Source organism: Variovorax sp. V93 (assembly GCF_041154485.1).
In the GTDB taxonomy this organism is placed as follows: domain Bacteria; phylum Pseudomonadota; class Gammaproteobacteria; order Burkholderiales; family Burkholderiaceae_C; genus Variovorax; species Variovorax beijingensis_A.
Map to the genome: position 1 here is coordinate 334,412 of NZ_AP028669.1, position 55,030 is coordinate 389,441.

55 protein-coding genes (2 of these 55 cut by a window edge) are annotated in these 55,030 nt (G+C 69.4%); 22 read left to right on the forward strand and 33 right to left on the reverse strand.

Translation table 11 applies throughout. From position 1 onward, the window contains the following. The 6 genes from ACAM54_RS01480 to ACAM54_RS01505 all read right to left on the reverse strand — a co-directional run. Nucleotides 1-290: the beginning of an ATP-binding protein gene (locus ACAM54_RS01480; RefSeq protein ID WP_145742906.1), read on the reverse strand. Its footprint begins 910 nt before the window's first position; 290 of the gene's 1,200 nt are visible here — the first part of the coding sequence; its start codon is at nt 288-290; its stop codon lies off the left edge, out of view. A 7-nt stretch (nt 291-297) separates the two neighbouring features. After that, nucleotides 298-1,020: a response regulator transcription factor gene (locus ACAM54_RS01485; RefSeq protein ID WP_012745423.1), complete on the reverse strand. Its 723-nt coding sequence runs from the start codon at nt 1,018-1,020 to the stop codon at nt 298-300. Continuing rightward, a complete protein-coding gene (locus tag ACAM54_RS01490) occupies nt 1,017-2,723 on the reverse strand; it encodes an NAD(P)/FAD-dependent oxidoreductase (protein ID WP_369649584.1) in 1,707 nt (568 codons plus the stop codon). Before ACAM54_RS01490 ends, ACAM54_RS01485 begins: the two co-directional genes overlap by 4 nt. A 6-nt stretch (nt 2,724-2,729) precedes the next feature. Beyond that, a complete protein-coding gene (locus tag ACAM54_RS01495) occupies nt 2,730-3,560 on the reverse strand; it encodes a beta-ketoacyl synthase chain length factor (protein ID WP_145742902.1) in 831 nt (276 codons plus the stop codon). Further along, a complete protein-coding gene (locus tag ACAM54_RS01500; protein WP_369649585.1) occupies nt 3,557-4,759 on the reverse strand; it encodes a beta-ketoacyl-[acyl-carrier-protein] synthase family protein in 1,203 nt (400 codons plus the stop codon). The genes ACAM54_RS01495 and ACAM54_RS01500 overlap by 4 nt, the downstream gene beginning before the upstream one ends. Before the next feature lie 129 nt (nt 4,760-4,888). Continuing rightward, the gene (locus tag ACAM54_RS01505) at nt 4,889-6,274 is read right to left on the reverse strand and encodes an AmpG family muropeptide MFS transporter (RefSeq protein WP_145742901.1); all 1,386 of its coding nucleotides are present in this window, start codon (nt 6,272-6,274) and stop codon (nt 4,889-4,891) included. A 58-nt stretch (nt 6,275-6,332) separates the two neighbouring features. On the opposite strand from ACAM54_RS01505, the gene ACAM54_RS01510 reads away from it, so the two are divergent. The 13 genes from ACAM54_RS01510 to ACAM54_RS01570 all read left to right on the forward strand — a co-directional run bounded on the left by ACAM54_RS01510 (nt 6,333) and on the right by ACAM54_RS01570 (nt 19,093). Continuing rightward, nucleotides 6,333-7,199: a M48 family metallopeptidase gene (locus ACAM54_RS01510; protein ID WP_369649586.1), complete on the forward strand. Its 867-nt coding sequence runs from the start codon at nt 6,333-6,335 to the stop codon at nt 7,197-7,199. A 137-nt stretch (nt 7,200-7,336) separates the two neighbouring features. Then, complete coding sequence (gene atzF, locus ACAM54_RS01515; protein WP_369649587.1) at nt 7,337-9,046, forward strand: allophanate hydrolase; 1,710 nt, start codon at nt 7,337-7,339, stop codon at nt 9,044-9,046. 17 nt (nt 9,047-9,063) lie between these two features. Continuing rightward, a complete protein-coding gene (locus ACAM54_RS01520) occupies nt 9,064-10,068 on the forward strand; it encodes an ABC transporter substrate-binding protein (RefSeq protein ID WP_369649588.1) in 1,005 nt (334 codons plus the stop codon). A 2-nt stretch (nt 10,069-10,070) separates the two neighbouring features. Continuing rightward, nucleotides 10,071-10,901 carry an ABC transporter permease gene (locus ACAM54_RS01525; protein WP_369649589.1) on the forward strand — a complete coding sequence of 277 codons (831 nt, stop codon included), beginning with the start codon at nt 10,071-10,073 and terminating at the stop codon, nt 10,899-10,901. Then, the gene (locus tag ACAM54_RS01530) at nt 10,898-11,731 is read left to right on the forward strand and encodes an ABC transporter ATP-binding protein (RefSeq protein WP_369649590.1); all 834 of its coding nucleotides are present in this window, start codon (nt 10,898-10,900) and stop codon (nt 11,729-11,731) included. The genes ACAM54_RS01525 and ACAM54_RS01530 overlap by 4 nt, the downstream gene beginning before the upstream one ends. Next, nucleotides 11,728-12,108: an oxalurate catabolism protein HpxZ gene (gene hpxZ / locus ACAM54_RS01535; protein WP_369649591.1), complete on the forward strand. Its 381-nt coding sequence runs from the start codon at nt 11,728-11,730 to the stop codon at nt 12,106-12,108. Before ACAM54_RS01530 ends, hpxZ begins: the two co-directional genes overlap by 4 nt. Before the next feature lie 46 nt (nt 12,109-12,154). Next, nucleotides 12,155-13,273, forward strand: coding sequence for a BMP family ABC transporter substrate-binding protein (locus ACAM54_RS01540; RefSeq protein WP_369649592.1), 1,119 nt, complete (start codon nt 12,155-12,157; stop codon nt 13,271-13,273). 25 nt (nt 13,274-13,298) lie between these two features. Then, nucleotides 13,299-14,360 (forward strand): ABC transporter permease, encoded by a 1,062-nt coding sequence (locus tag ACAM54_RS01545; protein WP_369649593.1) that lies wholly within the window; start codon nt 13,299-13,301, stop codon nt 14,358-14,360. After that, entirely contained in the window at nt 14,357-15,280 is a 924-nt protein-coding gene (locus ACAM54_RS01550) for an ABC transporter permease (protein ID WP_145742885.1), read from the forward strand. The genes ACAM54_RS01545 and ACAM54_RS01550 overlap by 4 nt, the downstream gene beginning before the upstream one ends. A gap of 5 nt (nt 15,281-15,285) precedes the next feature. After that, nucleotides 15,286-15,990, forward strand: a complete 705-nt coding sequence (locus tag ACAM54_RS01555) for a cysteine hydrolase family protein (RefSeq protein WP_145742883.1) — start codon at nt 15,286-15,288, stop codon at nt 15,988-15,990. 7 nt (nt 15,991-15,997) lie between these two features. Next, nucleotides 15,998-17,593: an ABC transporter ATP-binding protein gene (locus tag ACAM54_RS01560; RefSeq protein WP_369649594.1), complete on the forward strand. Its 1,596-nt coding sequence runs from the start codon at nt 15,998-16,000 to the stop codon at nt 17,591-17,593. A 67-nt stretch (nt 17,594-17,660) separates the two neighbouring features. Then, on the forward strand, nt 17,661-18,332 hold the full coding sequence (locus ACAM54_RS01565; protein WP_369649595.1) for a cysteine hydrolase family protein: 672 nt from the start codon (nt 17,661-17,663) through the stop codon (nt 18,330-18,332). Then, nucleotides 18,329-19,093, forward strand: coding sequence for a GntR family transcriptional regulator (locus ACAM54_RS01570; RefSeq protein WP_369649596.1), 765 nt, complete (start codon nt 18,329-18,331; stop codon nt 19,091-19,093). Before ACAM54_RS01565 ends, ACAM54_RS01570 begins: the two co-directional genes overlap by 4 nt. Before the next feature lie 26 nt (nt 19,094-19,119). On the opposite strand, the gene ACAM54_RS01575 is transcribed toward ACAM54_RS01570, so the two are convergent. From ACAM54_RS01575 to ACAM54_RS01590, 4 genes are read right to left on the reverse strand one after another with little or no spacing between them, the layout of a single operon-like run. Then, the gene (locus ACAM54_RS01575) at nt 19,120-21,105 is read right to left on the reverse strand and encodes a DUF4034 domain-containing protein (protein ID WP_369649597.1); all 1,986 of its coding nucleotides are present in this window, start codon (nt 21,103-21,105) and stop codon (nt 19,120-19,122) included. Nucleotides 21,106-21,140: 35 nt separating this feature from the next. After that, nucleotides 21,141-21,926 carry a DUF1266 domain-containing protein gene (locus ACAM54_RS01580; protein WP_145742874.1) on the reverse strand — a complete coding sequence of 262 codons (786 nt, stop codon included), beginning with the start codon at nt 21,924-21,926 and terminating at the stop codon, nt 21,141-21,143. Continuing rightward, nucleotides 21,920-23,164 (reverse strand): hypothetical protein, encoded by a 1,245-nt coding sequence (locus tag ACAM54_RS01585; protein ID WP_369649598.1) that lies wholly within the window; start codon nt 23,162-23,164, stop codon nt 21,920-21,922. The genes ACAM54_RS01580 and ACAM54_RS01585 overlap by 7 nt, the downstream gene beginning before the upstream one ends. Before the next feature lie 12 nt (nt 23,165-23,176). Then, nucleotides 23,177-23,980 carry an exodeoxyribonuclease III gene (locus tag ACAM54_RS01590; RefSeq protein ID WP_369649599.1) on the reverse strand — a complete coding sequence of 268 codons (804 nt, stop codon included), beginning with the start codon at nt 23,978-23,980 and terminating at the stop codon, nt 23,177-23,179. Nucleotides 23,981-23,992: 12 nt separating this feature from the next. Here ACAM54_RS01590 and pyrE point away from each other — a divergent pair, with 12 nt between their 5' ends. Next, nucleotides 23,993-24,676 (forward strand): orotate phosphoribosyltransferase, encoded by a 684-nt coding sequence (gene pyrE, locus ACAM54_RS01595; protein WP_369649600.1) that lies wholly within the window; start codon nt 23,993-23,995, stop codon nt 24,674-24,676. Between the two features lie 10 nt (nt 24,677-24,686). Continuing rightward, nucleotides 24,687-25,370 (forward strand): DUF4124 domain-containing protein, encoded by a 684-nt coding sequence (locus ACAM54_RS01600; protein ID WP_369649601.1) that lies wholly within the window; start codon nt 24,687-24,689, stop codon nt 25,368-25,370. Between the two features lie 9 nt (nt 25,371-25,379). Here ACAM54_RS01600 and gatB read toward each other — a convergent pair whose 3' ends face one another. Genes gatB through gatC form a run of 3 tightly spaced genes read right to left on the reverse strand, consistent with a single transcriptional unit; the run spans nt 25,380 to nt 28,658 of the window. After that, nucleotides 25,380-26,870, reverse strand: coding sequence for an Asp-tRNA(Asn)/Glu-tRNA(Gln) amidotransferase subunit GatB (gene gatB, locus ACAM54_RS01605; RefSeq protein WP_369649602.1), 1,491 nt, complete (start codon nt 26,868-26,870; stop codon nt 25,380-25,382). Nucleotide 26,871: 1 nt separating this feature from the next. Next, a complete protein-coding gene (gatA, locus tag ACAM54_RS01610) occupies nt 26,872-28,362 on the reverse strand; it encodes an Asp-tRNA(Asn)/Glu-tRNA(Gln) amidotransferase subunit GatA (protein ID WP_369649603.1) in 1,491 nt (496 codons plus the stop codon). Then, nucleotides 28,359-28,658 (reverse strand): Asp-tRNA(Asn)/Glu-tRNA(Gln) amidotransferase subunit GatC, encoded by a 300-nt coding sequence (gene gatC, locus ACAM54_RS01615; protein WP_145742864.1) that lies wholly within the window; start codon nt 28,656-28,658, stop codon nt 28,359-28,361. Before gatC ends, gatA begins: the two co-directional genes overlap by 4 nt. Nucleotides 28,659-28,873: 215 nt before the next feature. Between gatC and ACAM54_RS01620 the strand changes: the two genes are divergently transcribed. From ACAM54_RS01620 to mrdA, 4 genes are all read left to right on the forward strand, one after another. Then, nucleotides 28,874-29,917 (forward strand): rod shape-determining protein, encoded by a 1,044-nt coding sequence (locus tag ACAM54_RS01620; protein ID WP_007833435.1) that lies wholly within the window; start codon nt 28,874-28,876, stop codon nt 29,915-29,917. Nucleotides 29,918-30,002: 85 nt separating this feature from the next. Further along, nucleotides 30,003-30,974 carry a rod shape-determining protein MreC gene (gene mreC / locus ACAM54_RS01625; protein WP_369649604.1) on the forward strand — a complete coding sequence of 324 codons (972 nt, stop codon included), beginning with the start codon at nt 30,003-30,005 and terminating at the stop codon, nt 30,972-30,974. Next, entirely contained in the window at nt 30,971-31,492 is a 522-nt protein-coding gene (gene mreD, locus ACAM54_RS01630) for a rod shape-determining protein MreD (protein WP_145742860.1), read from the forward strand. The genes mreC and mreD overlap by 4 nt, the downstream gene beginning before the upstream one ends. A 77-nt stretch (nt 31,493-31,569) precedes the next feature. Further along, nucleotides 31,570-33,537 carry a penicillin-binding protein 2 gene (gene mrdA / locus ACAM54_RS01635; RefSeq protein ID WP_369649605.1) on the forward strand — a complete coding sequence of 656 codons (1,968 nt, stop codon included), beginning with the start codon at nt 31,570-31,572 and terminating at the stop codon, nt 33,535-33,537. 8 nt (nt 33,538-33,545) lie between these two features. Here mrdA and fahA read toward each other — a convergent pair whose 3' ends face one another. The 6 genes from fahA to ACAM54_RS01665 form a co-directional block, all read right to left on the reverse strand. Further along, a complete protein-coding gene (gene fahA / locus ACAM54_RS01640) occupies nt 33,546-34,820 on the reverse strand; it encodes a fumarylacetoacetase (protein ID WP_369649606.1) in 1,275 nt (424 codons plus the stop codon). A 25-nt stretch (nt 34,821-34,845) separates the two neighbouring features. Continuing rightward, nucleotides 34,846-35,823: a Bug family tripartite tricarboxylate transporter substrate binding protein gene (locus ACAM54_RS01645; protein WP_369649607.1), complete on the reverse strand. Its 978-nt coding sequence runs from the start codon at nt 35,821-35,823 to the stop codon at nt 34,846-34,848. Further along, on the reverse strand, nt 35,820-37,133 hold the full coding sequence (hmgA, locus tag ACAM54_RS01650) for a homogentisate 1,2-dioxygenase (RefSeq protein ID WP_209537029.1): 1,314 nt from the start codon (nt 37,131-37,133) through the stop codon (nt 35,820-35,822). The genes ACAM54_RS01645 and hmgA overlap by 4 nt, the downstream gene beginning before the upstream one ends. 48 nt (nt 37,134-37,181) lie before the next feature. Continuing rightward, nucleotides 37,182-37,382 carry a DUF2783 domain-containing protein gene (locus ACAM54_RS01655; protein ID WP_192323402.1) on the reverse strand — a complete coding sequence of 67 codons (201 nt, stop codon included), beginning with the start codon at nt 37,380-37,382 and terminating at the stop codon, nt 37,182-37,184. An 8-nt stretch (nt 37,383-37,390) separates the two neighbouring features. Beyond that, a complete protein-coding gene (locus tag ACAM54_RS01660; RefSeq protein WP_369649608.1) occupies nt 37,391-39,046 on the reverse strand; it encodes an FAD-dependent oxidoreductase in 1,656 nt (551 codons plus the stop codon). Between the two features lie 135 nt (nt 39,047-39,181). Beyond that, a complete protein-coding gene (locus tag ACAM54_RS01665) occupies nt 39,182-40,141 on the reverse strand; it encodes an MBL fold metallo-hydrolase (RefSeq protein ID WP_369649609.1) in 960 nt (319 codons plus the stop codon). A gap of 145 nt (nt 40,142-40,286) precedes the next feature. Here ACAM54_RS01665 and ACAM54_RS01670 point away from each other — a divergent pair, with 145 nt between their 5' ends. After that, nucleotides 40,287-41,150 (forward strand): IclR family transcriptional regulator, encoded by an 864-nt coding sequence (locus ACAM54_RS01670; RefSeq protein WP_369649610.1) that lies wholly within the window; start codon nt 40,287-40,289, stop codon nt 41,148-41,150. Beyond that, nucleotides 41,147-41,893, forward strand: a complete 747-nt coding sequence (locus ACAM54_RS01675; protein WP_369649611.1) for an NAD-dependent deacetylase — start codon at nt 41,147-41,149, stop codon at nt 41,891-41,893. Before ACAM54_RS01670 ends, ACAM54_RS01675 begins: the two co-directional genes overlap by 4 nt. Here the strand turns inward: ACAM54_RS01675 and ACAM54_RS01680 are convergent. From ACAM54_RS01680 to ACAM54_RS01710, 7 genes are all read right to left on the reverse strand, one after another. Further along, nucleotides 41,890-42,402, reverse strand: a complete 513-nt coding sequence (locus tag ACAM54_RS01680) for a GFA family protein (protein ID WP_369649612.1) — start codon at nt 42,400-42,402, stop codon at nt 41,890-41,892. The two genes, ACAM54_RS01675 and ACAM54_RS01680, sit on opposite strands and share 4 nt — an antisense overlap. A gap of 20 nt (nt 42,403-42,422) precedes the next feature. Further along, on the reverse strand, nt 42,423-42,644 hold the full coding sequence (locus ACAM54_RS01685; protein WP_012745458.1) for a hypothetical protein: 222 nt from the start codon (nt 42,642-42,644) through the stop codon (nt 42,423-42,425). 51 nt (nt 42,645-42,695) lie between these two features. Continuing rightward, nucleotides 42,696-43,367 carry an ABC-type transport auxiliary lipoprotein family protein gene (locus tag ACAM54_RS01690; RefSeq protein WP_209537026.1) on the reverse strand — a complete coding sequence of 224 codons (672 nt, stop codon included), beginning with the start codon at nt 43,365-43,367 and terminating at the stop codon, nt 42,696-42,698. A gap of 10 nt (nt 43,368-43,377) precedes the next feature. Further along, a complete protein-coding gene (locus ACAM54_RS01695; protein WP_145742838.1) occupies nt 43,378-44,349 on the reverse strand; it encodes an MlaD family protein in 972 nt (323 codons plus the stop codon). A gap of 14 nt (nt 44,350-44,363) precedes the next feature. After that, complete coding sequence (locus ACAM54_RS01700; protein ID WP_369649613.1) at nt 44,364-45,182, reverse strand: ABC transporter ATP-binding protein; 819 nt, start codon at nt 45,180-45,182, stop codon at nt 44,364-44,366. Between the two features lie 22 nt (nt 45,183-45,204). Beyond that, nucleotides 45,205-46,371 carry an MlaE family ABC transporter permease gene (locus tag ACAM54_RS01705; protein ID WP_369649614.1) on the reverse strand — a complete coding sequence of 389 codons (1,167 nt, stop codon included), beginning with the start codon at nt 46,369-46,371 and terminating at the stop codon, nt 45,205-45,207. Between the two features lie 147 nt (nt 46,372-46,518). Next, nucleotides 46,519-47,424, reverse strand: coding sequence for a LysR family transcriptional regulator (locus ACAM54_RS01710; RefSeq protein WP_369649615.1), 906 nt, complete (start codon nt 47,422-47,424; stop codon nt 46,519-46,521). A 140-nt stretch (nt 47,425-47,564) separates the two neighbouring features. On the opposite strand from ACAM54_RS01710, the gene ACAM54_RS01715 reads away from it, so the two are divergent. Further along, the gene (locus ACAM54_RS01715) at nt 47,565-49,193 is read left to right on the forward strand and encodes a GMC family oxidoreductase (protein ID WP_369649616.1); all 1,629 of its coding nucleotides are present in this window, start codon (nt 47,565-47,567) and stop codon (nt 49,191-49,193) included. A 122-nt stretch (nt 49,194-49,315) separates the two neighbouring features. Here the strand turns inward: ACAM54_RS01715 and ACAM54_RS01720 are convergent, their stop codons facing one another. The 7 genes in view from ACAM54_RS01720 to ACAM54_RS01750 are tightly spaced (at most 12 nt apart) and all read right to left on the reverse strand, a layout consistent with a single transcriptional unit that may run on beyond the window. Then, complete coding sequence (locus ACAM54_RS01720; protein WP_369649617.1) at nt 49,316-50,389, reverse strand: ABC transporter substrate-binding protein; 1,074 nt, start codon at nt 50,387-50,389, stop codon at nt 49,316-49,318. 12 nt (nt 50,390-50,401) lie between these two features. Continuing rightward, nucleotides 50,402-51,532, reverse strand: a complete 1,131-nt coding sequence (locus ACAM54_RS01725) for an NAD(P)/FAD-dependent oxidoreductase (protein WP_369649618.1) — start codon at nt 51,530-51,532, stop codon at nt 50,402-50,404. Continuing rightward, a complete protein-coding gene (locus tag ACAM54_RS01730; protein WP_369649619.1) occupies nt 51,529-52,944 on the reverse strand; it encodes an FAD-dependent oxidoreductase in 1,416 nt (471 codons plus the stop codon). The genes ACAM54_RS01725 and ACAM54_RS01730 overlap by 4 nt, the downstream gene beginning before the upstream one ends. Beyond that, on the reverse strand, nt 52,941-53,249 hold the full coding sequence (locus ACAM54_RS01735; protein ID WP_145742825.1) for a (2Fe-2S)-binding protein: 309 nt from the start codon (nt 53,247-53,249) through the stop codon (nt 52,941-52,943). The genes ACAM54_RS01730 and ACAM54_RS01735 overlap by 4 nt, the downstream gene beginning before the upstream one ends. After that, nucleotides 53,250-54,044 carry an ABC transporter permease gene (locus tag ACAM54_RS01740; RefSeq protein WP_369649620.1) on the reverse strand — a complete coding sequence of 265 codons (795 nt, stop codon included), beginning with the start codon at nt 54,042-54,044 and terminating at the stop codon, nt 53,250-53,252. 4 nt (nt 54,045-54,048) lie between these two features. Next, complete coding sequence (locus ACAM54_RS01745) at nt 54,049-54,900, reverse strand: ABC transporter permease (protein WP_369649621.1); 852 nt, start codon at nt 54,898-54,900, stop codon at nt 54,049-54,051. Further along, on the reverse strand, nt 54,897-55,030 hold the end of the coding sequence (locus tag ACAM54_RS01750) for an ABC transporter ATP-binding protein (RefSeq protein ID WP_369649622.1). It continues 937 nt past the right edge of the window; only the last 134 of its 1,071 coding nucleotides appear in the window; the start codon falls outside the window, past its right edge — the gene reads right to left on this strand; its stop codon occupies nt 54,897-54,899. Before ACAM54_RS01750 ends, ACAM54_RS01745 begins: the two co-directional genes overlap by 4 nt.

The window sequence follows — 55,030 nt, forward strand, 5'->3', positions numbered from 1 at the left end:
GAGGGGCGGTCGCGCGGCGCCACGCGCAGCGTGATGGCCTTGCCGTCGCTGAGCGTCACGTCGAACTCCAGCCCCTGGCCCGGCACGCGCAGCGCCTTGCCGCTGCCGATGGTGCGGTCCTGCGCATCGAGCACCACCACGTTGCGCGGCACCGGCGCCAGCCGTTCGCGCTCGGCCTCGGCCGCCTCGCGCACGATCCAGTTGGCCATCAGCGTGAGGATGACGACGCCACCCACCACCGCGAGCCAGATGCGCACGTAGAGGTGGCGGGAGTACAGGCCGCGCAGCATCGGCCGGTCAATCCTGCTGCTTGGCGAACACGTAGCCCACGCCGCGCACGGTGAGGATGCGCTTGGGGTTCTTGGCGTCGACCTCGATGGCGGCGCGGATGCGGCCCATGTGCACGTCGATCGAGCGGTCGAAGGCCTCCAGCTCGCGGCCGCGCACGGCCTCCATGATCTGGTCGCGCGTGAGCACGCGCCCGGCGCGCTCGGCCATGGCCACCAGCAGGTCGAACTGGTAGGAGGTGAGGTCGGCCAGCGCGCCGCCCACCGACACGGTGCGCGCGTTGCGGTCGATCTCGAGCGTGCCGAAGCGCATCACCGTGCTGGCTTCGGTGTCGGCATTGTTCTCGCTGCGCCGGCGCAGCACCGCGCGGATGCGCGCGAGCAGCTCGCGCGGCTCGAAGGGCTTGGGCAGGTAGTCGTCGGCGCCGATCTCCAGGCCGATGATGCGGTCCATCGGATCGCCCTTGGCGGTGAGCATCAGCACCGACACCTTGGAAGCCGGAGGCGGCAGCGAGCGGATGCGGCGGCAGATCTCCAGGCCGTCGGTGTCGGGCAGCATCAGGTCGAGGATCACGAGGTCGGGCGCGTGCTGCTGCAGCTGCTCGAGGCCGCTGGCGCCGTCGCCGGCATGCGTGAAGAGGAAACCCGACTGCGTCAGGTATTCGCCCACCATCTGTGCCAGGCGGGCATCGTCTTCGATCATCAGGAGCTGGGGGGTACTCATGCGCTTCATGGTCGTGCACCGGGGGCAACGGGGCTTGAACGCTCCGTAAAGTTGGGTAAACGCGGCTTCCGGCTGTCCTCCGGAAGTGCTGCGAAAAGCATAGCGCCGTCTTGCGCGCCGGCGGGCAGGCCGGCGATGTTTTCCGCGAGCAGCGCGGGCAGGCCGCAGCCGCGCAGGTCCGCATTGTCTGCCTGCGCGCGCGCGAGGATCTCGCCGGCCAGCTGGCGCAGCTGCGCGGCCGAGGCCCGGATGCGCGCCCTGAACTCGGCGTCGCCCAGCCGCGGATCCCTCAGGCTGCGGTTGAGCTCGGCGAACCAGGGCATGGCGGCCTGGTCGAGCATGACCGCGGCGTTGCGCCTGGCGCTGGCGGCGGACCATGCGCGCAGCAGCTGCTGCACCGCGAGGTTCAGGCGCTGGCAATGCTGCAGCTCGTCCTTCAGGCTGCCCAGCAGCATCAGGTCGGTGAGCCGCTGCTGGAAGAAGATCTGCGACAGCACGCCCCAGTAGTAGGCGTAGTCCCAGATCACCTTCACCGGCAGCACCTCGGGGTCGCCGAACAGCGGGTACTGGTCCTGGTAGAGCGCCAGCGTGCTGTCGTAGAACGAGTGGTAGATCTGGTCGTAGAGCTGCGCGCGGGCTTCCACCGAGCGGCCCGCGCGGTCGTGCGCCACCAGGTCGGTGATGTAGGTGTTGCTGATCGCGATGAAGTCGCTGCCCGGCGAATAGAAGGGGTCGAGGAACAGCCCGGCCTCGCCCGTCAGGGCCCACCGCTGGCCCGAGAACACCTGCCTGCAGCCATGCGAGAAGTGCTTGAGGAACGCGAAGTCCTGCAGCAGGTGCCGCTTGCCGTCGAGCGCGTCGTACAGCCGCGGCTGGTAGGTGGCGAACCACCGCATCGCCTTCTCGAAGGTGTCGATGGTGTCAAGCGGATGCAGCTTCGGGTCGGCCACGATGCCCACCGAATGCGAACCCGAGGCCAGCGGAATCAGCCAGGCCCAGTAGCCCGCGCCCACCAGGTGGTTGGTCGAGAGCCAGCGCGCCTGCGGATCGCAGCGCCCGCGCCAGGCGGCGTCGTCGCTCCACTCGTCGATGGCAATGCGCTCGCCGATGCGGAACCACACGGCGTTGACGTCGTGCGCGTTGGCCTCGGCCAGGCCCAGCTTGCGCTTGAGCAGGCCGGCGCGGCCGCAGGCATCGACCAGCCAGCGCGCCTCGGCGCTGTGGGTTTGGCTGCCGCGCGTCCATTCGAGGCGGTGCGGTGCCTCGGCGTCGGAGGCCAGGTCGACGCGGCGCACCAGCGCGGCATCGTCGAAGCGCACGCCGCGCCGCACGGCCTCCTCGGCCAGGTAGTTCTCGAAGATGCCGCGGTCGATCTGGTAGCTGGGCACCGCCAGGTAGCGGCTGGCCCCGATCTCGGTGACCTGGTCGATGTCGCGCCGGCCCTCGCTGAAGAAGAAGCGGAAGCCGAACTTGCGCAGCTGCGCGCCGTCCATGTGGGGCTTGAGGCCGAGCACCGTGTCGAAGTAGTGCGCGCCGATCTCGACCGAAGACTCGCCCACCTTGTGCGCCGCATGCGGCACCGGGTGCCTGCGCCGCTCCAGCACCAGCACGTCGAGGTCCTGGAAGCGCTGCTTCAGCTGCAGCGCCAAGGTGAGGCCCGCGAGCCCGCCGCCCATGATCACTGCGTCACATCGTTGCGCAGTGCCGGTCATGGAGCTTCAGTCCCGGACCTGCCGCAGTTGCAGCCGCAGCGACAGGGTGGAAGAAAGCGGCAGGCCGATGGGCGGCGGATCGTCTTCCAGCCGCGCCAGCGCTTCGAACAGGCCGAGCGCATGGGCCATCGGGTTGATGTGCGCCAGCGTTTTCGCGGCATCGGAAAGCGGCGCCGGCACGGTGCTGCCGCCGTTGTCCTGCACCGACCAATCGAGCGCGGCCACGGTGCGTTCCGTGCGCTCGGGCGCGATCACCAGCGCCACGGCCAGCAGGCCCTGGCTGTCGGTCACCGAAGTCAGCGGGCCCACCGTGGGCGTGTCGTAGCCCACCAGCAGCACCGGCGACTGGTCGGCCGCGCATTGCACGGCCGCTTCGAGCAGGCCGGCGGCAAAGCTGTTCTCGTAGGCCGAGACCGAGTTGCTGGCCGCCATGCAGCCGGTGCCGATGGTCCAGTAGCCCACGGCCGCGTTGTGCACCGAGTTGTGAAAGCGCGTGGGCGACAGCACCGTGGGATCGGTGGCCAGCGTGCTGCACATGTAGTCGTTGATCGACAGGTCGCCATGCGCCGAGACGAACACGCAGGGCACGTCGGCCGCGTTGCGGCCCGCGCCCGCCATCGACGCGGCGGCCACTTCGAGCGCCAGCGCCACGGTGTCGGGCGCGCGGCGGCGCTCGGCCGGTGCCAGCACCTGCGGCGACGGCCGCTTGGCCGGCGGATCGGCGAGCCCGCCTTCGCCGCGGAAGGCGGCGCGCGCGGCGTCCCAGCCCGGCAGGGTGGGCGTCCAGAAGGCCGGGCCTTCGATGTAGAGAGTAGGTGGCACGGGCGTGGGCTTCATGCGGTTGCCTTGCCGAAGACGAGCGAGCAGTTGTTGCCGCCGAAGCCGAAGGAATTGGTCAGCGCGTAGCGCACCTCGCCATGCGCGGGTTCGAGCCTGATCTGCGGCCCGAAGCCTTCGTCGAGCTGGTTCGTGTTGACCGTGCCCGGCATCAGGCCGCGCTCGATCGCGAGCAGGCTGATCACCGATTCGACGATGCCCGCCGCGCCCAGCGTGTGGCCCATGAAGCCCTTGGTCGAGCTGGCGTGGGTGGTGGCGGGGAAGCGGCGCGCCACCAGCGCGCCTTCGACCTCGTCGTTCTTCTGGCTCGCGGTGCCGTGCATGTTGATGTAGTCGATCGCCTCGGGCGCCAGGCCCGCGCGCGCCAGCGCCTCGTCGAGCGCGCGTTCGGCGCCCAGCCCTTCGGGGTGCGGCGTCGACATATGGTGCGCATCGCTGGCTTCGCCGTAGCCCAGGAGCCGCAGCGGCGCGGCTGCGTCGTCCTGCACGCGTTCCACCAGCGCGAAGCCGGCCGCCTCGCCCAGGCTGATGCCCTTGCGGCTCGCGTCGAACGGCCGGCACGGCTCGCTCGACACCAGTTCGAGCGAGTTGAAGCCGAACAGCACGCTGCCGCACAGCGTGTCGACACCGCCGACCACGGCGGCATCGGCCAGGCCGAGGCGGATCAGCCGCTCGGCCGAGGCGAACACCTTGGCGCTCGACGAGCAGGCGGTGGAAATCGTCTCGCTCGGCCCGGTGAGCCCGAGCACCTCTTGCACGAACATGGCCAGCGAGTGCGGCGTGTGCACGGCCGCACGGCGCTGGTCCATGGGAAAGAGGCCGTCGGCGTCGAGCTGGGTGTAGGCCAGTTCGGTTTCGCCGATGCTGGAGGTCGAGGTGCCGAGGATCAGCGCGATGCGCGAGGGGCCGTACCTGGCCCGCGCGGCCGCCACGGCCTCGGGAAAGCCGTCCGCATGCAGGCCCAGCCAGGCCAGCCGGTTGTTGCGGCAGTCCCACGAGGCCAGCGCCTCGGGCAGGCGGATGTCCTCGAGCCCGTCGACGCGGCCGATCCAGGTGGGCAGCGGCGCATCGCCGAAATCGTTGGCGCGCAGGCCGCTGCGCGAATGCTCGAGCGCCTCGGCGAGCGGCTCCTTGCCGACGCCGACGGCCGAAGTGGCCGTGTAGGCGCTGATCTGAAGGGGAGAAATGCGGGGCGGCACGTTGCTTGTGGGTTGGCAGGCGGAAGATGAATGATCGCTCTGGGAGCGAAGCGTAGGTAACCGGAAAGTGACAGCCTACCAGTTGCGCGGGCCCCGCAGCGTCAGCTGTTTTCCTATAGGGCCCGTGCCCTATTGACGCCCGGCCGGCGCCTTGGTGGTGGTGATGCGGGCGGCCAGCGCCACCAGCAGCAGCACTGGCAGGCCCAGCAGGGCGGTGGCGGTGAAGAACTGGGCGTAGCCGTGGGCGTCGACAAAAGCGCCCGAATAGCCGGCAATGAACTTGGGCAGCAGCAGCATCAGCGAGCTGAACAAGGCGTACTGCGTGGCCGAATAGCTGATGTTCGTGAGGCTCGACAGATAGGCGATGAAGGCCGCCGAGGCAATGCCGCCGGCCAGGTTGTCGGCCGACACCACCGCGATCAGCGCCGTCAGGTCGTGCCCGCGCGAGGCCAGCCAGGCGAAGAGCAGGTTGCTCGCGGCGCTGAGCACCGCGCCCAGCATCAGCACGCGCATCACGCCCAGGCGCATCGACAGCACGCCGCCCACGAAGGCGCCGGCCAGGGTCATGACCACCCCGTAGATCTTGCTGACGGTGGCCACTTCGTCCTTGGTGAAGCCCATGTCCACGTAGAAGGGGTTGGCCATGATGCCCATCACCACGTCGCTGATGCGGTAGATGGCAATCAGCGAGAGGATCAGCGCGGCCTGCCACTTGTAGCGGCGGATGAAGTCGGCAAAGGGTTCGATCAGCACGCCTTGCAGCCATTCGGCCGCGTTCTTCGGCTTGGGCAGCACGCGGCGCACCGGCTCGGGCGACAGCAGCACGGTGAGCACGCCCACCGCCATCGAGGCCGCCATCACCAGGTAGGCCGTCTTCCAGGCGCCGTTCTGGTAGGCCGCCGCGCCCGTGGCCGCCGCAGCCGGCGCCACCTCGGCCCAGGCCGCCACCCACAGCACGCCGGCGCCGGCCCAGATCATCGCCAGGCGGTAGCCCGTTTGATAGGCGGCGGCGAGCGCGGCCTGCTTGCGCGTTTCGGCCGACTCGATGCGGAAGGCGTCCAGCGCGATGTCCTGCGTGGCCGAGCCGAAGGCCACCAGCAGCGCGCACCAGATCAGCGGCGCGAGGCCCTGGCGCGGATCGTTGAGCGCCATGCCGACCAGCCCCGCAACCACCATCCCCTGCGCCAGCAGCAGCCAGCCGCGCCGCCGCCCGAGCAGCGTGGTCAGCGGCGGCAGCGGCAGCCGGTCGACCAGCGGCGCCCACACCCACTTGAAGCCATAGGCCAGGCCGACCCAGCTCAGGTAGCCGATGGTGGTGCGATCGATGCCCGCCTCGCGCAGGCGAAAGCTCAGCGTGCCCAGCACCAGCAGCAGCGGCAGGCCGGCGGAAAAGCCCAGCGCCAGCATGCGCAGCGTGGCGGGCTCGAGGTAGACCTTCAGCGCATCGCGCCAGGGCAGGGAGGGGGCGGTGGAGGTTTCGGCGGGCTGGGCAGACATGAGCTTCGGATTGTCCATGAGCGCGCGCCGCCTGCCGAGCCGTCTTTTTGTCGGCAATTGTTCCTATGATCCGCGCATGTGCACACGATGCGAGCTTCTCCTTTCTTCCGCGGCTTCCTCGCCGTCGCGCGCCTCGGCCTGGCAGCCGCGGCGGGCCTTCCTGCTCGCGGCGGCCGGCGCCGCGCTGGCCGGGCCGGCCCTGGCGCAGGTGAACGTGGGCAATGCCTCGGTGGCGCGCAACCTCGTGCCGGCCGACCGGATCGAGGCCGCCGGCGTGCAGCAGTACGGCCAGCTGCTCGAGCAGGCGCGCGCCAAGCGTGCGCTCGCGGGCGACGGCAATGCGCAGCTGCAGCGGCTGCGCACCATCGCGAACCGGCTGATTCCCTTTGCCACGCCGTGGAATTCGCGCGCGCGCGACTGGAAATGGGAGGTCAACCTGATCGGCAGCAAGCAGATCAATGCTTTCTGCATGCCCGGCGGCAAGATCGCCTTCTTCACCGGCATCCTCGAGCAGCTCAAGCTCAATGACGATGAAGTCGCCATGGTGATGGGACACGAAATGGCCCATGCGCTGCGCGAGCATGCGCGTGCCCGCATGGCCAAGAGCGCGGGCACCGGCGCGGCGCTTTCCATCGGCGCGCAACTGCTGGGCCTGGGCCAGATGGGCGACCTGGCGGCGCGCGCCGGCACGCAGCTGCTCACCCTCAAGTTCAGCCGCAGCGACGAGACCGAGGCCGACCTCGTCGGGCTCGAACTCGCGGCGCGCGCGGGCTATGACCCGAAGGCCTCGATCACGCTCTGGAACAAGATGGCCACCGCCTCGAAGAACCAGGGCGGCCTGAGCTTTCTATCGACCCACCCGAGCGGTCCGGACCGCATCCAGAAGCTCGAGGCCAACCTGCCGAAGGTCGAAGGGCTTTACCGGGAAGCCAAGCGCAGCTGAGGTCTGAGCCACCTCTTCCTCTGAAAGAGGGCTGCGTCTGACTCCCTCTCCCGCGGGAGAGGTCGCAAATCCATTACGGCCTGTTTTCGCCTGGCACATTGCTTGCATCTCGACTTGTACACAAGTTTGGATGCCTGATGATGGTGCATGAAGAAAACGGATCGGCCGCCGCAGCGTGGATTGCCCGCTTTCCCCGGCCTGTGCCCGGTGCGGGCGCAGGCCGCCTCGCCGGCCTTCGCTTCGCGGTCAAGGACAACATCGACGTGGCCGGCGTGCCCACCACGGCCGCCTGTCCGGCCTTCGACCGACGGCCCGCGCAGCATTCGGCCGTGGTGCAGAAGCTGCTCGATGCCGGTGCATCGCTGATCGGGAAGACCAACCTCGACCAGTTCGCCTGCGGCCTGAACGGTACGCGCTCGCCGTATGGCGAAGTGCCCAATGCCTTCGATGCGCGCTACGTCTCGGGCGGCTCCAGCTCCGGATCGGCCTACGTGGTGGCCGCCGGCGAGGCCGACTTCGCACTCGGCACCGACACCGCCGGCTCGGGCCGCGTGCCCGCCGGACTCAACAACATCGTCGGGCTCAAGCCCTCGCGCGGCCTGCTGAGCGCCTTCGGCGTGGTGCCGGCCGCCCAGAGCGCGGACTGCGTGTCGATCTTTGCGCGCACCGTCGGCCTGGCCGTCGAGGTGCTTCTTGCGGCCGCCGGACCCGACGCACGCGATCCCTACTCAAGGGACGTGGCGCTGCGCCGCGAGGCATTTCCAGCCGCCTTCCGTTTCGGCGTGCCCGACACGCCGAGCTTCTTCGGCGATGCCGCGGCCGAAGAGGCCTTTCGCGATGCACAGGTGCGGCTCGCCGCCCTCGGCGGCACGGCCGTGGCGATTCCCTTTGCGCCGCTGGCGGAGGCCGCCGCGCTGCTCTACGAAAGCGCGCTCGTGGCCGAGCGCTATGCGGCGGTGCGCGGGTTCTTCGATGCGCATGGCGCTGAAGTGATCGAGCCGGTGCGCGGCATCCTCGAAAGCGGCCGCGGCTACAGCGCCGCCGACGTGTTCGAAGCGCAGACCAGGCTTCGCGCGATCGCACAGCAGGTCGAACCGATGTGGCGCGGCATCGACCTGCTGCTGGTGCCGACCGCGCCCACGCACTACACGCGCGAACAGATGCGCGCCGACCCCGTGGTGCTCAACCGCAACCTCGGCGCGTACACCAACTTCGTCAACCTGCTGGACTACGCCGCGATCTCGGTGCCGAGCTCGCTGCGCGCCGACGGCCTGCCTTTCGGCATCACGCTGATCGGCCCGTGCGGCAGCGATCTTGCGCTGGCCGAGCTGGGCCAGCGCTATCACCACGCCACCGGCCTGTCGCAGGGCGCCACAGGCTTGCCGCTGCCCGAGCCGCGCTCCATTCCGGGCCTGGGCGCTTCGCCAGTGCAGACCATGCCCATCGCCGTCGTCGGCGCGCATCTCTCGGGCATGCCGCTCAACGGCCAGCTCACCGAACGCGGCGCCACGCTGCTGCGCGCCACCACCACCTCGCCGCGCTACCGCCTGCATGCCTTGCCGGGCACCGTGCCGCCCAAGCCGGGGCTGCAGCGCAGCACGGCCGGCGGAGCAGCCATCGCGCTCGAAGTGTGGTCCGTGCCCGTGGCCGAGGTCGGCAGCTTCCTGGCCTTGATCCCGCCCCCGCTGGGCCTGGGCAGCGTCGAGCTCGCCGACGGCAGCTGGGTGCACGGCTTCATCTGCGAAGGCCATGCGCTCGCAGGCGCCGAAGACGTGAGCCACCACGGTGGCTGGCGCGCCTACATCGCAAGCCGCACAACCGCCTCTTCCCAAGCCATTCCAACCTGACCGATCGAGGAGTCTTCATGAGCATCCCTGAAAAATCGCCCGCCGCCGCGTCGCGCCGCCAGTTGCTGCAGGCCGGCGCCGCGGGGCTGGCCGTGCTGGCCGCGCCCGCCATCGTGCGCGCGCAGGCCGTGCCGAAGATCCGCATCGGCTTCTGGCCCGTGGCCGCGGGCCTGCCTTTCTTTGCCGCGGTCGACCGCGGCTACTTCAAGGAAGCCGGCCTCGACGTGGAGCCGCTCAAGTTCGCGGGCGCGCAGCAGGTCATGGAAGGCATGCTCGCGGGCCGCTGCGACGGCAGCTCCAACGGCACGGGCTCGGCCAACCTCGCCATCGGCGAGATCGCGCAGCCGGGGCTCTTCAAGATCTTCTGCACCAACCCGAGCAACGCGAAGTTCGTGCTCGACGAATTCATCGTCGCCAAGGACAGCCCGATCAAGACCATGGCCGAGCTGGCCGGCAGGAAGATCGCGTCCGGCCCCGGCATCCAGAACGTGACCCTGTGCAAGACCATGCTGGAGCGCGCGGGCGCCAAGGGCGCCACCGTGAGCGAGCTTCCGATCGGCCAGCACGTGGCCGCGCTCGTCGCGGGGCAGGTCGACGCCTGCTACACGCTCGAGCCCACCGGCACCGTGGGCCGCATGAACGGCACCACGCGCGTCCTCGAGGCCGGCGTGGTCGCCAAATACATCCTCGGCGATCCGATGGCGCCCTGGCACGGCGGCGCGGCCAGCCTCACCAGCGAGTTCATCAAGAAGAACCCCGAAGCGGCGAAGAAGTACATCGCCGCCTATGCGCGCGGCGTGGAGCTGGTGCGCAGCAAGCCCGAGGACGCGCGCCAGCACATGAAGGGCTACACCGCCATCGAAGGCAGCCTCACGGCCGAAGTGCCGCTCGCCTCGTACATGCTCTACAACGAGTTCAAGCCGAGCGACGTCGCGTACTTCCAGAAGTTCTACGACCTGTTCACCGAGAAAGGCATCTTCGAGAAGAAGGTGCCGGTGGACGGCCTGCTCTACAAGGCCTGACCATGGCCGACGCAAGCACGACCACGGCCGCGCCGTGGACACCGCCGGCCGCCGGCGCGGCGGCGGTGGCACCGAAGCCCCCGTCGCGCGACCGGCTGCTGCCCTTCGTCGGCCCCGTGGTGCTGTTCATCGTGTGGGACCTGGCGGTGCGGCTCGGCTTCATCAAGCCGATCCTGCTGCCCACGCCCGCCGACACCGTCGCGGCGCTCATCACGGGGCTCGCGGGCGGACCGCTGCTCACCGACTTCGCGATGACCGTGTGGCGCACGCTGCAGGCCTTCGCGATTGCGGCGGTGGTCGGCGTGCCGCTGGGCGTGCTGCTCGGCAGCAATGAGCGCGCCTACCGCAGCGTCGAGTTCCTGATCGACTTCTTCCGCTCCACGCCATCGTCCGCGCTGATCCCGCTGTTCCTCCTGATCTTCGGGGTGTCGGACGTCAACAAGGTGGCCATCGCGGCGTTCGGCGCGCTGCTGATCGTGGTGTTCAACAGCGCCTACGGCGTGATCAACGCGCGCAAGCAGCGCGTGATGGCGGCGCGCGTCATGGGCGCCTCGCGCTGGCAGATCTTCAAGGACGTGCTGGTGTGGGAAAGCCTGCAGCCCAGCTTCGTGGGCCTGCGCTCGGCGGTGTCGATGGCGCTGGTGATCGTCATCGTGGCCGAGATGTTCATCGGCTCCGACACGGGTCTCGGCCACCGGATCATCGATGCGCAGCAGGTGCTCAACGTGAAGAGCATGTATGCGGCGATTCTGGCCGCGGGTGCGCTGGGCTATGCGCTCAACATCCTCTTCCTCGTCGCCGAGCGCCGCATCGTGCACTGGAGCGGAAGATGAAAGCCACGCAAGACATCGTCATCAACGGCCCCGTGTATGCCGACGTGCCCAGGCCCGTCTTCAAGCCCGGCCCGGCCGGCACGCACATCACCATCCGCGGGCTCACCAAGTACTTCGCGGGCTGGCCGCTGTACGAGAACTTCGACCTCGACATTCCCAAGCACCGGATCGTCTCGGTGTTCGGGCCCAACGGCTGCGGCAAGTCCACGCTCATCAACATGATCGCGGGGCTCGTTCCCATCGATTCGGGCGAGATCCTGTTCGACGGAAAGCAGCGCAAGGACACCAAGATCGGCTACGTGTTCCAGAACTACCGCGAGGCGATGTTCCCGTGGATGCGCACCATCGACAACATCGCCTACCCGCTGAAGCTCGAAGGGCGCAGCAAGGCCGAGGTCGACCGCCGCATGGAAGAGCTGGTGGCGTCGTTCGACGTGAAGTTCGACCTCAGGCGCTTTCCGTACGAGCTCTCGGGCGGGCAGCAGCAGACCGCATCGATCATGCGCGCGCTCGCGCCCAAGCCCGAGGTGCTGTTTCTGGACGAGCCCTTTTCGGCACTCGACTTCGAGATGACGCTGTTCATCCGCGAGAAGCTGCAGGAGGTGTTCATGCAGACCGGCACCACCATGCTGCTGGTGTCGCACGACCTCGAAGAGGCCGTGTACCTTGCCGACGAGGTGCTGCTGCTGACCAAGCGGCCCACCCGGGTGGCCGAGATCCTGCGCTATGGCGACGCGCGCCCGCGCACGGTCGAGACGCTGAGCGCCGAGAGCTTCGTCGCAACCAAGAAGCTCAGCCTCGACATCTTCCAGCGCGAGGTCCGCCGGTGACGCCCGAGATCAACATCCCCGAGGTGCTTGCCGAAGTGACGGCCGTGTTCGCGCGCTACGAGGAAGCGCTCATGGCCAACCAGCCCGCAGTGCTCGACGCGCTGTTCTGGAACAGCCCGCACACGCTGCGCTACGGCTTCTCCGAGAACCACTACGGCCATGCCGGCATCAGCGCCTTCCGCGCATCGCTGCCGGTGCAGAGCCCGCCGCGCGAGCTGCTGCGCACCGTCATCACCACCTACGGCCGCGACTTTGCCACGGCCAACTGCGAGTTCCGGCGCGAAGGCGCCACCGCTATCGGCCGGCAAAGCCAGACCTGGCTGCGCACGGCCGACGGCTGGCGCGTGGTCGCCGCCCACGTGAGCCTGCCGGGCTGAGCGCGGGGCACATTTTTTGCACTCCCTTCAACCTCGAAAGAACGCCATGACAAGCCAAATCAATCGCCGCGATTCCCTCAAGTCCCTGGCCGCGCTGGGCGCCGCCGGCACCCTCGGAGGCTGGAGCGCCCTTGCGAGTGCGCAGGGCAAGCCGCTGACCGTCGGCGTGATCTACGTCGGCGCGCGCGACGACTATGGCTACAACCAGGCGCACGCCATGGCAGCCGCAGAAATCAAGAAGCTGCCCGGCATCAAGGTGGTCGAGGAAGAGAACGTGCCCGAGACCGCCGCGGTGCAGAAGACCATGGCCGGCATGATCTCGCAGGACGGTGCCAAGCTCCTGTTCCCCACCTCGTTCGGCTACTTCGATCCGCACATCCTGGCCATGGCGCCCAAAAATCCCGACGTGCGCTTCTCGCACTGCGGCGGCCTCTGGACCGAGGGCAAGCACCCGAAGAACGCGGGCAGCTTCTTCGGCTACATCGACGAGTGCCAGTTCCTGAACGGCGTGATCGCCGCGCACATGACGAAGAGCAACAAGATCGCCTTCGTCGCCGCCAAGCCGATCCCGCAGGTGCTGCGCAACATCAACGCCTTCACGCTGGGTGCGCGCTCGGTCAAGCCCGGCATCACCTGCAGCGTGATCTTCACCGGCGACTGGTCGATGGCCGTGAAGGAGGCCGAAGCCACCAACAGCCTGGCCGACCAGGGCTGCGATGTCTTCACCATGCACGTCGACGGCCCCAAGGTGGTGGTGGAGACGGCGGCCAAGCGCGGCAAGATGGTCTGCGGCTACCACGCGAGCCAGGCCAAGCTCGCGCCCAACGCGTACCTCACCGGTGCCGAATGGAACTGGCTCACGGCCTACAAGACCGCCATCGAGGCCGCGCAGGCCGGCAAGCCGCATCCGAACTTCCTGCGCGGCGGCCTGAAGGAAGGCTACGTGAAGATGTCGGCCTACGGCCCGATGGTGCCCGACACCGCGAAGAAGCAGGCCGACGAGATCAAGGCGAAGATGATCGCGGGCAGCTTCGACATCTTCAAGGACGGCATCAAGGACAACAAGGGCGCGGTCGTGGTGCCGGCCGGCAAGGTGCTCAAGCAGACCGACCTGGAGCTCGAAAAGATGAACTACCTGGTCGAAGGCGTGATCGGCCAGGCCTGATCGCAGCAGCACAGGCCCGCACGCCATGCGCCAAGCGCTCAAGGAATTCGCGCTGCCGGTGTTCGCCATTGCGGCGGCGCTGCTGCTGTTCGGCGTGCTCGCGGCCTTTGCCGGCGTCGATCCGGTGGAGGTCTGGGCGACGCTTTTCAAGGGCGCGTTCGGCGACTGGTTCTCCTGGCAGAACACCCTGCAGCGCGCCGCGCCGCTGATGCTCACCGCGCTGTGCGTGGCGCTGCCGGCGCGCGCGGGGCTGATCGTCATCGGCGCAGAGGGCGCGCTGGTGCTCGGTGGCCTGGCCTCTGCCGCGCTCGCGCATGCGGTGCCGCTGCCGGGCAATGCCGCGGGCACGGTGGTGGTCTGCCTCGCGGGCGCATGGGCCGGCGCGTTGTGGATCGCCCTTGCGGGCTGGCTGCGCCAGTACCGCGGCATCAACGAAACCATCAGCAGCCTGCTGCTGGCCTACATCGCCATCGGCATCTTCAAGCACCTGGTCGAAGGACCGCTGCGCGATCCGGCGAGTCTCAACAAGCCATCGACCCATGCGCTCGCCGACGGGCTGCTGATCGGCGGCATCGGCGGCTCGGACGTGCACTGGGGCTTCGTGATCGGCGTGGTCGCCTGCCTGGCGCTCGGGTGGTGGCTGCGCGCCACCGCCTCGGGCTTCTCGGTACGCGTGGTGGGCGGCAATCCGCGCACCGCGCAGCTCGTGGGGCTGCCGGCGACGCGGCTCATCCTCGGGGCCTGCGGGCTCGGCGGCGCCTGCGCGGGGCTCGCGGGCGCGGTCGAGGTGGCGGCGGTGCATACCAACGCCAATGCCTCGCTGATCGCGGGCTACGGCTATGCGGGCATCCTGGTGTCGTTCATCGCGCGGCACAACCCGGTGGCCATCGTGCCGGTGGCCATCCTGTTCGGCGGCTTCGGTGCGGCGGGCAGCCTGTTGCAGCGGCGGCTCGGGCTGCCCGATGCCTCGGTACTGGTGCTGCAGGGCATGGCCTTTGTGCTGATCCTTGCGAGCGAGGGGTTGCGCATGGTCGACTGGAACGCCCTGCGCGCGCGCGTTCCGCGCGGCGCGGGGGCGGTGCGATGACCGCGGACCAGTGGATCGCGCTCGCGGCCGGCATCGTCGGCGGCGCGCTGCGCGTGGGCGCGCCGTTTCTCTTCGTGAGCCTCGGTGAATGCCTCACCGAGAAGTCGGGCCGCATCAACCTCGGGCTCGAAGGCGTGCTGGTGCTCTCGGCCATGGCCGCCTTCGGCGGTGCGTACCTCACCGATTCCGCCTGGCTGGGCGTGCTGATCGGCGCGGTGGCGGGGGCGGCGCTCGCGCTGCTGCATGGCCTCCTGTGCTCGCTCGACCGCGTGAACGATGTGGCGACCGGCATCGCGCTGATGCTGCTCGGCACGGGGCTCGCGTTCTATCTTGGCAAGCCGCTGATCCAGCCGCAGGCGCCGCAGATCCCCGCGATACCGCTGGGCTTCTGGAGCGACAACACGGTGGTGCGTTCGGCGTTGCAGCTCAATGCGCTGGTGCCTGTCGGCGTGGCATTGGCGGTGCTGCTCTGGTGGGGCTTTGCGCGCACGCGGGCCGGCCTGCTGGTGCGCATGGCCGGCGACTCGGCGCAGGCGACGCGCGCGCTCGGCTACTCCGTCTCGGGCCTGCGCATTGCGGCGACCACGGCCGGCGGTTTCATCGCCGGGCTCGGCGGCGCATCGCTCACGCTGTTCTATCCGGGCAGCTGGAACGAGGGCATCTCCAGCGGCCAGGGCCTGATCGCGGTGGCGCTCGTGATCTTCGCGCGCTGGAGCCCGCTGCGCTGCGTGGGCGCGGCGCTGCTCTTCGGCGGGGCGGGGGCCATCGGGCCGGCGCTGCAATCCATCGGCATCGGCTGGGGCTATCACCTGTTCAACACCGTGCCTTACGTGCTCACGCTGATGATCCTGGTGTTGACCTGCAGGCCCGGCACGGCCGCCGCCGGCGCGCCGGGCGAACTTTCATCGACAAGGAGCTGAATCCCATGGCGAACACCCCATCTTCCCGCCACGTGGCTGCCGAGCCCTATGCCTGGCCCTACAACGGCGCGCTGCGGCCCGGCAACACCGCGCTCATCGTGATCGACATGCAGACCGACTTCTGCGGCAAGGGCGGCTACGTCGACGTGATGGGCTACGACCTCTCGCTGGTGCAGGCGCCGATCCAGCCGATCGCGCGCACGCTCTCGGCGCTGCGGCCGCTGGGCTTTCACGTCATCCATACGCGCGAAGGCCACCGGCCCGACCTGGCGGACCTGCCGGCCAACAAGCGCTGGCGCTCGCGCCAGATCGGCGCCAACGGCGTGGGCATCGGCGACGACGGGCCGTGCGGGCGCATCCTGGTGCGCGGCGAGCCGGGCTGGGAGATCATTCCCGAACTCGCGCCGCTGCCGGGCGAGGTGGTGATCGACAAGCCCGGCAAGGGCTCGTTCTATGCCACCGACCTGGAGCTGATCCTGCGCACGCGCGGCATCGAGAACCTGATCCTCGCGGGCATCACCACCGACGTGTGCGTGCACACCACGATGCGCGACGCCAACGACCGCGGCTTCGAATGCCTGCTGCTGTCGGACTGCACGGCCGCCACCGACCATGGCAACCATCTGGCGGCGCTGAAGATGATCACCATGCAGGGCGGCGTGTTCGGCGCGCACGCCACATCGCAGGCGCTGCTGTCTGCACTGGACTGACGAACGCATGGCCGCCACGCCCCATGCCATCGGCGCGCTGCCTGCGGGCAGCGGCGCGCTCGCGCTCGACACCTATGAGCTGACCAAGCGCTTCGGCGCCTTCACCGCGATGGACCGTGTGACGATGCGCGTCGAGCCCGGCACAGTGCATGCGCTGCTGGGCGAGAACGGCGCGGGCAAGAGCACGCTGGTGAAATGCGTGGCGGGCTTCCAGCGTGCGGAAGAGGGCAGCATCCTGATCGACGGGCGCGAGCAGGACATTGCCAACCCCATCGTGGCGCGCGCACTCGGCATCGGCATGGTCTACCAGCACTTCACGCTGGCGCCGGGCATGACGGTGGCCGAGAACCTGCTGCTCGCGGGCGGCAAGACGCCGGCGCTGATCGACTGGAAGGCGAAGCGCGCGGAGCTCAAGGAATTTCTTGCGGCCACGCCCTTCAGCCTCGACCTCGACGTGCGGCCCTCCGAGCTTGCGGCGGGCGAAAAGCAGAAGCTCGAACTGCTCAAGCAGCTCTACCTGAAGCCGCGCCTGCTGATCCTCGACGAGCCGACCTCGGTGCTCACGCCGCAGGAGGCCGACGAGGTGCTGGGCCACGTGCGCGAATTCGCGAAGAGCGGCCTGTGCACCGTGCTTGTCATCACGCACAAGTTCCGCGAGGTGATGGCCTATGCCGACAGCGTGACGGTGCTGCGCCGCGGCAAGGCGGTGCACCACTGCCGCGTGGCGGACACGAACCCGGCGCAGCTGGCGCAGGCGATGATGGGCGGCGAGGGTGCTTCGGCGCCTGCGCCGGCTTCATCGCCTGTCGCGAGAAAACCGGTGCCCGATGCGGCGCCCGTCGCCTTGCACGTCGAAGGCCTCGAGGCGCAGGGTGATCGCGGCACGCTCGCGCTGCACGGGCTGAGCCTGTCGGTGCGCGCCGGCGAGATCCTCGGCGTGGCGGGCGTCTCGGGCAACGGGCAGCGCGAACTGGTCGAGGCGCTGGTCGGGCAACGCGCGCGGCTGGCCGGCAAGGTGAGCGTGATGGGCCAGCCCTACAGCGCGCGCCGCGCAGAGAACCGCAGCCTCAAGGTCCGCAGCCTGCCCGAGGAGCCGCTGCGCAACGCCTGCGTGGGTGACCTCAGCGTGGCGGAGAACATGGCGCTGCGCGATTTCGACCGGCCGCCGCTGTCGCGCGGCGGCGTGCTGAACTTCCTGTTCTGGCGCAACCGGGCGCGCGAGTGGATTGCCGAATACGGCGTGAAGACGCAGGGCGAGGGCGCACCGATCCGCAGCCTGTCTGGCGGCAACGTGCAGCGCGCGGTGCTGGCGCGCGAACTCGCCGGCGACATCAACGTGCTGATCGCGGCCAACCCCGTGTTCGGCCTCGACTTCGCGGCCGTTGCCGAGATCCACGAGCGCATCGTGCAGGTGCGGGAAAAGGGCGGGGCGGTGCTGCTGATCAGCGAAGACCTTGACGAACTTCTGGAGTTGGCGGACCGCATCGTCGTGATGAGCGAAGGGCGGATTGTTTTCGAGACTTCGGCTGAAGGCGCCGAGCGGCATGTGATCGGGGCACACATGGGTGGCGGGCATCACGAGCCGTTGAAGGCTGCGGCATGAGTGACCTGACTGCTTTTGCTGGGCCGCGCATCGCCGCCCCTCGTCCTGGAAAACAGCGAGAACAACCATGCGCATAGAAACCGCCAACCCATTTCCCTACGACTTCGAAGTGAAGAACACAGCGCTGGTCCTCATCGACATGCAGCGCGACTTCATCGAGCCCGGCGGCTTCGGTGAAACCCTGGGCAACGACGTGTCGCTGCTCGAAGCCATCGTGCCTGCAACCCAGGCCGCCCTGGAGGCATGGCGAAAGGCCGGCGGCCTCGTGGTCCATACGCGCGAGGCGCACAAGCCCGATCTCTCCGATTGCCCGCCGGCCAAGCGCAACCGCGGCAACCCGAGCCTGCGCATCGGCGACGAAGGCCCGATGGGCCGCATCCTCGTCGCCGGCGAACCGGGCAACCAGATCATCGACGCACTGGCGCCCGTCGACGGCGAAATCGTCATCGACAAGCCCGGCAAGGGCGCTTTCTACGCCACCGGCCTGCATGAACTGCTGCAACGCCGCGGCATCACGCACCTGCTGTTCGGCGGCGTCACCACCGAGGTCTGCGTGCAGACCAGCATGCGCGAAGCCAACGACCGGGGCTACGACAGCCTGCTGCTCGAAGACTGCACCGAAAGCTACTTTCCGGCCTTCAAGGCGGCCACGCTCGAGATGGTCCGCGCCCAGGGCGCGATCGTCGGCTGGACCGCGCCGAGCAGCGCGCTGCTGGCGGCGCTCGGGCAGGGGCAATGACTGCGACTACCATTCCCTACGTGTCTACCGTCCGACCCCGCTCCGCTTCGTCCGCCCCTGCTTCCGACGCCACCGTTTTCCGCACGCGGGCCGACGAGGTCTACGCGCAGCTCAAGCGCGACGTGGCCGATTTCATCCTCGTGCCCGGTGACCGCTTCACCGAGAACGAGATCAGCGACCGGCTCGGCGTCTCGCGCACGCCCGTTCGGCAGGCGCTGTTCCGCCTGCAGCAGGAGGGCTTCGTCGAGGTGCTGTTCCGCAGCGGCTGGCGCGTGCTGCCCTTCGACTTCGACCAGTTCGAGCAGCTCTACGACCTGCGCATGGTGCTCGAGACCACCGCCGTGCACCGCCTCTGCGAAGCCGACCGCCGCGTCGACCGCAGCCTGCTCGACGCGCTGGCCGACATCTGGCTCGTGCCCGCGGCCCGGCGCAGCAGCGACACCGCGCAGGTGGCGCAGTGGGACGAGGCCTTTCACTGCGCGCTGGTGGCCGCCGCAGGCAACGCCGAGATGGCGCGGGTGCACGGCGACGTGACCGACCGCATCCGCATCATCCGCCGGCTCGACTTCACCCAGCAGCCGCGCATCGACGCCACCTACGAGGAGCACGGCAAGATCCTCAAGGCCGTTCGCGCCAACCGCGGCGACCAGGCCGCGATGCTGCTGCGCGCGCACATCGAGACCAGCCAGGCGGAGGTGCGCAAGATCACGCTGCACCAGGTGCACCTGGCGCGGCACGCGGGCAAGGCGGCGCCGCGCTGAAGCGGCCGGCGGCGCGTTCCCGCGCCTCAGACCATCGCGTTGTCGGCGCCCGGGATCTCGTGCGCCTTGATGCCCTTGCGATGCAGCTTGAAGTTGAGCTTGGCGATGAGGCCGTCCTCGTGGTGGATGCGCGTCATGTTCTTCACATAGCCGTCGTCGGGCGCCACCGCCTGCGCGCCGAGGATCCAGCGCACGCTCTCGCGGTAGTCGTAGAGCTGCTTGTCGGCGGGATCGGCCAGCAGGCCGGACAACGCCGCCATGGCCGCCGGGTGGCCCCGCTGCGCGTGCTCGCGCACAAGGTCCACGTAGCGATGCCGCGCCGGAATCTCGTTCAGGTCGCCGATGAACATCAGCATGCCTTCGAGGCCGTCGGTGTGCCCCATCTCGTGCGCCTTGCGCATCTCCTCCACGGCCTCCTGCATCAGCTGCCCGCGCTCGGCGGGGTCCTTCGCGGCGAGCGAGAGGTTGTAGCAGGCGTAGCCCAGCTTGTAGGCCCCCATGTTGCCGCCGTCCTCGGCGGTCTTGCGGTAGTAGGGAACGGCCTGGCTCAGGTCGGGCGCGACATGCACGCCGTCTTCATGGAACAGTCCGAGCAGGTAGTCGCAGGAGTCTCCGCCCGCCGCCTGGCCCATCGTTGCCAGCGCGAAGGCGTCGGCCTCGCGCCCGCCGTACCGGAGGGCGGACGCCAGCTTGTTCCATGCCAGCGTGCCCGGGGCGCGCGTGCGGGCGAGTTCGAGCCAGGCCTGGCCCGCGGGCTCGTTGGGCACGAATCCCAGCACGCCCTTCAGGCTGCAGTAGCCGTGCAGGATCATCGCGGCCGGGCATTCCCCGGCATTGGCGCTGCGCACGACGGCCTGGCCCAGCCAGGACGGGGCCTGCGGCTCGAGCTGGCAGGCCAGCAGCACCGCGAGGGACATCGCGTGGTCGTCGTCGATGGGCGCGTGGACCTCGGCTTCCTTCAGGCAGGCGAGCGCCTGCGGCCGCTCGTCGCGGCCGTAGTGGCTCTTGGCGATCCAGTACAGCGTTTCCCAGCGGTGATACGGGTGCAGCGCCTCGCCCGCGCGCTGGCGGGTGGCGGCCATCCACTGGCGCACGTCCTCGGGGTCGTCGTCGCCGTCGACCTCGTTCTCCAGGTAGTCGTCGCGCCAGATCTCGTGCCGCAGGCGGTCTTTCTCGACCTCGTCGAGGTGCGCGCAGGCCGGCGATGCGATGAAGGCGCGCACCCGGTCGTGGCTGCCGCCCCAGCGCGGCTGCATGAACCAGATGCACTGGCGCAAGAAGAAGAACAGCCGCGGATGGATCTGCATCGTGGCGTGCATCCAGTACTGCTTGCCGGTCAGCATCTTCTTGCCCTGCATCGGCGACGGCAGCGCCGCGGGCGCGCTGGACGGACAGGCGATGCGTTCGTCCGCCTGCAGGCCGGAGCGCGCGAGCATGGCCAGCAGTTCCTCGCGCGCCTCGGGGGACATGCCGTCGAGCGGCAGGTCGTGCACGAGCGGGGCTTCGGGGCCGCGTCCGCTGCGCACGAGCTCCGTGAGCCAGTCCGGCTCATTGAAGGCCGACACGCTCTGCATCATCAGTGCGGTGGCGTTCCACAGGGTGGGCTCGCGCTCGAGCGCACGCATCGCCGACACGGCCGCATGCGTGGCGCAGGCGTGGGCGCAGGTCCATCCCAGGTCGGTCACCGAACCGGCCCAGCCCGAGCCGCGGTATTCGTAGGCCCAGTGGAACCAGTAGTGCGCCTCGCACAGCCATGCGTGGGCCGATTGCGGGCGCGCGGCCTGCCAGGCGCGCAGCCGCGCCAGGCCTTCGGCACCGGCCCCGGTGCAGCCCTGGAGGTCGGCGGGCAGCGCGGCGTGGTAGCGCTCTTCGGCGGCGCGGTCGTGAAAGCTCGCGGCCAGCGCTTCGTCGAACAGGCGGTCGAGCGCGGCGTGCTCGCCTGCGCGCAGCAGCGCATCGACGTCGCAGATCTTCCATGGCGAGGGAATGGACAGGATCGGGTTCGTGGTCATGGTGTGCAGCGAAAGATCAAGGGGCACCGGCCGTCTCAGGCTGGCAGCGTTTGCGGATCGAAGATGCGGTAGCGTTTCCAGGGCAGCATGAGCCAGCTGCCCTCGACGTTGTGCAGGTGCTCGCGCACCTCCATGGCGGCGCGCGTGGAGGCGGGGCCGTCCTGGGTGCTGATGCGCAGCCAGTGCTCGCGCGCCCGTGCGTAGGCCAGGCCGAAATCCTCCCAGCCGTCGAAGCTGTCCTGCGCGCGCTGGGCGTTGAGGAACAGCACGGGCCACGCCTGCGCCTCGGGCACCCAGCCGAGCAGTGCGATGCAGCGCACCAGGAAGGCGGTGCGCGCGCAGTCGAAGGCCAGCGCATCGCGCACACGGCCCTGGGCCGCGAGTTGCTCGTAGAAGCCATCGTGCGAACGGCCGAGGCCGCCGACCCAGCCGGTGAGCGCGGCCTGCATGCGCGCGGGAATGGCGGCGGCGGGCAGGTCGGCGGGGAAGTTCATTTCCCTCAGCACCTGGCGCGCGAGTTGCTCACTTTTTTCGGCAGGCAGTTCGAGCGCGAGCGTGTCGCCGTTGCAAGGCAGGCCATTGCGAATCAGCAGGATGTCCGCGAGCGCAAGGGCCCAGCGGCGCCTGTTGGGCGCCGCGTTGTCGGCTGCGGCGCGGGCGGCGCGCAGTGCCGGGTCTTCCCTGGCGGGGGCGGCAGCGCCCTGGCTGCCGGGAGCGGTGGTTTCGCGGTCCTCGCGCATCAGGCCGGACAGCACGACGGCCACGCGCCACGCGAAGAACAGCAGGCCCAGCCCCACGAGCCACAGCAACAGCTTCAGCATGGCAGCGCGCCCGGGACGATGGCCGTGAGCGGGATGCCTTCGATCTCGCAGGCGGCGGTCGGCAGGTCGCGCAGCATGGGCGGCAGGGATTTTTCGGGCAGGGTCAGGCGCGCGGCCGCGGCGACGGCCGGATCGACGTACCGCAGCCGGTCCAGTTCGTGGGGCGCAATGTGCAGCAGCAGCCATTGCAGTGCCGCCGGCGGGCGTTCGAAGTGTTCGATCAGGTGGAAGTTGGCACTCATCACGCTGAGCAGGAAGCCGGCGTCGGCCACGTCGGTCACGAATTTCCACTGGCCGGCCGCGGCGCCTCCGGCCGGCGCGGACGCATCGGGCTCGAACACCAGGCCCATGCCTTCGCAATCGGCATGGCGTTCGCCGCGCGGCGGCAGGGCGCGCAGGAACTGAAGCACGTCGTCGGCGTACTTGCGCACCGGGTGGCGGTTCTGCTTGCCCTTGATCTGGTCCACCCGCAGGCCGTCGGCGGCCACGCCGAGGCTGATCGTCACATGCGGCAGGTTGCCCGCGCTGCGCAAGGTGAAAAGACGCAGCCGGCCGTCCTGCGCGGCCTGCGCGTACTGCTCGCCATAGCCGCCGCTGAGCTTCTTCAGGCTCGCGAACTGTCCGAGGCAGTGCTGCATGTGGTAGGACTCGTAGGCCATCTCTTCGCGCAGCGCTGGATGGCTGCCATCGAACTCGAAGAAGGTGCCGTTGGTCGTGCGCAGCACTTCGCGCAGCGCGAGTCCGCTGCTGGGCACCCAGCCCTTGCTGCGCCGCGCCTGCATGCGCTGGTGCTCCCGCTCCCACATCGCCAGGGCCATGAAGCAGGTGATGCGCTGCAGCTTCTGCTCGAGCCGCGTGCCGCGCCGCGCGCGCAGGAACTCCACCAGCACGCGCTCGCGCTCGATCAGCAGCAGATGGTCGGGGTCGAGGTAGTGGCAGGCCGGGGGCTGCGCATCGGCGCGCGGCTGCAACCGCCTGGCCAGCCACTCGGGCACCGGCTTTGCGGGGCCTGCGGCCGCGAGGTAATCGGCCATCGAGTGCACCGGCAGCACGTGCTCGAAGCTGCCGATGGCCCAGCGAAAGAAATGATTGCGCAGCCAGGCTGCCATGTCGGCGTCGTCGCCGCGCTCGCTGCTGCGGCGTGCGATGGCCGCCTTGACCTCGGGCGCGTTCACGACGTCGCGCGGCAGGTAGGCTGCCGGTGGCGCGGGATCGGCGACGGGCGTGGTCAGCGGCATCGGCCGGCGCGGCTACAGCGTGAAGTCGTAGTCCACCGTGATCGGCGCATGGTCGCTGAACTTGATGGTCTTGTAGATCTGCTCGCTGCGCGCGAGAGTGCCCAGGGCCGGCGTGGCCAGGTGGTAGTCGAGCCGCCATCCCACGTTGTTCGCGTAGGCCTGGCCGCGGTTGCTCCACCAGGTGTAGGCCTCGGCCGTGGTGTCAGGCTTGAGCAGGCGGTAGACGTCCACCAGGCCCGCGCCGTCGGCGCCGGCGTCCAGCAGCCGGGTCATCCAGGCGCGCTCCTCGGGCAGGAAGCCGCTGTTCTTCTGGTTGCCGCGCCAGTTCTTGAGGTCGATTTCCTTGTGGGCGATGTTGATGTCGCCGCAAAGGATGAATTCGCGCTCCTTCTTGAGCGCGGTGAGGTGCGGGAAGAAGCCCTTCAGGAAGCGGAACTTGGCTTCCTGCCGCTCCTCGCCCGAACTGCCGCTCGGGAAGTAGCAGCTGATGATCGAGAGCTTGCGTTTGGGCGTGTCGAAGCGCAGTTCGAGGTAGCGGCCCTCGGCATCGAATTCGGCGTCGCCCCAGCCCACCACCACGGCGCTCGGCGCGTGCCTGGTGTAGATCGCGGTGCCGGCGTAGCCTTTTTTCTCGGCGAAGTGGAAATGGCCCTTGAGGCCGGCCATTTCCTCGAATCGGCCTTCGATGTCGCTCGCCTGCACCCGGATCTCCTGCATGCAAATACAATCCGGCGCAAGTTCGGCCACCCAGTCCGCCACCCCCTTCGTGGCGGCCGAACGCAGGCCATTGAGATTGAGGCTGGTCAGTTTGAACACAAGGAATTCCCGATGGCTGTAGATGGTGAGAAAAGCAGCGCGGTGGCGCAGGATTTCGTCCAGTTCGCGCTCGACGCAGGGGTGCTGCGCTTCGGCGAGTTCAAGACCAAGGCCGGTCGCATGAGTCCTTATTTCTTCAATTCGGGGCTCTTCGACGACGGCGCCAAGATCGCGCGGCTCGCCGGATTCTATGCAGACCGGCTGATCGAGAGCGGCGTCGAGTTCGACATGATCTTCGGCCCCGCCTACAAGGGCATTCCGCTGGGCGCCACGGTGGCGGCCGAACTGGCCCGGCGCGGGCGCAACCATCCCTTTGCCTACAACCGCAAGGAAGCCAAGGCGCACGGCGAGGGCGGCAACCTGGTGGGCGCGCCGCTCAGGGGCCGCGTGCTGATCGTCGACGACGTGATGTCGGCCGGCACCGCGGTGCGCGAATCCATTGCCGCCATCGAAGCCGCGGGCGCCACGCCGCACGCCGTGGCCATTGCGCTCGACCGGCAGGAAAAAGCCACCGAGAACGGCGTCGACGTGGACCACAGCGCCGTCCAGTACGTGCGCAACCAGCTGGGCCTGCAGGTGGTGGCCATTGCCACGCTCGACGACCTGCTGAACTATCTCTCGGGCAGCGCCGCCGCCGACCTCGGCGTGCATCGCGAGCGGGTGCTCGCCTACCGGGCGCGCTACGGCGCCAGCTGAGACCGACGCCGTGCCCATGCGCAAACTCGACCTGGCGGCCCGGCCGTTCGCAGCCCCGTGGGTGCTGCTGCTGATGGCACTGTGGGCCGGCGCGGCCCCGGCGCAGCCCGCACCGGCGCCGGCCGCGGGCATCTATTCGTGCACCGATGCACGCGGCCGCACCCTCACGGCCGACCGCCCGATTGCCGAATGCAGCGACCGCGAGCAGCGCGAACTGAGCCCGAGCGGCACCACGCGCCGCCGCATCGAGCCCACGTACACCGCCCGAGAACTGGCCGAGCGCGAAGACCGCGCCCGCGAGGCCGCATTGCAGGCCGCGCGCCTGACCGACGAGCGCCGCCGCGAGCGCGCGCTGCTGGTGCGCTATCCCAATGCCGAGGTGCACGACCGCGAGCGCGCCGAGGCGCTGGTGCAGATCGACGCGGTGATCCAGGCGGCGAAGAAGCGCCTCGTCGAGCTGGCCGAAGACCGGAAGCGAATCGACGAGGAGCTGGAGTTCTACAAGCACGACGTGAGCAAGGCGCCCGGCGCCGTGCGCCGCAAGCTCGAGGACAACGCGCAGAGCGTGGCGGTGCAGAACCGCTTCATCGGCGAGCAGGAAGACGAGAAGAAGCGCGTCAACGCGCGCTTCGACGAGGAGCGCGCGCGCCTCAAGCAGCTCTGGTCTCCCCAGAACGGCGTCAGCAAACGCTGAGGGCCGGCGTCAGCCCAGCTTTGCCTTGAGCAGTTCGGTCACCTGGGCCGGGTTCGCCTTGCCGCCGCTGGCCTTCATCACCTGGCCCACGAGGCCGTTGAGGGCCTTCTCCTTGCCGCCGCGGTACTCCTCGACGTTCTTCGCGTTCTTTGCGATCACCTCGTCCAGGATCCTGTCGAGCGCGCCGGTGTCGCTCATGGGCTTGAGGTCCTTGGCCTCGATGATGGCGTCGACATCGCTGCCTTCGCCGGTCCAGAGCGCGTCGAACACCTGGCGTGCCGCATTGTTGGGCAGCGTGCCGTCGGCAATGCGCCCGACCAGCTGCGCCAGCTGCTGCGCCGTGACCGGCGCGGCCTCGATGCCGATTTCCTGCGCATTCAGCCGGCGCGCCATTTCACCGGTGATCCAGTTGCTCGCGAGCTTGGGCGTGGCGCCGGCCTTCACCGCGTCGTCGAAATAGCGTGAGAGCGCCGGGCTCTGCGTGAGCTGCGCCGCGTCGTATTCGGACATGCCGTGGTCGCGCACGTAGCGCTCGGCCATGGCGCGCGGCAGCTCGGGCATGGCGGCGCGCACGCGCTCGATCCACTCGGGCTCGATGGCGAGCGGCGGCAGGTCCGGGTCGGGGAAGTAGCGGTAGTCGGCCGCGTCTTCCTTGGTGCGCATGGTGCGCGTCTCGCCGGTGTCGGGGTCGAACAGCACCGTGGCCTGCTCGATCTTGCGGCCGTCTTCCAGCTCGTTGATCTGCGAGTTGATCTCGTAGTCGATCGCCTGCTGCATGAACTTGAAGCTGTTCAGGTTCTTGATCTCGCGCCGCGTGCCGAGCTTCTCGCCGGGCTTGCGCACCGAGACGTTGGCGTCGCAGCGGAAGCTTCCTTCCTGCATGTTGCCGTCGCAGATGCCGATCCAGGTGACGATCTTGTGCAGCTCGCGCGCATAGGCCACGGCCTCGGCGGTGGAGCGCATGTCGGGCTCGGTCACGATCTCCAGGAGCGGCGTGCCGGCGCGGTTCAGGTCGATGCCGCTCTGGCCGACGAAGTTCTCGTGCAGCGACTTGCCCGCGTCTTCCTCGAGGTGGGCGCGCACCAGGCGCACGGTCTTCTTTTCCTGGCCGAGGAAGAACGAGACGGCGCCGCCCTGCACGACCGGGATCTCGTACTGGCTGATCTGGTAGCCCTTGGGCAGGTCGGGGTAGAAGTAGTTCTTGCGCGCGAACACGCTGCGCGGCGCAATGTGCGAGCCGAGCGCGAGGCCCAGCTTGATGGCGCGCTCGACCGCGCCCTTGTTCATCACGGGCAGCGTGCCGGGCAGCGCCAGGTCGACCGCGCAGGCCTGCGTGTTGGGCTCGGCGCCGAAGGCGGTGGAGGCGCGGCTGAAGATCTTGCTCGCGGTCGAGAGCTGGGCGTGCGTCTCGAAGCCGATGATGACTTCATAGCCGCGCACCAGCGGGCCGGTCGGGCGGCCTTCTTGCTGTGCTTCGAAAGTGTTCACGGGTTCGCTCATTTCAGAATCCCTCCGGCGTGCGCGTGTGCCAGTCGGTGGCCTGCTGGAAGCGGTGCGCCGCGTTCAGCAGCTTCGCTTCGCCGAAGTAGTTGCCGATCATTTGCAGGCCCACGGGCATGCCGTTTTCATCGAAGCCCGCGGGCACGCTCATGCCGGGCAGGCCGGCCAGCGAGGCGGGCAGCGTGAAGATGTCGGCCAGGTAGTCGGCCACCGGGTCGCCGCCGTGCTCGCCGATCTTCCAGGCGGTGGTCGGCGCGGCGGGGCCGGCGATCACGTCGCACTGCCTGAAGGCCTGCTGGAAGTCGTCGGCGATCATGCGGCGCACCTTCTGCGCCTGCAGGTAGTAGGCGTCGTAGTAGCCGTGGCTCAGCACGTAGGTGCCGATCATGATGCGGCGCTTCACCTCGTCGCCGAAGCCTTCGGCGCGCGTGCGCTCGTACATCTCGGCCAGGTCCTTGTACTGTTTCGCGCGGTGGCCGAACTTGACGCCGTCGAAGCGGCTCAGGTTGCTCGAGGCCTCGGCCGCGGCCAGGATGTAGTACACGGGTATCGAGAGCTCCGTGAGCGGCAGCGACACCTCGACGCGCTTCGCGCCGAGCTTCTCGTACTGCGCGAGCGCGGCGTCGATCGCCGCGCGCACGCCGGGCGCCACGCCTGCGCCGAAGAATTCCTTGGGCACGCCGATGCGCAGGCCGTCGAGCGAGTCGCCGAGCGAGCGGCCGAAGTCTTCGGCGGGCTTGTCGAGCGAGGTCGAGTCGCGGTCGAGGTCGGGGCCGCAGAAGGCCGACAGCAGCAGCGCGCAGTCCTCGGCCGAACGGGCCATCGGGCCGGCCTGGTCGAGGCTGGACGCGAAGGCCACCATGCCGTAGCGCGAGGCGCGGCCGTAGGTGGGCTTGATGCCGGTGATGCCGCAGAACGAGGCCGGCTGGCGGATCGAGCCGCCGGTATCGGTGCCGGTGGCCGCGGGCGCGAGGCGCGCCGCCACGGCCGCGGCGCTGGCGCCCGAGGAGCCGCCCGGGATGCGCTCGCGGTTCCAGGGGTTGCGCACCGGCACGGCCTTGTCGTGGCCCACGGCGGGCACGGCGACGTTCTCGTTGGCCGAACCCATCGCGAATTCGTCGCAGCTGAGCTTGCCCAGCGTGACCGCGCCGGCCTCGGCCAGGCGCTTGACCACGGTGGCGTCGAACGGCGAGCGGTAGCCCGCGAGCATCTTCGAGCCGGCGGTGGTGGCGAAGTCGGTGGTGGTGAAGATGTCCTTGTGCGCGATCGGCACGCCGGCCAGCGCGGGCGCATTGCCGGCCGCGATCAGCGCGTCGGCCGCGCGGGCCTGGGCCAGCGTGACCTCTTCGTTCACGTCGACGAAGGTGCCGAGCGACTCATGCGCCTTCATGCGGCCAAGGAAGGCCTGCGAGGCCTCGACGGCCGAAACCTTGCGCTCGGCCAGGGCCTTGGCAAGGGCGGCCACGCCCATCTGGTGCAGTTCGCCGCTCATTCGATCACCTTCGGCACGAGGAACAGGCCGGCTTCGACGGCCGGGGCGCTCTTCTGGTTGGCTTCGCGGTTGTCGGGTTCGCTCGCCACGTCGTCGCGCAGGCGCAGCGTGATGTCCTCGACGGCGGCCACCGGATGGGCCAGCGGCTCGACCCCGGTGGTGTCGACCGAACGCATGCGTTCGACCAGGTCAAAAAAGCCGTTGATCTGGCTGAGCATGCGCTCGCTTTCGTCGGAGGCAAGCTGCAGCCGCGCCAGGGAGGCGATGCGTGCAATATCTGAAGCGGAAAGTGACATGGGTCGGACCGGCCGAAAAAACCGGAAGTAATCGCACGCCGGAGAGGGTGCTAACACGGGATTCAGAGGGGATTCGGGTATTATCCCGCCTTTGCCGCAACCCCCGCGAACGCGCCGGCTTTTGCGCCAAAAACGATCAATTCACCCCGTCATACGACCCAAAAAACAGAGCGACGACCTGCCGACGCGCAGGCGTGCTCCAGAGGATTCCGCACATGTTTGGAGCTTTCCGTCGGTACTTTTCCACCGACCTGGCGATTGACCTCGGCACCGCCAACACCCTGATCTTCGCTCGCAACAAGGGCATCGTGCTGGACGAACCCTCGGTGGTCGCCATCCGCCACGAAGGCGGCCCCCACGGCAAGAAGGTGATCCAGGCCGTCGGCCGCGAGGCCAAGGCCATGCTGGGCAAGGTGCCCGGCAACATCGAGGCGATCCGCCCGATGAAGGACGGCGTGATTGCCGACTTCGTGATCACCGAGCAGATGATCAAGCAGTTCATCAAGATGGTGCACCCGCGCACGCTGCTCACGCCGAGCCCGCGCATCATCATCTGCGTGCCCTGCGGCTCCACCCAGGTCGAACGCCGCGCCATCAAGGACGCGGCCGAGGCGGCGGGCGCCACGTCGGTCTACCTGATCGAGGAACCCATGGCCGCGGCCATCGGCGCGGGCCTGCCCGTCAGCGAGGCCTCGGGCTCGATGGTGGTCGACATCGGCGGCGGCACCACCGAAGTGGGCGTCATCAGCCTGGGCGGCATGGTCTACAAGGGCTCGGTCCGCGTGGGCGGCGACCGCTTCGACGAAGCCATCATCAACTACATCCGCCGCAACTACGGCATGCTGATCGGCGAGCCGACGGCCGAGGTCATCAAGAAGAACATCGGCTCGGCCTTCCCGGGCTCCGAGGTCAAGGAGATGGAAGTCAAGGGCCGCAACCTCTCCGAAGGCGTGCCGCGCAGCTTCACCATCAGCAGCAACGAAGTGCTGGAAGCCCTGACCGACCCGCTCAACAACATCGTCTCGGCCGTGAAGAACGCGCTGGAGCAGACGCCCCCCGAGCTGGGCGCCGACATCGCCGAACGCGGCATGATGCTGACCGGCGGCGGCGCGCTGCTGCGCGACCTGGACCGCCTGCTGGCCGAGGAAACCGGCCTGCCGGTGCTGGTGGCCGAAGACCCGCTGACCTGCGTGGTGCGCGGCTGCGGCATTGCGCTGGAACGCATGGACCGCCTGGGCAGCATCTTCACGAGCGAGTAAGAGGCGCAAGCCATCATCGGCCGGCCTCTGCTTGCGCAGGCCGGCTTTTTTGCCATCTGACGTTGCACACAGCCAGGTCCGAACCATGCCCTTGGGCACGCTCGATCGCACAGCCCCACCCCTGTTCAACCAGGGGCAGTCGGCGCTCAGCAAGCTGATCTTCTTCGGCGCGCTCGCGCTGTTCCTGATGGTGGCCGACGCGCGCTTCCATCTGGTGCAGCCGCTGCGCGCGGCCGTCGGCGCGGTGCTCTATCCGGTGCAATGGCTGGCGCTCAAGCCGGTGCAGCTGGTGGTGGGCGGCGGCCGCTATTTCGAAGACCTGCAGGCGGCCCAGCGCAACGAGGACGAGGCGCGCAAGGCGCTCATGCTGCAGGCCGAGCGCGCGAGCCAGGCCGACACGCTCGCGCAGGACAACGCGCGGCTGCGCGCGCTGCTCGAGCTGCGCCAGACCACCCAGGCCCCGGGCCGCGCGGCCGAGGTGCTGTACGACGCGGCCGACCCGTACACGCGCAAGATCGTCATCGACCAGGGGCTCACCCAGGGCGTGGCCGCCGGCTCGCCCGTGATCGACGCGCACGGCGTGCTGGGACAGGTGACGCAGGTGCAGCCCTTCACGAGCGAGGTCACGCTGGTGATCGACCGCGATCTTTCCATTCCCGTGCAGAACACCCGCACCGGCGTGCGCAGCGTGGCCTTCGGCGACGCGTCGGCGCATGGCGGCGGACTCGAACTGCGCTTCATGGCCGCCAATGCCGACCTGCAGGAGGGCGACCTGCTGTCCACCAGCGGCGTCGACGGCGTCTACCCGCCCGGCCTGCCGGTGGCGAAGATCGAGCGTATCGAGCGCCGCGCCGATTCGGCCTTTGCGCGCATCTATTGCGTGCCGCTGGCCCGCGTGACGGCCGCGCGCTACGTGCTGGTGCTCGCGCCCACCGGGGCGCCGTCGGCGCCGCCGGCCCCGGCGCCCGCCGCCGCGGTGCGCAAGAAGCCCGAGGCCAAGCCGGCCGGCAAGACAACGGACAAGGCCGACAAGAAAGCCGCGGAGCGCACCCGATGATCAAGCGTCCCGGACAACAGCAGCTCCTGCTGCCCGTGAGCCCGCTGTTCATGTGGGCGAGCCTGGTGGCGGCGCTGCTCATCAACATGATCCCGATCGGCCGCGCCGCCTGGATGCCCGACCTGCTCGCGCTGGCCATCGTGTTCTGGGGCGTGCACCAGCCGATGCGCGTGGGCATTGGCGCGGCCTTCGTCTTCGGGCTGTGCATGGACGTGCACCAGTCGTCGATGCTGGGCCAGCATGCGCTGTCCTACACCACGCTGGGCTTCTTCGCGATCACCATCCACCGGCGCCTGCTCTGGTACCCGGTGGCCTCGCAGGCGCTGCAGGTGCTGCCGCTCTTTGCGCTGTCGCAGCTGATCGAGGTGATCACGCGGATGGTCGGCGGCGGCGTGTTCCCGGGCTGGAGCGTGCTGATCTCGCCGGCGCTGGAGGCTGCGCTGTGGCCGCTGGCCACCGCCTTGCTGCTCGCGCCGCAGCTTCGCACGCCGGACCCCGACGAGAATCGTCCGCTGTAGCCATGGCGCACCCCGGTCTTTCATTCCCGGCATTTGCCATGGCCACGGCCGGCGCCTAAGCTCGCAGCTCCGCCGCCATGACCGAAATCCGCAACGTCGCCGCCGACCTCGCGCGCTTCAAGCGCCGCGTGGTCGTGATCGGCCTGGCCGTGCTGTTCGCCTTCAGCCTGCTGTGCGCGCGCCTGATCTACCTCCAGGTGGTGCGGCACGAAGACCTCGCGGAACAGGCCGAGAGCAACCGCACGGCCATCGTGCCGGTGGTGCCCAACCGCGGCCTGATCCTCGACCGCAACGGCATCGTGCTGGCGTCGAACTATTCGGCCTACACGCTGGAGATCACGCCGTCGAAGGTGGGCGACGTCGAGGAGACCATCGAGAGCCTCACCCAGGTGCTCGAGATCTCGCCGCGCGACCGCCGCCGCTTCAAGCGCCTGCGGGAAGACTCGCGCAGCTTCGACTCCATTCCGATCCGCACCCGCCTGAGCGACGAGGAAGTCGCGCGCTTCGCCGCGCAGCGCTACCGCTTCCCGGGCGTGGAGATCAAGGCCCGGCTGTTCCGCAACTATCCGCACGCCGAGCTGGCCTCGCACGTGCTCGGCTACATCGGCCGCATCAACCAGCGCGAGAAGACCGCGATGGAAGACTGGGCCGAGGAAGACCAGGCCAACTACAAGGGCACCGACTACATCGGCAAGCTCGGCATCGAGCAGAGCTACGAGAAGACGCTGCATGGCCAGACCGGCGTCGAGCAGATGGAAACCTCGGCCGGCGGCCGCGCGGTGCGCCGGCTCGCCAGCCACCCGGCCACGCCCGGCAACACCGTGATGCTGTCGCTCGACATCAAGCTGCAGAAGCTGGTGGAAGACATGTTCGGCGAGCGCCGCGGCGCGCTGGTGGCCATCGACCCCAAGACCGGCGAGGTGCTGGCCTTCGTGAGCAAGCCCACCTTCGACCCGAACCTGTTCGTCGAAGGCATCGACACCGAGAGCTGGCAGGCGCTGACCGAATCGCTCGACAAGCCGCTCTTGAACCGCGCGCTGCGCGGCACCTATCCGCCCGGCTCCACCTACAAGCCCTTCATGGCGCTGGCGGCGCTGCAGACCGGCAAGCGCGGCCCCAACGTGGTGGTGAACGATCCCGGCTACTTCAACTTCGGCGGCCACCGCTTCGGCAGTCCCGAAGGCAACATCGGCGGTGTCGACATGCGCCGCTCGATCCAGCTGTCGAGCAACATCTACTACTACTCGCTGGCCAACGAAATGGGCGTGGACCTGATCCACGACTTCATGAAGCCGCTGGGCTTCGGCCAGATCACCGGCATCGACCTCGGCGGCGAGGTGCGCGGCGTGCTGCCGAGCACCGAATGGAAGCGCAACGCCTACAAGCGGCCCGAGCAGAAGAAGTGGTATGCGGGCGAGACCATTTCGCTGGGCATCGGGCAGGGCTACAACGCCTTCACGATGCTGCAGCTCGCGCAGGCCACGGCCATCGTGGCCGACGGTGGCCGCAAGCACAAGCCGCACCTCGTGCTGGCCACGCGCAACACCGTGAGCGGGCAGGTGGTGCCGCTGCCCCAGCCGCCGGCCGAGAACCTGGGCTACACCGCGGCCAACGTCGCGGTGGTCCGCGAGGGCCTGACCAGCGTGGTCACCAGTGGCACCGCGCGCGGCGTGTTCGCCGGCGCGGGCTACCAGGCGGCGGGCAAGACCGGCACCGCGCAGGCCGTGACGCAGGCGCAGAACACCAAGTACAACGCGAAGGCGCTCGAGGAGCACCAGCGCGACCACGCGCTCTTCATGGCCTTCGCGCCGGCCACCGATCCGAAGATCGCGCTGGCGGTGATCGTCGAGAACGCCGGCTGGGGCGCAGGCGCGGCGGCGCCCATTGCGCGCCGCGTGTTCGACTACTGGCTGATGGACCAGTACCCGAGCGAGGCCGACATGGCCGCCATCAAGGTCGGCAAGGCCACCGCGCCGATCGGCAAGCCGCGCGTGGCCAGCGAAGTGGCGTGGCCGGCGGCGGCCTCTGCCGCGACCGCGCCCTGAGTCTTGCCCTAAGCCACCACGGTCCCGCTGACCTCTCCCAGGCCGATGCGCACCGCGCCCGCGCGCTCGCACCAGCCGCGGATCACCAGCGTGTCGCCGTCTTCGAGGAAGGTGCGCTTCTCGCCGTTGGGCAGCGTGATCGGCTGCTTGCCGCCCTGCGTGAGCTCGATCAGCGAGCCGGCCTCGTCGGGCTTGGGGCCCGAGAGCGTGCCCGAGCCCAGCAGGTCGCCGGGTTGCAGGTTGCAGCCGTTCACCGTGTGGTGCGCGACCAGCTGCGCGGCGGTCCAGTAGGCGGCCTCGGTGGTGTTGCCGCGCGTGAGGCGCGCGGGCGCCAGGCCTTCGGCGCGCATCTTCGCGGTCTGCAGCAGCACCTCGAGCGTGATGTCGAGCGCGCCGCCTTCGCGGTTCGAGGGCGCGTCCAGATAGGGCAGCGGCTGCGGATCTCCCGCGGGCCGCTCGAAGCGGGCGCGGAACGGCGCCAGCGCCTCCATCGTCACGATCCACGGCGACAGCGTGCTTGCGAAATTCTTTGAAAGGAAAGGGCCCAGCGGCTGGTACTCCCAGGCCTGGATATCGCGCGCCGACCAGTCGTTGAGCAGGGCCACGCCGAACAGGTGGTCTTCGGCCTCGGCGATGGCAATCGGCTCGCCGAGCGCATTGCCGCGGCCGACGAAGAAACCCAGTTCCAGTTCGTAGTCGAGCCGCTTCGAAGGACCGAAGCCGGGCTCGGCCGCATCCGGCGCCTTGGTCTGCCCCTGCGGGCGCTTGAAGACCTGCCCGCTCACGCCGATCGACGAGGCGCGGCCGTGGTAGCCGATCGGCACCCACTTGTAGTTGGGCATCAGCGGCTGGTCGGGGCGGAACAGCTTGCCGATGGTGGTGGCGTGGTGGATGCCGGTGTAGAAGTCGGTGTAGTCGCCGATGCGGCAGGGCACGGTCATTTCGGTCTTCGATTGCGGCAACAGTGCCTTGGCCCAGGCCGCCTGCCGGCCGCTGCCTTCGGCCAGGCCCGCAGAAATGGCCGCGCGCAGGGCCTGGCGCTCCTTCATGCTCGCGTTCATCAGCACGTTCATGTCGTCGGTATCGACCAGGCCGACAGCCTTCAGGTCGAGCACCTGGTCGCCGATGGCCACGCCGATGCGGAAAGCTTCACTGCTGCCGGCTGTGCGAAAGCGGCCGAAGGGCAGGTTCTGGATCGGGAAGTCGCAGCCGGCTCCGTTGGCGGAGGCGACCCAGCTGCGCAGCTTCGGGTCGTGGGTGGCGTTCAGTACGGTGGTGCTCATGGCATGTCTTTCTTTGAGATTCGGTTCAGTCGGCGGTCATGCCGGCTTTCCTGGCGACGTCGCCGAGGCGCTGGTATTCGGTTTGCGTGAGCGTGGCCAGCTCCTGCGCGGTCGAGCCGCGCGGCGAGAAGCCGGCCTGCTGCAGCCCGGCCTTCACCTCGGGCATCACGAGCGCCTCGACGAAGGCTTCGTTCAACGCCTTCACGATGGGTGCCGGCAGGTTCGCGGGACCGTACACGCCGAACCATGGGTCCAGCGCATAGCCCTTGAGCCCGGCCTCGGCCATCGTCGGCACCTCGGGCAGCGAGGGCGAGCGCGCCGGCCCCGCCACCGCCAGCGCGCGCAGCTTGCCGGCCTGGATGTGCGGCAGCGACGCCGGCAGGTTGTCGAACATCAGGCCGATGTTGTTGCCCAGCATGTCGGTGATGGCCGGGCCGCTGCCCTTGTAGGCCACGTGCACGAGCTCGGTGCCGGTCATCTGCGCGAACATCACGCCCGCCAGGTTCATCGAGGTGCCCGCGCCGGCCGTGGCGTAGGGCAGGCCGGGGTTCTTCTTCGCGGCCGCGATCAGATCGGACACCGACTTGATCGGCGAGCTCGCGGGCACCTCGAGCACGATGGTCGAGGTGCCCAGCAGGCTGATCGCGGTGAAGTCGCGGCGCGGATCGAAGGCCATGGCCTTGTAGATGTGCGGGTTGAGCGCATTGGTCGAGATGGCGCCGAAGCCGATGGTGTAGCCGTCGGGCGCAGCCTTGGCCACGGCATCCATGCCGATGTTGCCGCCCGCACCGCCGCGGTTGTCGATCAGCACCGGCTGGCCCAGCTTCTGCGAGACCTGCTGGCCCACGGTGCGCGCCACCAGGTCGGTGGTGCCGCCGGGCGTGTAGGGCACGATGAAGCGGATGGGCTTCGACGGGAAGTCCGCCGCGTGCGCCGCGAGCAAGGGCGCGGCGAGCAGGGCGATGGCGGCCGCGCGGCGCGTGATGGCGAATGCGTTCTTCATGGCTTGAACTGGTCCTTGAGACCCGCCCAGCAATCGGCGTAATCGGTGTCGAGCGCGGGGCTCTTGAGCGCGAAGTTCGTCGGAATGAAGCGCAAGCGGCTCTCGAACATGAAGGCCAGCGTGTTGTCGAGCTTGTGCGGCTTCAGGTCGGCATGCGTGGCCTTGTCGAAGGCTTCCTCGTCGGGGCCGTGCGGCACCATGCAGTTGTGCAGGCTCGCGCCGCCGGGCTTGAAGCCGCCCGGCTTGGCGTCGTATTCGCCGAGCACCAGGCCCATGAATTCGCTCATGAGGTTGCGATGGAACCATGGCGGACGGAAGGTGTTCTCCATCACCATCCAGCGCGGCGGGAAGATCACGAAATCGCAGTTGGCGGTGCCGGGCGTGTCGCTCGGCGAAGTCAGCACGGTGAAGATCGACGGATCGGGATGGTCGAAGCTGATGGAGCCGATCACCATGAAGTTGGCGGTGTCGTACTTCACCGGCGCCAGGTTGCCGTGCCAGGCGACCACGTTGAACGGCGACTGCTTGGCCGGCGCCTTCCAGAAGCGGCCGCCGAATTTCTTCACCAGCTCGTAGGCGCCGCCGTCTTCCTCGAAGGCCGCCACGGGGGCCTGGAAGTCGCGCGCGTTGGCCAGGCCGTTGGAGCCGATCGGGCCGAGCTCGGGCAGGCGGAATTGCGCGCCGTAGTTCTCGCAGACGTAGCCGCGCGAGAGGCCGTCGGGCAAGGCCACCTTGAAGGCCATGCCGCGCGGCAGCAGCGCGATTTCGCCGGGCTTCACGTCGAGCACGCCGAGCTCGGTCGTGATCACGAGGCGGCCCTGCTGCGGCACGATGAGCATCTCGCCGTCCGCGTTGACGAAGGCGCGGCGCTCCATCGAGCGGCCCGCGAGGTACATGAGCGAGCCGATGCCCACCTGCGATTCGGCATCGCCGTTGGCCGCGACCGTGTGCATGCCGTCGATGAAGTCCGCCTCGGCCGCGCCGCCGTCGAGCGGCATCGGGTGCCAGCGCAGCGGCTCGGGCGGCAGCGCGATCTCGCGGTCGGCGCCGGTGGTCCAGTGCGCCTGCGCATACGGCTGGTAGCGGCCCGACACCACCGAGGGTTGCCGGCGGTAGAGCCAGGTGCGGCGGTTCTCATGGCGCGGCGCGGTGAAGGCGGTGCCCGAGAGCAGTTCGGTGTAGAGGTCGAAGGGCGCGCGCTGCGGGTTGTTGCGGCCCTGCGGCAGGGCGCCGGCAACGGCTTCCGAGGCGTACTCGTTGCCGAAGCCGCTCTGGTAGCGCCGTTCGGTATCGTCGATGGGGTTCGTCATGGGGTTCTCTTTCGAAAAGCGCGATGAATGAGGTTGGAATGCGTGGGTTCAGCTGCCGCGTGCGGCCTCGAAGGCTTCGCGCAGCACGGCCAGCGAGCCGATGTGGTTGGCCAGCACGAGCACGAGCCGCGCATTGAAGGCGTGGCTCTCTTCGGTGGAAAGCCCCTGGTGCGCCTCGATCAGCGCCTCGTAGAAATCGTCCGGTGCTTCGAGGTTCGGTGCGGTGATCAGTTGTCGTTGCTGCTGCATGGTGGTCCTCATGCCTTGGCCAGTGCGCGGCCGATGGCTGCGCGGATGTTTTCTGCCGTGGGTTGCCGCCAGCGCGCGCACACATGCTGGTCGGGCCGCAGCAGGTAGACGGTGCCGGGCCGCGCGTCGTAGCGCTGCACGGCGAGCTCGCCTGCGGGTGTCGCGCCTTGCACGCGCACGACGTGCAGCGCAAGGTCGCAGGCCTCCAGCGCCTCCAGCGCCTCCAGCGCCTGCAGGCTGCGCTCGGCCGCCCCGCCGGTGCCGAACAGCAGCGCCGTGAACTGCGCCACGTGGCATTCGCGCAGCAGCCAGCCGCTGCCGCCGTCGGCGCGCACGATGGGCGCATCGGCCGCCGCGGCGCCGGGCACCATCGCACCCGCAAACACATCGGCATCGGGCGTGTTGAGCGGCGAGTCGCGCAGCACCGCAGGCACCGAGAGCCGCCCGCTGTTGACCAGCGTGCGCGCGAAGGCGTGGCGCTTGGTGAGCTCCAGCACCGCGTCGCGGAACAGCCGGCTCACCTCGCTCTTGGGCGTGATGAAGTCGGTGGCGCGCGTGGAGTTGCGGATGTTCTCGTCGGCCGCGTATTCGCGCTCGCTCGCATAGCTGTCGAGCAGCGCGTCGGGCGCCTCGCCCTGGAGCACGGCCGCGAGCTTCCAGCCCAGGTTGTCGGCGTCCTGCACGCCCGAGTTGGCGCCGCGCGCGCCGAAGGGCGACACGCCATGCGCCGAGTCGCCCGCGAACAGCACGCGGCCGTGGCGAAAGCGCTCCATGCGCTGGCAGGCGAAGGTGTAGACGCTGGCCCAGCCGATCTGGAACTGCACGCCCTCGAAGCCGATGCTGTCGAGCAGCGCGCGTACGCGCGGCGTGATGTTCTCGGGCTTGCGTTCTTCCACCGGGTCGGCGTCCCAGCCGAGCTGGAAGTCCACGCGCCACATGCCGTCGGCCTGCTTGTGCAGCAGCACGCTCTGGCCGGGATGGAACGGCGGGTCGAACCAGAAGCGCCGCTCCGTCGGCAGGTCCGCATCCATCGTGATGTCGGCAATCAGGAAGCGGTCGCGGAAGGTGCGGCCCTTGGCTTCGAGGCCCATCAATTGACGCAGGTTGGAGCGCGAGCCGTCGCAGGCGCCGACGTAGTCGGCGGCCAGCCGGTAGTCGCCCTCGGGCGTTTCGATGCTGAGCAGCGCGCTGTCGCCGCGCTGTTCGATGCCCGTGACCTTGTGGTTCCAGCGCAGGTCGATCAGCGGCAGCGTGGCGACACGCTCGACGAGATAGCCCTCGACGTAGTACTGCTGCAGGTTGATGAAGGCCGGGCGCTCGTGGCCGGGCTCGGGCAGCAGGTCGAAGCGGTAGACCTGCTCGTCATGGAAGAACACCTTGCCCACGTGCCACGACACGCCCTTGTCGACCATGCGGTCGCCGCAGCCGAGGCGGTCGAAGATCTCGAGCGTGCGCTTGGCGAAGCAGATCGCGCGCGAGCCGCTGGACAGGGTGTTGTCATTGTCGAGCAGCACCACCGGAATCTCGCGCAACGCAAGATCGATGGCCAGCGCGAGGCCGACCGGGCCGGCGCCGACGATCACCACGGGGTGGCGGGCGGGCGTGGACGCGTCCTGGTCGGCGTGGCGCCTGTAGTCGAAGCGCAGGCTTTGATAGTCGATCACGTTTTGTCTCCGTGTCTTTGTATTGCTCCTTCCCCCGCTGGGGGAAGGCTGGGATGGGGGCTGGCGGCGCTCGAAATTGGCGCTCTGCGTGCCCCCACCCCAGCCCTCCCCCGGAAGGGGAGGGAGCAGGACAGGTCAGCCTTCGAGCGCCTTCCACATCTCGATGTCGCGCTCGGCTGTCCACACGCGCGGATCGGCATGGCCCGAGGCCTCGTCGTACGCGCGGCTCACGTCGAAGGGCATGCAGTGGTCGAAGATCACCCACTGGCTGTACTTGGGCTTGAGCCTGGCGTAGGTGTCCTTGTAGACCGTGTTCAGGTCGCGCCCGGCCTTCACGCCTTCCTGCACGCTGGCGTACACGTCGGAGATGAAGTTGCGCGTGCCGGTCAGGCCTTCGGCCACTTCGGCCGGCGTGGTGAGCGCGGCGCCGCGGCCCGGCACCAGCGCGGCGGGCTTGAGCGCCGCGATGTTGTCCAGCGTCTGCGGCCAGTCCTTGAAGTAGGCGTCGCCCGCATACGGCGTCGCGCCGAACTCGACCAGGTCGCCCGACAGCAGCGTGCGCTCCTCGGGCAGCCACACGACCGTGTCGCCCTTGGTGTGGCCGCGGCCCAGCTGGATCAGCTGCACCTCGAGCTTGCCGAGCCACAGCGTCATCTTGCCCGTGAAGGTCATGGTGGGCCAGGTCAGGCCGGGCGGCACGGTCTCGACGTTCTGGAACAGGCGCGGAAAGCGGCCGATCTCGCTGGCCTTGTCCTGCTCGCCGCGCTCGACGATCAGGTCGCGCGTGTCCTGGCTGGCCAGGATGTGCTCGGCACCGTAGCCGGCCGCGCCCAGCACGCGCACCGCGTGGTAGTGGGTGAGCACCACGTACTTGATGGGCTTGTCGGTCACTTCGCGGATGCGGCGCACCACGTCGGCCGCCATGGCGGGCGTGGCCTGGGTGTCGGCCACCAGCACACAGTCGTCGCCGATCACGATGCCGGTGTTGGGATCGCCCTCGGCGGTGTAGGCCCAGGCGTGCGCCGAGATCTGGCTGAAGGTGATCTTCTTCTCTTCCATGTCGGCCTGGCTGGCGAATTTCTTGGCTTGGCTCATCGTGTGTCTCCGTCGGTTGGATCGAAATTTGAATTCGTCTAAAACAAATGAATTTGCGGTTAGCGAATTCCGAGAGTGTAAGCCCGAGATCAGTTCATGTCTAATCCCTTCTTCATGAACGAACAACCAGACGCCGAGGCGGGCCATGGCAGCCAGTGACACCGACCGCGCCGCCCAGCGCGGCATCCAGAGCATCGAAGTGGGTGGACAGCTGCTGCGTGCGCTGGTGCACCACGGCCGGCCGATGGCGCTGAAAGACCTGGCGCGCGAAGCCGACATGACGGCCGCCAAGGCCCATCCCTACATGGTGAGCTTCGGGCGGCTGGGCCTGATCGAGCAGGACCGCGCCAGCGGCCACTATCTGCTCGGCCCGCTGGCCTTGCAACTGGGCCTCATCAGTCTGCAGCAGGCCGACCCGGTGCACATTGCGACGCCGCTGATCGCCGAGGTCGCGCAGCGCATCGGCCACACGGTGGCGCTCGCGGTCTGGGGCGCGCGCGGTGCGACCATCGTGCGCACGGCCGAATCGCCGTCCCCGGTGCATGTGAACATGCGGCACGGCACGGTGTTCTCGCTCACCAACACCGCCTCGGGCCGGGTCTTTGCCGCCTACCTGGAGGCCGGTGCGGTGCGGCAGCTGCTCGACGCCGAGCGCCAGCGGCACAAGCTGCGCAAGTCCGGCGAGGAGCCGCCCGCGGCCGGCATGCCGCCGCAGCGGCCGCTGCCCTCGTGGAGCGAATTCGAGCGCCAGCTGCAGGAAGTGCGCGCGCACGGCATCAGCCGTTCCGAGGGCGAGGTGATCGAGGGCGTCAGCGCGATGGCGGCGCCGGTGTTCGACCACACCGGCGCCATCGTGCTGTCGGTCACGGCCATCGGCCCTGCCGCCATCTTCGACACCGCCTGGGACGGCGAAATCGCACGCGCGCTCAAGGCCTGCGCGGGCACGGTCTCCGCGCGGCTGGGCGCGACGTCTGCCGGAAGAAAGGCTTCCGCACCACTGGATCCATGAGCCTGGGCACCGCTTCTTCCCCCGCGTCTCCCGTCGAATCCGCCATCGCCCTGCTGGGCGCCGCCCGGCGCATCGCCGTGCTCTCCGGCGCGGGACTGTCCAGGGCTTCGGGCATTCCGACCTACCGCGACGCCGACGGCCTCTGGATGAACCAGAACGCACTGCAGTTCTCCCACGCCGAGGACCTGCAGCGCGATCCCAAGGGCTTCACCCGCTTCTGGGCCCGGCGGCTCGACACGGTCGAGGCCGCCCAGCCGAACCCCGGGCACGCGGCGCTCGCGCTGCTGCAGCGGCTGCGCCCGGCCACGCGCCTGATCACGCAGAACGTCGACGGCCTGCTCTCGATCGCGGGCGGGCTGGACGTGCTCGAACTGCACGGTTCGCTGCGCCGTTGGCGCTGCGACCACTGCGGCAACCGCCGCGGCCCCTGGCCCTTTCACCGCTGCATGCGCTGCGCCTCGCGCGCCCGGCCCGACGTCGTGATGTTCGGCGAGATGCTGAACCACGGCGTGCTGCACGACGCCCAGGTGGCCGCGCAGGAGGCCGACGTGTTCATGGTGGTCGGCAGCACGGCCGTGGTCTATCCGGCGGCCGAGCTGCCGCAGCTGGCCATGGCCCGCGGCGCCCGGCTGATCACGCTCAACATGGAGCCGCTGCCGCATCTGGACGAGGCAGCCTCGGTGGTCCTGCGCGGTGCGGCGGAGCTGCTGCTGCCGCAGCTGGTGGCGGGGATGGGCGGCTAGCTTTCGGAAGGCCTGGCCTCGCGCAGCGCACGCCAACGCGCGAGGCTTGCGGCAGGCCAGTACGCCTCGCGCTCGTAGTATTCGGTCACCGCGGGCGCGCCGGGCGGCAGCACCACCCAGGGCTGCTTCGACATCGTGAAAATGTGCAGGTCCGGCGGCAGCTGGTCGGGCGTATCGAGCGTGCCCACGCGGACGAAGCACACCGCATCGCCCGCACCGGCATAGTGGCTCCAGAGTGCGACACGGCAATGGGGGCAGCGAACGTACTTCTGGCCGCGTCCGCTGGCCGAAGGCGTCAGCACCACATCGACGGTGCCTTGCAGCAGTTGCATGTGCGCGGGTTCGATCAAGGCGTTGAGCGCGAAGGACGAGCCCGTTTCGCGTTGGCACCAGCGGCAATGGCAGCAGTGCACGAACAGCGGCGCAGCCATCATGCGGTAGCGCACGGCGCCGCAAGTGCAGCCCCCGTCGAGGGGCACGAAGGCATTGCCGTCAACAGCGGCGGCCATGGCGCTTCCTGGAAGGGCGCTCAGCCCTTCTTGCCGCCCAGCAGCACCAGCGCCCCGCCCACCACGATGGCGGCCACGCTGGCCCAGGCCGGGAAGTTGACCTGCTGCTTCTCCTTCACCGAGAACTCCAGCGGCCCCAGCTTGGCCTGGTGCGTTTCCTTCGTGAAGCTGAAGCCGCCGAGCCCGAGGCCCGCGATGCCGGCGACGATGAGCAGGATGCCGATGATGCGTGTGGCGTTCATGGTGAGGTCTCCTCCGTGGATGAAAAAAGCGGGCCGGGGCCGAAGCCGAGCTTACTGCCGCGGCTGCTGGTCCACCCACTGCACGACCTCGGCCACCGCCGCATCGGTGGCCGCGGCCAGCGCCTTGACGCCGCCGGGCGCATCGGCGCTCGGGGCCGGGCGGCGCACGGTGAAGGTGCGCTGGCCCAGCACGCGGTCGCCGCCGGTGGTGCCGCGGATCAGCGTGGCGCGCAGGCGGACCAGGCCGACGCTGCTGCTGGCCGAATCGAAGTAGTGGCTGAACTCGTCGAGCGAGATGCGCAGCGTGTCGGGCACCTTGCCCTCGGCGCGCGCGATGGTCGCGCTTTCTTCCGGACCGAGCACGGTACGCCGCTCGGCGAGCGCGTCGCGCAGCCGCTGGCGCAGCAGTTGCGCCGGCGGCAGGCTCCAGCGCGACTGCCCGTAGGGGCGCAGCTCGTTGGCATCGGCATAGCCAAGCCGGTAGAGGATCTGCGTGCCGTCGAGCCGCGTGTTGCTCTCGATCTCGGCCAGCGCGAGCGTGGGCAATGCGGCCGCGGGCGGGTTGGCGGCGGCGGCCGAGGCGGCCAGGCCGGGTCCGAAGTCGTACAGCGTGGCGCGCGCGGGCTTGTCGGGCAGCGCACCGCAGCCGGCGAGCAGCAGCAGCGCGAGGCCGGCACCGGCGCAGGCGGCGAGGCGCGGACGGGAGTGGGTGGTGTTCTTCATGGTCGTCACTTCAGGGGCGTCCGAGGGACGTGGTGGCGGGCGGCGCGGAGAACCCGGGCTCGCCGGGCCCGGCAGCGGTGCCGCCGTTGCCGAACAGCAGCGACTGCGGGTTGTCGTTGATGCTGTCGGCCGCGCGGCCGAGCCGGCGCACCGCGCGCGAGGTGTCGTCGGCCACGCGGTTCACGCGCGGCAGCGTGGCGGCGTTGAACGAATCGACCGACTGCGCCAGCGCCTTGGTGCCGTCGCTCAGCCGCTCGATCGGGCCGTCGGGCGCGTTGAGCCGGCCCACGGTGGTGTTGAAGTTGTTGGCCACGCGCGAGACGTCGCCGGCGGCCGTCTTCACCGACGACAGCGTGTTCGGCAGCGCTGCGAGCGCCGGGTTCAGCCCGGTCTTCACCGTGTTGTCGAGCTGCTTGAGCAGCGTGTTGGCGCTGGCCGAGGCCGCCGCGATGTTCTCGAGCGCATCGGCCGCGCGCTTCTGGTTCTCGTCGCCCAGCAGCTGGTTGGCGCGCTTGGTGGCCTCGTCGACCTGGTTGACGATGGCTTCGCCGCGGTCCTGCAGCTGCGCCAGCATCGAGGGCTTGAGCGGAATGCGCGGCGGATCGTCGTTGTTGGGCGCGAGCGCCACGTTCGATTCGCCCTTGTCGTCCAGCGCGATGAAGGCCAGGCCGGTCACGCCCTGGTAGCTCAGCGTGGCAAAGCTCGAGGTGGTGAGCGGCACGCGCTGGTCGACCGTGATGCGCACGCGCACGTTGCCCTTCGTCTTGGGGTCGAAGTCGATCGAGGTCACCTTGCCGACCGCGATGCCGCGGTAGCGCACCATGGCCTGCGGCTGCAGGCCGCTGACCGGGTCGCGCGTGGAGAGTTCGTAGATGTTGCGCACGGTGTTGTCGCGCGTGAACCAGACCACCAGCCCTACGAGCACGGCGATGAGGCCGAGCACGAAGGCGCCGGCGGCGATGGCATGGGCTTTGTTTTCCATGGTGTGGCTACCTTTCAGCGGGCCGCGCCGGCAGGGGCCGGCGGGGCTTTGGCGGGTTTGTCATGCAGGGCCTCCAGCGCGCGCTGGCCGCGCCCGCCCAGAAAATATTCGTGGATGAACGGATGCGGATACGCGATCACCTCGCGCGCCGAGCCGCTGACGATGACCTTGTGGTCGGCCAGCACCGCGATGCGGGTGCTCAGGTCGAACAGGGTGTCCAGGTCGTGCGTGACCATCACCACCGTCAGGCCCAGCTCGCGGTGCAGGCCGCGCAGCAGGTCGCAGAAGCTGTCGGAGGCCTCGGGGTCGAGGCCGGCCGTGGGCTCGTCCAGCAGCAGCAGCGGCGGGTCCATGATGAGCGCGCGCGCCAGCGCCACGCGCTTGATCATGCCGCCCGACAGGTCGGCCGGGCTCATGTTGGCATGCCGCGGCTCCAGGCCCACCATCTGCAGCTTGACCAGCGCCGCATTGCGGATCAGCTCGTCGGGCAGCAGCTTGAGCTCGCGCAGCGGAAAGGCAATGTTCTCGAGCACGCTGAAGGCCGAGAACAGCGCGCCGTGCTGGAACAGCATGCCGACGTTGGCCGCGCCCTTGGCGCTGAGCTCGCCCGGCGCCCGGCCCAGCACCTCGACCGTGCCCTTGGTCGGCTTCTCGAGCCCGAGGATCTGGCGCAGCAGCACCGTCTTGCCGGTGCCCGAGCCACCCACCAGCGAGAGCACCTCGCCGCGCTCGATGCGCAGGTCGAGGTCGCGGTGCACCACGACCTCGCCGTCGGCGCTCTTGAACACCGTCCAGAGCTTGCGGATGTCGACGACGACGTTCGAATCGTTCATTGGTGCACCCTTGGCGCTGCGCTCATGCCCGGAACCCCACGCCCTTGAACAGCACCGCGAACAGCGCGTCGACCAGGATCACCGCGGTGATCGAGGTCACCACCGACGAGGTCGTGCCGCGGCCCAGGCTCTCGGTGTTGGGCTTGACCTTCATGCCGAAGTAGCAGCCGATCAGCGCAATCAGGATGCCGAACACCGCCGACTTCGCGAGCGCGAGCCAGAGGTTCGAGATCGGCACCGCGCGCGGCAGCGCCGACAGGAAGTAGGCCGGCGAAATGTCGAGCGCGGCGTCGGCCGCGAGCATGCCGCCCGCGAGCGCCGCGATCGAGGTCCACAGGCTGATCAGCGGCATCGCGATGGCCAGCGCCATCACGCGCGGCATCACCAGCCTGAAGCCGTGCGGAATGCCCATCACGCGCATGGCGTCGAGTTCCTCGGTCACGCGCATCACGCCGATCTGCGCCGTGATGGCCGACCCCGAGCGCCCCGCGATCAGCACCGCGGCCAGCACCGGCCCGAGCTCGCGGATCAGCGACAGCCCGAGGATGTTGACCACGAAGGCCTCGGCGCCGTACTGGCGCAGCTGCTGCGAGATCAGGTAGGCCAGCACCACGCCGATCAACAGGCCCACCAGTGCCGTGATGTGCAGCGCCGTGGCGCCGAACTGGTAGAGGTGCCCCGAGAAATCGCGCCACGGCCCGCGGTGCGGCGCGCGCAGCAGCGAGAAGGCGTCGAGCGCGAGCTGGCCGATCAGTCCCACGAAGTCGCGCACCACCTCCAGCCCACGCGCGCCGGTGTGCGAGAAATGATGCAGCCGCTCGGCCAGCGTGGGCGGCGGTTCCTCGGGCGTGCCCACGGTGAACTGCGCGACCTGGTCGAGCACCGCCTTGTGCTGCGGCGACATCTCGAGCGTGGCGGGCCAGTCGTGGCGCCAGTGGTCCCACAGCAGCTGCGCGCCGATGTGGTCGAGCTGCTCGATCGGGCGCAGGTCCCAGGCGCGGTCCTCGGCCGGCGGCGCGCCTGCCAGGTCCCTTGAAAGCGCCTGCCACGCACTGCGCGACGACATGGCCAGCGTGGTCCAGCGGCCGCTGGCCACGGTCCAGCGGCGGCCGTCCTGCTCGCGCTCGTCGATGCGGGGCAACACGCTGTCGGCGGCGGGTGCGTCGGCAGGCGGGGTTGCTAGGGACATGATGCGGCGGTAGGGGGCGAAGTAAGAAGAAAGAGGCGGTCTGGAAGGGCGCATCGTAACCGGATGAGTCGGCTTTTCCGGTGCGCCGCGGCGCCGCTTTGCGTAGGGCGGAACGCCGTTTCGCGGGTCATTCGTGGCCGTTTGCGCTCAGTTCCAGGCCCGCGCGAGCGCGTTCCATGCGCTCGCGATCACCGGCTCGTTGCGCCGCGCCGCCAGCGACACGAAGCGCAGCGCGCAGTCCAGCTGCACGCGGTCGGCCATCACCAGGCCGTGCGACTGGCTCTCGCGGATGGCGATCGAGTCGCGCAAGAGGCTCAGGCCCACGCCCGATTTCAGCAGGTCGAGCATCGAGGCCTCCTGGTCCACCAGCGCCACGCGGCGCGGCGACAGCCCGAGCGGGCCGAACACCTTCTCCAGCAGCCGATGGTGCGCCGACTCCGGCGGCGTGGCCAGCCAGGGCAGCGCCGCCAGCGCCTTCCAGTCGCGCCCCAGCACCTGCGGCCCCCAGCCCGCGGGCGCGACCACGCGGTAGGTGAAGCGCGTGAGCGTGCGCGCCGCGAGCGGCGCCGGCGCAGCGGCATCGCCCCCGTCCGCATCGAGGTGAAACCCCACGTCGAGTTCGCCGCGCAGCACCTGGGCCAGCACCGTGCCGCTCATGCCGTGGCGCAGTTCGGTCTCGATCTGCGGGGCCGACTCCACCAGCTCGCGCAGGAACACGCCGAGCCGGGTGAACTCCGGGTCGAGGATGGTGCCGATGCGCAGCGCCCCGCGCACCGTGCCCTGCAGGTTGCGCGCCGCCTGCTGCAGGTCGCCCACGGCCGCGAGCACGCGCTCGGCCTGCGGCAGCAGCGCGGCGCCGTCGGCCGTGAGCGCCAGCCCGTGCGGCGTGCGCGTGAAGAGCTGGAGCCCGGTTTCTTCCGCCAGGCGCTTGAGCTGCAGGCTCACCGCCGGCTGCGTGAGGTGCAGCCGCTCGGCCGCGCGCGACACATTGCCCTCGCGCGCCGCCAGCACGAAGGCACGCAGAATCTGGAAGTCCAAGGTGGCGGCGGTCATATAAGGATGATTTATATGCCAACTGCGCCGAAATCATTGGCTTTTTGCCTGCAGCTTGGGGGAAACTGCCCGCAAAGGCCCTCGCAGGGCCCATGAGCACAAACAATATCGTCGACCTTTTCGGAGACAAGCCAGGCGCCATGAGCGACACCACATTCGAATACATCGTCATCGGCGGCGGCACGGCCGGCGCCCTGATGTGCAACCGGCTGACCCGGAAATCGCAGCAGCGCACGCTGCTGATCGAGGCCGGCCGCAAGGACGACTACCACTGGATCCACATTCCGGTGGGCTACCTCTACTGCATCGGCAATCCGCGCACCGACTGGCTCTACAGCACCGAGCCCGACGCGGGCCTCAACGGGCGCACGCTGCGCTATCCGCGCGGCAAGACGCTGGGCGGCTGCTCCAGCATCAACGGCATGATCTACATGCGCGGCCAGTCGCGCGACTACGACCAGTGGGCGCAGCTCACCGGCGACGACGCCTGGCGCTGGCAGAACGTGCTGCCCGACTTCAAGAAGCACGAGGACTACTACCTCGGCGCCGACGAGATGCACGGCGCCGGCGGCGAATGGCGCGTGGAGAAGCAGCGCCTGCGCTGGGACATCCTCGACGCCTTTGCCGAGGCCGCCGTGCAGGCCGGCGTGCCGCACAGCACCGACTTCAACCGCGGCAGCAACGAAGGCGTCGGCTACTTCCAGGTCAACCAGAAGAACGGTTGGCGCTGGAACACCGCCAAGGCCTTCCTGCGGCCGGTCTGCTATGGCCGGCCCAACTTCGAGATGTGGGTCAACGCGCATGTGACCCAGCTGATCGTCGAGACCCAGCCCGACGGCAGCCAGCGCTGCACCGGCGTGCGGGTGTGGGACGGCCACGAGATGGTGACCGCCCATGCCACGCGCGAGGTGGTGCTGTGCGCCGGCAGCATCGGCTCGCCGCAGATCCTGCAGCTCTCGGGCATCGGCCCGTCCGGCCTGCTGCGCCAGCACGGCATCGATGTCGTGCTCGACGCGCCCGGCGTCGGCGCCAACCTGCAGGACCACCTGCAGATCCGCGCGGTCTACAAGATCGACGGCGCGCCCACGCTCAACGTGCTGGCCTCCTCGATGTACGGCAAGGCGAAGATCGGGCTCGAATACCTGATGAAGCGCAGCGGGCCCATGAGCATGGCGCCTTCGCAGCTCGGCGCCTTCACCCGCAGTTCGCCTGAACACGAGTGGCCCAACCTCGAATACCACGTGCAGCCGCTGTCGCTCGATGCCTTCGGCGAGCCGCTGCACAGCTTTCCGGCCTTTACCGCGAGCGTGTGCAACCTCAACCCCACGAGCCGCGGCAGCGTGCGCATCAAGAGCCCGCGCTTCCAGGATGCGCCCGCGATCGCGCCCAACTACCTGAGCACGGATGAAGACCGGAAGGTGGCGGCCGATTCGCTGCGCGTGACGCGCCGCATCGCCTCGCAGCCCGCGCTCGCCAGGTACAAGCCCGAGGAATGGAAGCCCGGCGTTCAATACCAGAGCGACGAGGACCTGGCGCGCCTGGCCGGCGACATCGCGACCACCATCTTCCATCCGGTCGGCACGACCAAGATGGGTGCCGACGGCGACCCGATGGCGGTGCTCGATTCGAAGCTGCGCGTGCGCGGCGTGCAGGGGCTGCGCGTGGTCGATGCGGGCGCGATGCCGACCATCACCAGCGGCAATACCAACAGCCCGACCTTGATGATGGCCGAGAAGGCTGCCGGCTGGATTCTCGAAGACAACCGCTGAGTTTGCGCCCGGCCTTTTTTTTTTCGTGGGATGCCGCGGAACCGGCTTTGCCGGGCCGCTGGCGTCGCCCCCGGAAGGGGGTGGGCGAAGCGACACGAAGTGCGCGCAGACTGGGGGTGAGCCTATTTCTCGATCGTCTTGTTCCACCGCGCATTCCACGCAGGACGGTTCGCATTGATGCTGTCCCAGTCGATGGTGACCGCAGTCTTCATCCACTGGTTGATGTCGGCCACCTGCTTCACGCCGTCGCCCACCGCCGGAGCCTTGGGGTTGGTGGGAATCTGCGCGCCGTACTGCAGCACGTTGGCCTGGGCCAGCGGGCTCAGCAGGAACTCGGCGAGTTTTTGCGACAGCTCGGGCTCGCTGTTGTTCGCGATCACGCACTGGCCCACCATCAGCACCACCGCGCCTTCCTTCGGCGGCGCGTACTCCACCGGAATGCCCTTGGTCTTGAGCGCCGCCACGGCCGTGGGCGTGAGCGGGAAGATCGCGGCCTCGCCGGTCTGCACCATTTCCGACAGCTTGGCCGAGCTCGGGATGTACTCCAGCACGTTCGGGCCGATGGTGGTGGGCCAGGCCTTGAAGCCGGGCTCCACGTTCTTGTCGTTGCCGCCCTGGATGCGGTTGAACATCAGGAAGCCGTGCAGCCCGAAGGACGATGAGGACATCGACTGGAACACCACCTTGCCCTTGTACTTGGGATCGGCCAGGTCCATCCACGAGGTGGGCGGCGCCCAGCCCTTGTCCTTGAACATCTTCGCGTTGTAGGCCAGGCCCGTCATGCCCAGGCTCACGCCGCTGGCCATGTCGTCCTTGAAGCGCGCGGCCGGGTAGATCTCGGCGAGCGACGGGTTGGGCCGCTGCTTCTGGCACAGGCCCATGCCGATGGCGCGCACCATGATGCCGTCGTCCAGGAACATCACGTGCATCTGCGGGCGGTCCTTGTTGGCCTGCGCCTTCGCGAGGATGTCGGACGAGGTGCCCGGCACCACCACCACCTTGGCGCCGTAGAGCTTCTCGAAGGCCGGGAACACGTACTGCGTGTACGCCTTCTCCATGGTGCCGCCGTTCATGCCGATGTAGAGCGTCTTGGTCTGCGCGCCGGCCGCGCCGCCGGCCGCGAGCGCGGCCACCGCCGCCGCACCGAGCACGGTCCGGCGAAGAGAGAAGAAGGAAATCTTCTGGAAACGGGACATGGTGTTTTCCTTTCAGGGTGGGGTGGGGGTGAAGCGTTCGATCGAGAAGCTCTCGATCGGCGTGCTGCTGCGGCCGTCGCGCACGAGTTCGGCCAGCACTTCGCCGGCAGCGGGGCCGATCTGGAAACCCGCGCCCGAAAAGCCGAAGCCATGGAACAGGCCGGGCGTGGTGCGGCTCGGGCCGAGCACCGGCTGGCGGTCGGGCAGGTAGCCTTCGGTGCCGCTCCAGGTGCGGATGAAATGCGCATGGCGCAGCGCGGGCAGCAGCTCGACGGCCTGGGCGGAGAGCGAGGCGATGGCGTCGCGGTCGGAGCGGGCGCGGTCGGCATCGAGCGCGATGCCCTTGCCGCCGCCGCCCAGCACGAGGTTGCCGCGCGCCACCTGGCGGCAGTAGATGCCGCCGCCCTCCACGCCGAGGCTCCAGTCCATGAAGAAGGGCAGCGGCTCGGTCACCGCCATCGCGGGATGGCCCGATTGCAGCGGCACCTCTTCGCCGAACTCCGCGGCGATCGAGCCGGCCCATGCGCCCGCGCAGTTGAGCAGCGCCGGCGCATGCACTTCGAGCGCATTGCCCGAGCGCAGCATGAAGGCCTGGCCGTCGTGCGCCACCTCTTCGACCTTGTGGCGCTCGAAGACCTGCGCGCCCGCGCGCTGCGCCGCGAGCGCGAAGGCCGGCGACACCAGCCGCGGATTGGCCTGCCCGTCTTCCGCGCACAGCGAGCCGCCGACGGCGCGCGTGCCGAGCCAGGGGCAGCGCTCGCGCAGGCGGGCATCGGAGATCAGCTCGAGGCCCAGGTCGAAGTCGCGGCTCTGCGCACGGTAGCGTTCCAGCGACGCCATGTCGGCCTCGCTGCGCGCGATCTTGAAGTGGCCCGAGCGCAGGTATTCGCCGTCGGTGCCGATGGTTTCGCGCAGGCGGCCCCAGATGCGGTGTGCGCGCTGCGCCAGCGGCAACTGGTCGATCGGCCGGCCCTGGCGCCGCACGCCGCCGTAGTTCACGCCGCTCGACCGCGAGCCGCACAGGTCGCGCTCCAGCAGCACCACGCCGATGCCCATCTGCCGCAAGGCCAGTGCGGCAGACGCGCCGACGATGCCGCCGCCGACGATCGCGACGTCGGTGCGCAAGGTCTTGCGCCCGCTCATTCGCCGGCTCCTTCGGCGGATGGCGCGGCGGCCAGGTGGATCGGAATCGGCTTGATCGGTGCCTGGCCGCGCAGCCGGCCCACCTGCTGCAGCGGCAGTCCCGTGGCATGCGCGAGGATCTCGGCCGCCGCCGCGCCGCACATGCGGCCCTGGCAGCGGCCCATGCCCACGCGCGACAGCGCCTTCAGGCGGTTCATCTCGTCGGCGCCGTTCTCGGCAACGGCCTGGCGCAAGGTGCCGGCCGTGATGTTCTCGCAGCGGCAGACCACGAGTTCGTCGTTGGCATGGGCGGCCCAGTCCTGCGGCACGGGGAAGGCACGCTCCAGCCCTTCCCGGAATCCGCCGAGCTTTTGGAGCTTGCGTTCGAGTTCGGCGGCGCGCGCTGCGTCGACCGCCACGCCGTTGTCGGCCAGCAGCGCGAGCGCTGCGCGTTCGCCCGCCCACTCGGCCGCATCGGCGCCCATGATGCCGGCGCCGTCGCCCGCAAGGTACACGCCGCGCACGCTGGAGCGGCCGGCCGCATCGCGCACCGGCAGATGGGCGCGGTGCAGCGGTGCGAATTCGAAGCGGCAGCCCAGCAGGTCGGCCAGCTGCGTTTCGGAGCGCAGCGCATGGCCGAAGCCGACGGCATCGCAGGCCAGCGTGCGTTCTTCGCGGCCGTCGTGCCACGCCACGCCGGCCACGCGGCTCTCCTGCGCATCGCCGAGCACGCGCAAGGGCCGCACGCCGCCGTGCAGCGCCACGCCGTGCGCGCGCAGCCAGGCCACGTAGTACACGCCCTTCGCGAAGACGGCGGGCTGCCGCAGCATCGCGGGCGCGGCGGCCAACTGGTCGGCGAGCCGCGCCGTGTCGAGCACCGCGGCCACCTTCGCGCCGGCCTTGGCGTACTGATACGCCACCAGATAGAGCAGCGGGCCGGTGCCCATGAACGCCACGCGCTCGCCGATGGCGCAGCCCTGGAACTTGAGTGCCACCTGCGCGCCGCCCAGCGTGTAGACGCCGGGCAGTGTCCAGCCCGGCACCGGCAGCACGCGGTCGGTGGCGCCGGTGGCGACGATCAGCTGGCCGTACGGAAGGCTGGACGTGCTGCGCGTCGGGCCGTGCAGCACGTCCAGCCGGCCGCCTTGCGCATTCCACACCAGGCTGTCGGGACGGTAGTCGATGCGTTCGCGCAGCGCGTCGAAAGCGGCATGCACCGCATCGGCGCGGCCGGCCTCGAAGCCATAGAGCGCCTGCGCGCTGCGCTGGGCCAGGCTCGCGGGCGGCCGCCGGTAGATCTGTCCGCCGGCGCGCGAAGCCTCGTCGATCACCACCGGCCGCAGGCCGTGCGCCACCAGCGCCTGCGCGGCGCGCACGCCGGCCGGCCCGGCGCCGACGATCACCGGCTGCACTGCGGCAGAAGAAGCCGTCATGCGCCGCTCCTTCCCGTGACCAGCGCCATGCCCGGCGCGATGAAGGTGGAGCAGGCGCGCAGGCGCTCGCCCTGCTCGGTGGCGATCCAGCAATCCTGGCAGGCGCCCATCATGCAGAAGCCCGCGCGCGGGGCGCCGCTGAATTCATTGCGCCGCAACTGCGCGGCCTGCGTGAGCACGGCCGTCAGCACCGTGTCGCCGACGAGGGCCGAGGCGGGCTGGCCGTCGAGCGTGAAGGGCACCGCGGCGCGGCCGGTCTCGGCCACGCGATGCAGCAGCGGTTGGAGGGGCGGCAGGCTCGTCATCTATCGGCGCCCCACCAGCACGCGGTCCAGCCCGTAGACGCGGTCGAGCACCACCATCGCGACGGCCGTCACCGCCACCATCAGCGCCGACACCGCCGCCATCAGCGGATCGATCGACTCGGTGGCGTACATGTACATGCGCACCGGCAGCGTCACGGTGCTGGGCGAGGTGACGAAGATCGACATCGTCACTTCATCGAAGCTGTTGATGAAGGACAGCAGCCAGCCGCCCGTGACGCCCGGCAGGATCATCGGCAGCGTGATGCGCCGGAACACCGTGGCCTGGCTCGCGCCCAGCGAGAGCGCGGCCTGCTCGGCGCTGCGGTCGAAGCCCACCAGCGCGGCCACCACGAGCCGCAGCGTGTAGGGCGTGACGATCAGCGCATGCGCCATCACCAGCCAGCCGAAGCTGCCCGTGCCGCCCACCAGCGCGAACAGGCGCAGCAGGGCCACGCCCAGCACCAGGTGCGGAATGATCAGCGGCGAGAGGAACAGGCCGTTGAGGAAGTCGCGCCCCGGAAATTCGTAGCGCGTGATCGCCATGCCCGCCGGCACCGCGAGCAGCGTGGCGATGGTGGCCGAGCTCAGCGCGAGCCACAGGCTGTTCCAGAACGACTGCATGAAGTCAGGATGCGCGAACACCGCCTGGAACCAGCGCAGCGAGAAGTGCGTGGTCGGGATCGTCAGCGTGTTCTCGGGCGTGAACGCGACGATGCACACCACCACCAGCGGCGCCAGCATGAAGGCGATGACGAGCGCGTTGAACGCGAGGGCGAGAGGGCCGTTCTTGGTCATTGGATCACCCGAGCGCCTTCTTGTAGCGGCCTTCGACGAGGCGGTTGTAGCTCAGCATCACGACCAGGTTCGCAGCGAGCAGGGTGAGCGCGACGGCGGCGCCGAGCGGCCAGTTGAGCTCGCTCAGGTATTCGTCGTAGACGATGGTCGCGACCATCTTCAGGCGTCGTCCGCCCAAGAGCCCCGGAATCGCGAACGAACTCGCAGCCAGGCCGAACACGATCAGGCTGCCCGAGAGAATGCCCGGCATCACCTGCGGCAGCACGATGCGGCGCAGCGTGGTGAACGGCGAGGCCTTGAGCGAGAGCGCGGCGTTCTCCACGCCCGCATCGAGCTTCTGCAGCGAGGTCCAGACCGGAATCACCATGAAGGGCAGCATCACGTGCACCAGCGCGACGATCACTGCGGTCTCGGTGTAGAGCATCTTCACCGGCCCGATGCCCACCAGCCGCAGCAGCCCGTTCACCGCGCCCTCGGGTCCGAGCAGCATGCTCCAGCCGAAGGCGCGCACCACCACCGACACCAGGAGCGGCGCCAGCACCACCAGCAGCAGCACCGAGCGCCACGGGTTGCGCATGCGGCTCAGCACGTAGGCCTCGGGCGCGCCGACCAGCACGCAGATCAAGGTGACGAGGCCCGAGATCCAGAAGGTGCGCCAGAAGATGCCGTGGTAGTACGAGTCGGTGAACACCTGCGCGTAGTGCGCGAGCGTGAACTCGCCGGCCTTCGGGCCGGTGGCCGGGTCGTAGACGTTGAACGACAGCACCGCGGTGAGCGCGAGCGGCACCACCAGCAGGGCCGCGAACAGCGCCAGCGCGGGCCCCGACAGCCACCAGGGCGTGGCCTTGTTCTTCATGCCGCCACCGCCTCGCCGGCCGGCAGCAGGCGCGTGCAGTGCGCGGGCCAGTCGATGCCGGCGGCATGGCCCTCGTCGAGCGCGTCGCGGCCGTCGTTGGGGCTCAGCACCATCAGGTCGCCGGCGGGCG

Bases quoted from the DNA above. Each gene is read 5' to 3' on its own strand.
- ACAM54_RS01530 (WP_369649590.1), top strand. From the start codon at position 10,898: ATGAAAGCCACGCAAGACATCGTCATCAACGGCCCCGTGTATGCCGAC.
- gatB (WP_369649602.1), bottom strand. From the start codon at position 26,870: ATGAGCGAACCCGTGAACACTTTCGAAGCACAGCAAGAAGGCCGCCCG.
- ACAM54_RS01675 (WP_369649611.1), top strand. From the start codon at position 41,147: ATGAGCCTGGGCACCGCTTCTTCCCCCGCGTCTCCCGTCGAATCCGCC.
- mreC (WP_369649604.1), top strand. From the start codon at position 30,003: ATGCCCTTGGGCACGCTCGATCGCACAGCCCCACCCCTGTTCAACCAG.
- ACAM54_RS01670 (WP_369649610.1), top strand. From the start codon at position 40,287: ATGGCAGCCAGTGACACCGACCGCGCCGCCCAGCGCGGCATCCAGAGC.
- ACAM54_RS01540 (WP_369649592.1), top strand. From the start codon at position 12,155: ATGACAAGCCAAATCAATCGCCGCGATTCCCTCAAGTCCCTGGCCGCG.
- ACAM54_RS01655 (WP_192323402.1), bottom strand. From the start codon at position 37,382: ATGCAGCAGCAACGACAACTGATCACCGCACCGAACCTCGAAGCACCG.
- ACAM54_RS01695 (WP_145742838.1), bottom strand. From the start codon at position 44,349: ATGGAAAACAAAGCCCATGCCATCGCCGCCGGCGCCTTCGTGCTCGGC.
- fahA (WP_369649606.1), bottom strand. From the start codon at position 34,820: ATGAGCACCACCGTACTGAACGCCACCCACGACCCGAAGCTGCGCAGC.
- ACAM54_RS01680 (WP_369649612.1), bottom strand. From the start codon at position 42,402: ATGGCCGCCGCTGTTGACGGCAATGCCTTCGTGCCCCTCGACGGGGGC.
- ACAM54_RS01545 (WP_369649593.1), top strand. From the start codon at position 13,299: ATGCGCCAAGCGCTCAAGGAATTCGCGCTGCCGGTGTTCGCCATTGCG.
- mrdA (WP_369649605.1), top strand. From the start codon at position 31,570: ATGACCGAAATCCGCAACGTCGCCGCCGACCTCGCGCGCTTCAAGCGC.
- ACAM54_RS01685 (WP_012745458.1), bottom strand. From the start codon at position 42,644: ATGAACGCCACACGCATCATCGGCATCCTGCTCATCGTCGCCGGCATC.
- gatC (WP_145742864.1), bottom strand. From the start codon at position 28,658: ATGTCACTTTCCGCTTCAGATATTGCACGCATCGCCTCCCTGGCGCGG.
- ACAM54_RS01490 (WP_369649584.1), bottom strand. From the start codon at position 2,723: ATGACCGGCACTGCGCAACGATGTGACGCAGTGATCATGGGCGGCGGG.
- ACAM54_RS01520 (WP_369649588.1), top strand. From the start codon at position 9,064: ATGAGCATCCCTGAAAAATCGCCCGCCGCCGCGTCGCGCCGCCAGTTG.
- gatA (WP_369649603.1), bottom strand. From the start codon at position 28,362: ATGAGCGGCGAACTGCACCAGATGGGCGTGGCCGCCCTTGCCAAGGCC.
- atzF (WP_369649587.1), top strand. From the start codon at position 7,337: ATGATGGTGCATGAAGAAAACGGATCGGCCGCCGCAGCGTGGATTGCC.
- pyrE (WP_369649600.1), top strand. From the start codon at position 23,993: ATGGCTGTAGATGGTGAGAAAAGCAGCGCGGTGGCGCAGGATTTCGTC.
- ACAM54_RS01665 (WP_369649609.1), bottom strand. From the start codon at position 40,141: ATGAGCCAAGCCAAGAAATTCGCCAGCCAGGCCGACATGGAAGAGAAG.
- ACAM54_RS01700 (WP_369649613.1), bottom strand. From the start codon at position 45,182: ATGAACGATTCGAACGTCGTCGTCGACATCCGCAAGCTCTGGACGGTG.
- ACAM54_RS01485 (WP_012745423.1), bottom strand. From the start codon at position 1,020: ATGAAGCGCATGAGTACCCCCCAGCTCCTGATGATCGAAGACGATGCC.
- ACAM54_RS01580 (WP_145742874.1), bottom strand. From the start codon at position 21,926: ATGCTGAAGCTGTTGCTGTGGCTCGTGGGGCTGGGCCTGCTGTTCTTC.
- ACAM54_RS01550 (WP_145742885.1), top strand. From the start codon at position 14,357: ATGACCGCGGACCAGTGGATCGCGCTCGCGGCCGGCATCGTCGGCGGC.
- ACAM54_RS01745 (WP_369649621.1), bottom strand. From the start codon at position 54,900: ATGAAGAACAAGGCCACGCCCTGGTGGCTGTCGGGGCCCGCGCTGGCG.
- ACAM54_RS01525 (WP_369649589.1), top strand. From the start codon at position 10,071: ATGGCCGACGCAAGCACGACCACGGCCGCGCCGTGGACACCGCCGGCC.
- ACAM54_RS01725 (WP_369649618.1), bottom strand. From the start codon at position 51,532: ATGAGCGGGCGCAAGACCTTGCGCACCGACGTCGCGATCGTCGGCGGC.
- ACAM54_RS01555 (WP_145742883.1), top strand. From the start codon at position 15,286: ATGGCGAACACCCCATCTTCCCGCCACGTGGCTGCCGAGCCCTATGCC.
- ACAM54_RS01715 (WP_369649616.1), top strand. From the start codon at position 47,565: ATGAGCGACACCACATTCGAATACATCGTCATCGGCGGCGGCACGGCC.
- ACAM54_RS01740 (WP_369649620.1), bottom strand. From the start codon at position 54,044: ATGACCAAGAACGGCCCTCTCGCCCTCGCGTTCAACGCGCTCGTCATC.
- ACAM54_RS01705 (WP_369649614.1), bottom strand. From the start codon at position 46,371: ATGTCCCTAGCAACCCCGCCTGCCGACGCACCCGCCGCCGACAGCGTG.
- ACAM54_RS01510 (WP_369649586.1), top strand. From the start codon at position 6,333: ATGTGCACACGATGCGAGCTTCTCCTTTCTTCCGCGGCTTCCTCGCCG.
- ACAM54_RS01690 (WP_209537026.1), bottom strand. From the start codon at position 43,367: ATGAAGAACACCACCCACTCCCGTCCGCGCCTCGCCGCCTGCGCCGGT.
- ACAM54_RS01560 (WP_369649594.1), top strand. From the start codon at position 15,998: ATGGCCGCCACGCCCCATGCCATCGGCGCGCTGCCTGCGGGCAGCGGC.
- ACAM54_RS01735 (WP_145742825.1), bottom strand. From the start codon at position 53,249: ATGACGAGCCTGCCGCCCCTCCAACCGCTGCTGCATCGCGTGGCCGAG.
- ACAM54_RS01575 (WP_369649597.1), bottom strand. From the start codon at position 21,105: ATGACCACGAACCCGATCCTGTCCATTCCCTCGCCATGGAAGATCTGC.
- mreD (WP_145742860.1), top strand. From the start codon at position 30,971: ATGATCAAGCGTCCCGGACAACAGCAGCTCCTGCTGCCCGTGAGCCCG.
- ACAM54_RS01585 (WP_369649598.1), bottom strand. From the start codon at position 23,164: ATGCCGCTGACCACGCCCGTCGCCGATCCCGCGCCACCGGCAGCCTAC.
- ACAM54_RS01720 (WP_369649617.1), bottom strand. From the start codon at position 50,389: ATGTCCCGTTTCCAGAAGATTTCCTTCTTCTCTCTTCGCCGGACCGTG.
- ACAM54_RS01505 (WP_145742901.1), bottom strand. From the start codon at position 6,274: ATGGACAATCCGAAGCTCATGTCTGCCCAGCCCGCCGAAACCTCCACC.
- ACAM54_RS01645 (WP_369649607.1), bottom strand. From the start codon at position 35,823: ATGAAGAACGCATTCGCCATCACGCGCCGCGCGGCCGCCATCGCCCTG.
- ACAM54_RS01565 (WP_369649595.1), top strand. From the start codon at position 17,661: ATGCGCATAGAAACCGCCAACCCATTTCCCTACGACTTCGAAGTGAAG.
- ACAM54_RS01570 (WP_369649596.1), top strand. From the start codon at position 18,329: ATGACTGCGACTACCATTCCCTACGTGTCTACCGTCCGACCCCGCTCC.
- hmgA (WP_209537029.1), bottom strand. From the start codon at position 37,133: ATGACGAACCCCATCGACGATACCGAACGGCGCTACCAGAGCGGCTTC.
- ACAM54_RS01710 (WP_369649615.1), bottom strand. From the start codon at position 47,424: ATGACCGCCGCCACCTTGGACTTCCAGATTCTGCGTGCCTTCGTGCTG.
- ACAM54_RS01730 (WP_369649619.1), bottom strand. From the start codon at position 52,944: ATGACGGCTTCTTCTGCCGCAGTGCAGCCGGTGATCGTCGGCGCCGGG.
- ACAM54_RS01495 (WP_145742902.1), bottom strand. From the start codon at position 3,560: ATGAAGCCCACGCCCGTGCCACCTACTCTCTACATCGAAGGCCCGGCC.
- ACAM54_RS01620 (WP_007833435.1), top strand. From the start codon at position 28,874: ATGTTTGGAGCTTTCCGTCGGTACTTTTCCACCGACCTGGCGATTGAC.